Raw genomic sequence first — 57,671 nt, forward strand, 5'->3', positions numbered from 1 at the left:
CAACAGATACTGCAAAACAATTATCTTATTAAAATGCTTTCTTAATAAAACACCTAATAAAACAGGTACTAAGAGGATAAAAAAACTGTTCTTATTCTCAAATCCTTGAACACTTATAATCACAAAAAAAGTAAACAGAACTAAATTAAAAACAGGAATACAATAGCGCTTTAACTTATATAAAAAATGCTTTTTTGATAAAATTTTATAAACACCAAATATTAATACCACTGGCATTAACAGATAAAAAAGCACATAAAACAAAAACTGACTCCAAGAGTTAAGGATAGAAAAGTTTTTATCGTAATAATAAAACAAAGGATACAAACCCGAAGCAAGCGCTGCCACAACAGGAAACTCTTTTTTACTACTAATAAAATCTATAACTATTGCTCTTAACTTATTTAGCATTTTTTTCGTTTTAAGAAGAACATAACGCGCTCACTATTAGATATAGCCTTTGTTTCTAAAACCTCAAAAAACTCAGCGTAAGTATTTTCAAAATTTGAAAGATTATAATGTTCAAAATGATTTTTAAACTCTGCTTTGTTGTTTAGCAACCGTTGCACCCAAGAATCATTTCGCTTAGGAAATTCTATAATTAAATATTTAGAAAACTTAGCAAAAAACTCTGCAGACCTTGCAAAAGGCACATTGCCAGATAAAGATATATGATGTATTACTGCCAAGGCTAAGGTAACATCTGGCGCAAAGGCTTTAACTCTGTTAATGAAGGCGTCTCGCTCTTCATTATTCAAGCCAATTGATGGAGCAGGATTTAAAACATCTAACAAAAACGGAAGCATAAACCTTTCTTGACTTTGCTTCATCGTCTTATAATTAAAATCCACGGCATTATTATCTATATCACCCACCAAAGCAGTATCTATTGCTGCATCTAGTTTTCTAACAAAAGTACCATCATTACCACCAACATCAATCAACGTTTTAGGCGCAATGTCTTTTACCCAATTATTAATAATTGTAGATTTTTCATCAAAAGCATTATCCGAATAATTGGTTTTATCATAGTAATTTCCCCATTCAGATTTCTCTTTTAGTTCTAGCTTTTTTATGTAATTATAAAGACTCTCTATTATATTTAATTGCCCTTTCTTAGATAGTTTTGCTACTTTAGATTCGTTTTTATAATCTTCGTTGTGCTTATCTTCTAGTTTAGCTAACAAGTGAATATTAGAATACAATAAAGGATTTAACTTAGTCCTTGTAGGCAACATAGAACTAATCATTTTCACAGAAATACCATCTATAAAACTACTTAATAATTTTAATTGGTCTGCTCCATGAAAATGCGCCAAAACTAATGGCCCAAAAAAGTGAGTTATAAATTGTTTATAAGCACGCCAAGGTGAGTCTTCATTATAAAAATCGAATGATAGTGTATCTATAAAAATAGCTTTTCCTTTATTAAAAGTAACATTAAATGCCGAAGCGTCTTTTAATGAAAAACCATTCTCTAAGCTGTACTTTTGTAATTTTAAGGTTAATAAAGCGGCTTCTTTGTACATATTGAAGCTCCACTCGTAAGGATAAGTAACAAAAGGAATTTTTTCTGCTTTAATGATAACTTTATCTTCAGTTTTTGAAATTTCTTCATGCGGAATCAATAATTCATTTTTAAAAAGTTTATTGAAAAATCCGCTTTCTGATAAAGCATTATATTGATTAAAATATATAGGGTTAACAACACGTTTTACTTCGTTGTTTTCTATAAATACATAACCTGATGGATCTCTAAATGATGATGAATGAGCAGATTTATTGTTCACTAGTGTTTTTGTTATCTATATCAGAATCCTTAACATCTATATCATCAAAAACATCTTTATCATCTTTTTTTACCAAACCCAAAAACAGTTTAATCTTATACATTAGGTTTTTTGAAAAAAGAACAACTCCTGCTACTGCTGCAATAATTGCCTGAACAATCATAGCGCCTAAACCTGGATCAAAATAGAGAAGAATCATACTATACTTTTTTTGTAAATATATAAACTTATGTTATTTCCTCTTAGCTAAATAAAACATATTAACTCCTAAAATAGCAGCATTGGCTATAATTATAGGCAAACCTACACGTAGAGTAGGCATTAAAAAACCATATATAACAAACAAAATACAACCAGCCATATTTACCATACGTAGCTTTTTTACATCTTTCATGGTAAAAGACAGTAATACCATAAATGATGCAAGGTAGCCAACATATTCTGTTCCAGAAATTCCTAATAACTCCATAACTGTATGCAAAAAAAAGAGAAATACATGATGCATTTCTCTTTATTGTTTTAATCCGTAGATTAAATATTCTTATTTCTTTTTCGATCTACTTCTTTTAGTAAAATCTTACGAATTCTAAGGTGGTTTGGTGTTACCTCTACATATTCGTCTTTTTGAATATATTCTAAAGCTTCTTCTAACGAAAACTTAATTGCTGGTACAATCTTAGCTTTATCATCTGCTCCTGCAGATCGTACGTTACTTAACTTTTTGGTCTTAGTAACATTAACCGTCATATCATCTTGACGAGAGTTTTCTCCAATAACTTGTCCTTCGTAAATATCCTCACCTGGATCGATAAAGAATTTTCCTCTTTCTTGTAACTTGTCAATAGAATACGGAATTGCAGTACCATTTTCCATAGATACTAAAGAACCGTTTTGACGCTCTGGAATACCACCTTTTAATGGTTGATATTCTTTAAAACGGTGTGCCATAATAGCCTCACCAGCCGTTGCTGTTAGCAATTGATTACGTAAACCTATAATACCACGAGAAGGTACTATAAACTCACACACCATACGCTCACCTTTAGCTTCCATGCTTAGCATTTCACCTTTACGCATTGTTACCATTTCAATGGCTTTACCAGATACGTTTTCTGGCAAATCAATTGTCATTTCTTCAAAAGGCTCGCATTTTACTCCATCAATTTCTTTAATGATTACTTGTGGCTGACCAATTTGTAGCTCGTAACCTTCACGACGCATCGTTTCTATTAAAACAGATAAGTGTAATACACCACGGCCAAATACCATAAATTTATCTGCACTATTAGTTTCTTCTACTCTAAGCGCTAAGTTTTTCTCAAGCTCTTTGGTCAAACGATCTTTAATATGACGCGATGTTACAAACTTACCGTCTTTACCAAAGAAAGGAGAATCGTTAATGGTAAATAACATACTCATTGTTGGCTCATCGATAGCGATTGTTTTTAATCCTTCAGGGTTTTCAAAATCGGCTACAGTATCACCAATTTCAAAACCATCTAAACCAACAATTGCACAAATATCACCCGTTTGTACTTCTTCTACCTTAATACGTCCAAGACCTTCAAAAACATGTAATTCCTTAATTCTACTTTTAACCATAGAACCGTCACGTTTTACTAAAGTAATTTGTTGGTTAACCTTTAGCTCACCACGTGTTAAACGCCCAATTGCAATACGACCAGTAAAGCTTGAGAAGTCTAAAGACGTAATTAACATTTGCGTAGTACCTTCTTCAATTTTTGGCTCAGGAATATGCTCAATCACCATATCTAATAAAGGCTCAATATTTTCTGATGGCTTTTGCCAGTCTTCGCTCATCCAGTTGTTCTTAGCAGAACCATATACTGTAGGGAAATCTAACTGCCACTCTTCTGCACCAAGTTCAAACATAAGATCAAACACTTTTTCGTGTACTTCTTCTGGTGTACAGTTTTCTTTATCTACTTTGTTTACAACAACACATGGTTTTAATCCTAGATCAATAGCTTTTTGTAATACAAAGCGCGTTTGAGGCATTGGGCCTTCAAAAGCATCTACTAATAATAATACACCATCAGCCATATTTAATACACGCTCTACTTCACCTCCAAAATCGGCGTGACCAGGTGTATCAATAATATTGATTTTAGTGTCCTTGTATACCACAGAAACGTTTTTAGATGTAATTGTAATACCTCTTTCACGTTCTAAATCGTTGTTATCTAGAATTAAATCTCCAGTATTTTCGTTTTCACGAAACAACTGACAATGGTACATAATCTTATCAACCAAGGTCGTTTTTCCGTGGTCTACGTGCGCAATAATTGCAATGTTTTTAATCTTAGTCATAACTGATGCTGATTTTAAGCGCGCAAAGGTACATCATATTCTTATCAATTCGTTAATAATATGTTATATTTTAAATATGAAACAATTTGAATTTGTATCTTGTCGTTCTAAAATTGATTAATAGTAAAAGCCTCCCTTCAATCCGCTAATTCGGCTATTTACGTCTGAACCCTAAAATTTAAAAACAGATGAATGCAATTAGCAAGTACACCAAATTTATTCCTTACCTCTATTTTATTAGTATTGTTGCCTATTGGTTTACCATTATTAATAAGAGCGAAGGTATTTCTGCATATCCAATATTATTATTTGGCATTCCATTTTTATGGCAATTAATAAAACCAAACAGAGAATTAAACTTTTCGTTAGGTATTATTTTTGTTTGCCTATCCTCCTACTTAGTTGTGGCTTATATATTTAACTTATTAGATATTATGAATTGGTCTGAGTCTTCTAAGCGTTTGTTATTTTATGGTGGTGGACTTGTTGCAGGAAATTTTATAATGTCGCTTTGGATTATACGAAATAGTATAAAAAAGGTGTTTTAAAATGTTATCTTTGTGCCTTAACAATTAAGTCTTAAGCTTTGATAACAGTTCCTAAATTAAAACACACAGATTCTAACAATTTCTTTTTGCTTTGTGGCCCTTGCGCTATTGAAGGAGAAGACATGGCACTACGTATTGCAGAAAAAGTAGTTTCTATTACAGATAAGCTACAAATTCCTTACGTTTTTAAAGGTAGTTTTAAAAAAGCCAACCGAAGCAGAATTGATAGTTTTACAGGAATTGGAGATGAAAAGGCTCTAAAAATTCTTAAGAAAGTTTCTGAAACTTTTGACATACCAACAGTAACGGATATACACGAAGTATCTGATGCAGATAAAGCTGCTGAGTATGTTGATGTATTGCAAATACCTGCTTTTTTAGTAAGACAAACGGATTTAGTAGTCGCAGCTGCAAAAACTGGTAAAGTTGTTAATTTGAAAAAAGGACAGTTTATGAGTCCAGAATCCATGAAACATGCTGTACAAAAAGTGAAGGACTCTGGTAGTGACAAAGCTTGGATTACAGATAGAGGTACTATGTTTGGTTACCAAGACATGATTGTAGATTTTAGAGGCATACCAACTATGCGCCAATATGCACCTACTGTATTAGATGTTACGCATTCTTTACAGCAACCTAACCAAACTATTGGTGTCACTGGCGGACGACCAGATATGATTGAAACTATCGCCAGAGCTGGTGTAGTTAATAATGTAGATGGTTTGTTTATTGAAACGCATTTTGATCCTGCTAACGCTAAAAGTGATGGTGCTAACATGCTACATTTAGATCAGTTAGAAGGTATGCTAGAACGCCTGGTTAAGATTAGAAAAACAATACAGTCTTTTTAAAAAATTCTCAAGATATTTTCTTTAGAAAATCCTGATCAAAAAGATGCCACGTACTATTTAACTTAGAATAATACGGTTCTGGTGTTTTTTGTGATACAAGAATTTTTTCTTCTTGCACAAAATAATCAAAAACAAAACATTCGTAATATTCGCAACAATCAAAACTAGGATTTTGCATCAAGAACCTGGTCATCCTTTTCCTAAAATCATATTCTATTTCTAGTTTATGAGAAAAGTCTGAATTAGATACCTGAGCATCGGAGTGCCAAATAACTTTCATTACTCATTAAGGGATTAGTAGAGTTAATGCAATTTAGCTATTAATTTTAAATTAACAAAAAATTAACAATTAGTTTACATTGAAAAAATCAATGCTTACCCTTTTTCTTTTTACCCAAAATAAGTTTAAACGGGTTAGTATTAATCTCTAATTGCTTTTGCAACACGTAGACAACAACCTCATCATTTATATCTTCAACAGACTTAAATCTAAGAGATCTAATAGATTTTCTGTTAGCATCTACAAAATGTTGGTTATGCTTTTCTAATTTTTCGAAATGCCAAAAGGCCAGATCTACATAATCTTTAGATTTATTTAGAAAACATATAGGAATACCTTCATTATAATAAAATGGTATTCGCCATTTGTATAACAATTCTGCATTTGGTAACACTGCCTCTATTATGGACTGAAGCTGCAACAAAATAGTTTTGTAGGGTTCTTCTTGTTTTAAAATATAGGCTTCAGCTGGATTCAAAATTGGAATAATTTTTGACTAATTTAGTAATATGAGAACACTATTACTATTCTTTCTACTATTTACCTTTCAGTTTAGCTTTTCTTCAGGTTATAAAAAGGTGGATTCTATTGTAAAAAATTATCCAAAAAAATTTAAATCTATTGACAGTTTTGCTGAAAGAATTGAGTCTGACTTTTCAACTGATATAGAAAAAACACGTGCTGCTTATTTTTGGATTGCAAACAATATTAGCTACGATTATTACAGCTTAAATAATAACATAAACCACTATAAAGATTTAGATTATAAATTAGGTATAGACTATGACAAACAGTTAGAAGACTTTCAGTATAAATATGCAACAAAGTGTCTGAACGATAAAAAAGCCGTTTGTGAAGGATATTCTTTATTATTAAAATTCACATTAACCAATCTAAATGTAGAATGTAATGTTATTTCTGGCCATGGAAAAACAACTATGAAAGATATAGGAAAAGTCGTTTTTGATTCAAATCATGCTTGGAACGCTGTTAATATAGATGGAAAATGGCACTTAATTGATGCTACATGGTCTACCGGAAATAAAGAAAGTAAACCAGGTGAGTTTAAATTTTCTGATGAATATTTTTTTGCCAAACCAGAACATTTCATTTTAAATCATTACCCAAAGGAAATAAAATGGCAATTACTTGAAAAAACCGTAACAAAGAATGTTTTTTTTAGAGCACCATTATTTTATAAAAGCTATTTCAATTCAAAGTTAAAGCTTACCAAAATGAACGGAACTCTAATATCAAAAGATAAAATAAGAATCACTTTTGACAACATAGATGAAACAGGAGTATATACATATTGGTTTAAAAAATTCTCCAACTATTCAAAACCAATTAGCTTTCAGAAAATAAATGGAAAATATCATCTTGTAATGCCTTTTATTAAAGGATTTAAAGATGAACTCATAATATTTAAAAATGGGAAAGCTTGTTTAGCTTTTAAGATAATCTAAAACACCTGCATAATACCAATAACTATTAGACCTATACCAATTATAGCTTTAAAGGGCATTAATTTAGCCGATAGTTTTCTAAGACTTGCCTCTAAAGATGGCACTTTGCCAAAAGCATGTGTAAGTAATAATATACCTCCTAATATACTTGCTATATTAAATAAAAGACCATCCCAAAACTCAAGGATAGCTAATATTATTAAACCAAGTCCTATTGCGGTCTGAAACGGAGCTAAAAAACCTGCAATTTTATTAAAAAAGTTGCTCTCACCATCCCACTTATCTAGTGTTGCAAGACCTAATAATATACCACCTGAGATATTTGCAATAGCTAAAAGTAATTCGATTAAATCCATAATTATAGTTATAAGTTAATTCTTAGAACATAAATTTAGTTAATATCTTCTAGAGTTGTTTTGTAAAAAGAAATTATTTTATTTACTTTGTATTTCAAAGTACTTTAAACTATGAGCAACGAAGACTATCTAAAAGACATTAGCGAGATTAAACATTTAATGAACAAATCTTCGCGTTTTATTTCATTAAGTGGATTATCTGGCATCTTAGCAGGCATATATGCTTTAATTGGTGCAAGTGTAGCATTCTGGCTTGTAAACACCTATAGCTATGGTAAATTATTTATATTTCATGGTTGGGTATTTTGGACCTGCATGGCTGTACTAATGATGGTTGCTGTACTAAGCGCTTTAACAGGTATAATTCTTACTATAAGAAAAGCTAAAAAGAATGACGAAAAAATATGGGATAGTTCCTCTCAGCGTCTATTGCTCAATTTTCTCATTCCTTTATTTGTTGGTGGCCTATATTGCTTCATTATTTTAGACCAAGGGCGTTATGGACAAACAGGTGGTTTAATGCTTATCTTTTATGGTTTGGCCTTAGTAAGTGCTTCAAAATACAGTTTGGGAGATATTAGATATTTAGGGTATATTCAAATTTTTCTTGGGTTAATAGCAAGTTATTATCCTGGTTATGGCTTTTGGCTTTGGGTTATAGGTTTTGGTATTATGCACATTATTTATGGCACATGGATGCATTTTAAGTACGATAGTTAAGAAAGTTGCAAAGACAAAAAACTACATGTAATTCTGAATACTGAAAATTGAGTATAATTAACAACATAAATAAACTTTTTGATCATAGAATACGACTTGGTATCATGTCTGTTCTTATGGTGAACGAGTATGCAGATTTTAAAGCATTAAAAGAGCTGCTTGGAGCTACAGATGGCAATCTGGCAAGCCACACCAAGGCTCTGGAAAATGCAGAATATATTTTGGTTGAAAAACAATTTATTGGTCGCAAACCAAACACCAGATATAGTGCTACAAAACTTGGAAAAGCAGAATTTAAAAAACACATTGAAGCACTAGAAAAATTGATTAGTAAGACTTAAGCAGTAATGGAGTATTTTGTAGATAAAGATTCGATTGTTAGAGAAATTTGGGGCAAAAGCGATACCATTTTAATGGTTTTTGCTGGTGCATCTGCCGAATTTGCGCTTAACAAAACTGTAGATTGGCTCTATTATACAGGCAAACTACCAAAAGATCCATTAGGCAGATTGTTTTCTACAGTTAACTATGCCAAAGCCATAGTATTTTCTAAAAATGAAACTGCTCTAAAAGCTATTGACACCATTAATAATATTCATGGTTCAGTAGAAAATAGTCGAGGTAAAAAAATACCAGAATGGGCATACAAAGATGTACTCTTTATGCTTATAGATTACTCTATTCGTTCTTATGAGTTGTTACAAAGACCTCTAACAAACCATGAGAAACAGGAAGTTTTGAATGTGTTTAATCGAGTTGGCAGCAGAATGAAAATAAACGACCTTCCACTAACCTACTCAGACTTTCAGATGGCTAGAAAAGTACATTTAAACCAAAATTTAGATAACAGCACTTTAACCAAAGACCTTTACAAACAATACAAAAAACATCTAGGCTTTATTAGATATCATTTGCTATTAGAATCTCAAATTTTGCTACTACCAGATTCTGCGATACAAATGCTTAACCTAAGAAAAACTTCACTCTTAGCACCAATGATTTCAGTTTATAAATTCTTTAGAAGCATAAAGCTAGATTGGATGATAAAAGAAGTGCTTTTGCCTTCTGCTTACAAACAAGACATAAAACAAATGAACATCACATAATTTTTTTAATCTTTTACTTTGAAAAACAAAGTACTTTATAATCTATAAAATGAAAAAAATAATATTATTTATCGCTGCTCTTATATTCAGTACGCTTTTCTACGGCAAAAGCATTGGCTTAAACCTTTCTTTATTTAGCATTTTAACACTTGTCATTCTTATCATTAACAATAAAGAAAATTTCAAAATTAAAAGGACTTTAATCTATTCAGCCATGTATTTAGCTACAGGAATTGCTGTCTTTTTTCATGACTCAACACTTGCGATAATTGCCAATATTGTGTCCTTTTTTACGCTCATTGGACTATTATCAGAACACAAAGCCTCTATTTATGTTAATTGGCTTAATGGTTTATACACAACCATTGCAGGATTCTTTCATAGAAATTATACTGTTAATGAGGCTACGCAAACTGTAGAATCAAAAAAAGAAATTGATTACCTCCACATAGTAAAAATTGTTATTATTCCTGCTGCAATTGTCATCGTATTTATTGGGCTATATCAAAACGGAAATCCAATTTTTAATGAGCTTATTGAAAAAATTGATTTTAGTTTTATCAATATTCAATGGTTACTATTTGCAGGTCTTGGTTACTATTTATTTGCAAATATTCATAAACCAATTGAAGTAGAGCCAGCCACATCACAGGACTTAAAAACTGGTAACCTTTTATTCAAAACAAAAGATTTTTCTATTCCAGTATTAAAACAAGAAAACCAGCTAGGAATTATACTAATTGCCCTACTCAACGTGCTCATTGTTATTTTTTTAATAACCGATATCACTTTTATTATAACAAACGAAGAAGTTCGTGGTTCGGTTTTCTCTAATCAGGTGCATAGTGGTATTAACGCTTTAATTGCATCTATTGTTATAGCAATAATTATTCTCCTTTATGTCTTTAGAGGTAATCTTAATTTTTACAAAGAGAATAAAACCGTAAAATATTTAGCATTTACATGGATTATTCTTAATGCAATATTAGTGCTAAGTATTGCTGTAAAAAACAGTCAATATATCTATTATTTTGGATTAACCTACAAACGTATTGGTGTTTTAGTCTACCTTATTCTAACCTTGACAGGACTTATTACTACACTTATAAAAATCGATAAAACAAAAAACATTTGGTATTTGTTTCGATCAAACACTAAGGCTGCATTTGTTGTATTGGTTATCGCAGCAATGGTTAATTGGGATTACCATATTACCAACTATAATTTTAATTACGCCAAATCTATGGATATTAATTATCTGATTGACTTATCTGATAACAATACTTTTTTACTGAAAAAAAATTCAGAATCAAAAACACTAAACACTGATATACAAAAAAGAATTCAAATAAAATATGAAAACTATTGTATTGAACTTTATACAAATAGTTGGCAAGAATTACAGTACAATAATTTTAAACTAAAACTTAAGTAGTATGATAGTATTAGTGATTCTTGGTATATCATTTATTTTGTTGGCAACTTATACCATTATAAGAATCAGTATTGCTTGTGTGTTTTGGTCGTTCAATACATCAACTGAAACCAAATACATTTTTAAACTCTGTTTCCCTTATTACATCATTGCTCTAACAATGATTTGTATGGCGTTTATTATCACTTTTAACAATTCACTCATTGTTATTTACTACTTCTCTACTGTCTATTTTTTAGCATTATTTCTTTGGAGAAGAAAGATTAAACCTTCTAAAAACAAAAAACTTGCCGTTGAACCAAATCAAACCCATCTACCATGAACAACCTTTTTAAAACAGTAAAGCATCTTAGAAAGCAACTCATCATTTGGTTGTTTGAACATTCTCAACGCATATATACAAGAATATTTAAACATCACGAATCATGGAATATCTCAAAACTCGATTTGCTGAAAATGCCTAAACCATCTTTTGGAAGACATTTGGGTGAGTTTTTAGATAAAAATAATTTTGAATTAATCCCTAAAGTAGAACGTCACGATTGTTATCATGTATTGTGCGGCTACAGTACCAATGTCGAAGACGAAATTGCGTTGCAATGTTTATGTTATGGAAACGGGAAGCGCAGTCTTTATCTATATGGAGCTATCATACTTGGTATTGCCATTCTACCAGACTACTACGCATACTATTACAAGTCTTATAAAACAGGTAAAGAAGCAAATCCTTTTCATCATTTCGAGTATAAGAAGTTACTACATATTTCTATTGAAGATTTCAGGAAAACTATTTTTTCTAAATCCCAACGTTTTCAACTTAAAATTAATTAATCATGAAATTATTTAAAATAACACTTCTCATCATTACCATCATTAGTTTTGGTGTTTTTACTACTTATCACTGGATAAGTTTTAAAACAAGGCATCAAGTTTATGATAGTGTAAACGACGTTCCTAAGAACAAAGTTGGTTTGTTATTAGGTACAGGAAAATATGCTACAAGCGGAAATATTAATCTATTCTACAAATACCGTATTGATGCTGCTGTAAAGCTTTACAAAGCAGGAAAAATAGATTACATTTTGGTAAGTGGCGATAATAGCAGAAAGGATTACGACGAACCTACAGATTTTAAAAAAGATCTCATTTCTAAGGGTGTTCCTAGTGATCGAATTATTTTGGACTACGCAGGTTTTAGAACCTTAGATTCTGTTGTAAGAGCCAAAGAAATTTTTAGTCAAACCAATTTCACTGTTATTTCACAGAAATTCCATAATGAACGTGCTATATATATTGCTAAAGAGTTTGGTATTAATGCTGTAGGTTTTAATGCTAAAGATCCTTACAATACGCATTTTAGAGAATTTTTGGCAAGATCTAAAACCAGTCTCGATTTAGTTTTTAATGTACAACCTAAATATTTAGGAGAAAAAATTACAATTCAATAACCTATGAAACTTCAATTCAACAAATACTACCTAGCTATAGCTCATTTTCTGTTACTAATTGAGCTAGCCATAGCCTTTATTATAAAAACCGGATTTATTCGCTACACCTTTGGCGACTATCTCGTGGTTATTTTACTGTATGCAATATTTAGAGGATGCACCAATATGAGTGTGAGGGCCTCTGCTTTGGTCGTCCTCTTTATTGCTTATGGTATAGAGTTGCTTCAACTCACTCCATTCTTAGCCTACTTTAATTTAGAAAACAGTACAGCTGCAAATCTCATATTTGGAAGCACATTTCAGTTCGGAGACTTAGTAGCTTACATCTTAGGAATCTTTACCGTTTTAATCATAGAATACTACAATGGAAACTATAAAAACACTCATACAATCAAAGTTTAAAACGCTATCGCTAGTCATAGTTGCACTAACCTTTAGCATTATCGCTTTAATGGTAAGAATAAAACTGAATAAATCATTCTTTTACCTTTTCCTGGTTTGGAATGTCTTCTTAGCCATTATACCATATACCATTACCATGTACCTCAACACCAAACAAAACCTAAACAAACTGAAATTCGGGTTTTTGTTTTTAGTTTGGTTAGCGTTTTTACCAAACGCTCCGTACATCGTTACAGACTTAATTCATATTAGAATTGGCAATGACACTTGGCTTTGGTTAGATGTTTTGGTCGTACTGTCATTTGCTTTAAGTGGGTTACTTATCTTCTATTTATCGTTACTAGATATGCAAAAGTTGACAGCCTTATATTTCAAAAAGATTCCTATTGAAACCTCAACAACATTCATCATCTTTTTGTGTGGTTTTGGTGTTTACTTAGGTCGATTTCTCAGATACAATTCTTGGGAAATCATCAGCAATCCACAAGTGCTAATTTCCGATGTTTTTGAAATTATGGTTTCACCATTTCAAAATTCTGAAGCTTGGTTATTTACTTTAGGATTTAGTGGGTTTTTGATTGTTGGATATTGGATGGTAAAGCACCTTATGCTTTCCCATCCACATAATCCTGAAGATATTTAAAACGCTCTGTCAACTTACCGTCAGCAGTTGTGATTTTTGCACGTTTTAAAATGCCTCTTTCATCATTATTGAAAAAAGCCGGTATAACGTGTTCTACAAATGTTTCACCAAAGCCTTCGCTGGCATCTTTTGGTAATTCGCATGGTAAGTTATCTACAGCCATAACAGTAATGGCTTCTTTGTCATCAAAAGCAACCTCTTGCTCTGTTTGTGGATTGTAACCATAAAATGGATCTGTTATAGTTGACGGACGAATGGTTGAAGCCACAGGACCATCAATATCACAAGATACATCTGCTACTAAATTGATTCTGAAATCTGGATGCTTAGCATCTTCTCTTGTAAACAAATAAGGTGCATTATTACCATAGAAATGACCTGCTATAAAGTAATCCGTTTGCTTTGCGTAAGGCATAAAATTACTTTCGTAACCTGTTGGGTCTTTATAGAATTTGTGCTTATCACCTACTTTACCATCCTTACGTTTGGCGTATTCCATTACGTCTGCCATGACGTAAACTGGTTCTGTAAACTCAGACGTTAAGTACAAAGCATCGCTAACTTGTTTTATACCCAAGTGATCTAAAATTTCTTTGGCACCATAAGCTACTTTTCCTGTTCCGGTAAGTAAAATTTTTATATTAGGAATTGTGATTTTATCTAATTCTGCTTTTACTTCTTCCAAATCAGCAAGGGTTTCAACTTTAGGCAAATTGAACAAACCATCTCTAAGTCCTAACGCTCTAAAACCATTGTATGCGCCAACCAAACCTGCATAACGTCCAAAACCAATTAAACGAGCACCACTCTGTTTTACTATGGTTTCGTGGTCGTACATTTCTATGTTTCTCTCTAGCATTGCCTTTAGCAACTTACGGTTGTACGGCTGCTTTTTAATGGTATGCGAAAAATAGAAATACTTTTTATTCGGAATTAAATTTTCAACAGGAACTTCCTTTACACCAATCATAACATCTGCATCAGACACATCATTTGTAACTGTAAATCCTAATTTAGCATAAGCCTCATCTGAGAACACACGTATATCTGAAGACTCAACAACAAACTCTGCTTCTGGAAACTTTTCTCTGGCTTCTGCTAAGGTTTCTGGTGAGAATACAACTCGTCTGTCTGGTGGATTTTTACGTTCTTTTATTATGGCGAATTTCATTATGAAGTTTTATATTTTTGAATAAATTAATTTGAATAAACCATGAAGAAAAATCTTGTTCTCATTATTTATTTCATAATGTCATGTATCCTTTTGATAATATTTTTCATTTTACTATTTGAATTAATCCTATCCAAAAAATACAATTCAATTGACAATTGGATAAAAACGATTGGAATGTTAATAGTTTCTGCCTGGTTCATAAAAAGCACCTTGCAAATAAAAAACAACAAAAAATGACATTATTACTAGATTTCTCTATGGAATAATTTTTGCACTAAAATAAATGGATTTGTATGGTTGCACAACTTTTTTTGTAACTTCGCGCTCCTTTACCTTTAAAATTTTTGGGGTCGACTGGTTTTGACAGCGAGATTAATTAAATGGTAAGCACGTCGTGTAATGGTTTTGAAACACGTAAAAGGCTAGACCAAATTTTAAACGGCGAGAATAACTACGCTTTAGCTGCTTAATCTGAATTATAGTAAGATTTCAAGCTACATTCCTACAAGGTAGGAAGGCTAAATGTCTCCAGAAAGCCTTGGTTAGTGGCGTTCTTTTTAGAGGCATCGTAAAAATTGACCAAGATTGGGTAGTGCTTTGATGCCCTTTTGAGATTAAAAAGCTAAGTGTAAAGTAGGCTGTCTTTAGCCAGCTTTGCATCGAAAAAATAAGAAAAGACTAAACGTGTAGAAAGCCCTTTGGTTACTTGTTTGGACGAGAGTTCGATTCTCTCCGACTCCACGACACTCACAACTGCTTTGTGAGTTGAAACAGAAAAATCCATCAAATTTATTTGAATGGATTTTTTTTGTTTTAAGGCACTTGACTTATAAAGACAAGCAGTTGTATTTGCTACATTTAAGTCATTAGAGAACAACGAAGTTAATCTCTCCGATTCCACCTACGCTCTCTGAAGCTTTAAGGAAACGAAAAGTGAAGTAGGGCTTTTTATATTACTTTTATATTAATGAAAAAAGTTTTTCTAATAACATTACTGTTTACCTTTCTTGGTTGTTATAATAACGAAAGTTTAAAAATTAATGAATTAAACTTTTCGGATTTAAATCAAAATGGTATACTAAAAAATAATATTAAAAAGACTTTTCTGATATCTGGATTTGATTCAGGTCTTTATAAAAAGAATGATACAATTGGGGTAATAGATTATAACAGAATTGGTAAAAGAGAGAAAGTATGGCGAAAGTCTTTTATGTATAGCATCAACGAAGAATACAAATATGACTCATCGAATCTAGAAATTCAAAAAATATATTTTACAGATTTTAAAGCTATGTTTAGTTTTCGTTATGAATTCAATAAAGACAGTTTAGTCTTATACAAGTATTACATTAAACCAACTTTTGATATTCCTAAAGAAGATTTCACCATTCCCGCAGGTATTTTTAAGTTTAATGACAATGGGAACATTACTGAATCTTCTGAATATCAAAACAATGACTATGGAAAAGGAAAAAAATCACTCACAAAATATTACTACGATAGTTCAAACACCTTGATATCAAAAGAAATTCTTTATAAATCTAGCAATACAGATGACATCCTTTTAAATTCTAAAGAAATAACTAAATATCACTACTCTATTAAAAAACTAGATTCTGCTACCACAACAATTAGCTGGACAGATAGAGAAAAACAAAAGCAAAGTTATACAATTAGATATATCTATGACGATAATGAATTAATTTCTAAAAGCATTACAATGGATAGCTTAGTCACTTACTATAAGCATATTAAATACGATTAATATTTGATATAAAAACGGCTAAACATCTCAAGATATCTAGCCGCAATATTAGTTTTAATCAAATCTAAAAAGTAACTTACTCCCAAAAAGCCTCAATCTCTTCCAAAGACTTTCCTTTTGTTTCTGGAATAAATTTATAAGTTAAAAAGATAATAACTAAAATGAAAGCTATGAATATAAAATATGGCATTGAGCCATTCCAAGGTGCGCTATTGTTAGCTTCACTTTCCATAACCATTGGAAATGTTTGCGATACTAAATAATTTGCAGCCCATTGTGCTGCAACAGCTACTGACATTGCTACACTTCGTATTTTATTAGGGAACATTTCTGATAATATAACCCAAACCACTGGCCCCATTGATAGGGCAAATGAGCCAATAAAAATTAAAACACCGATTAAAGATATTAAACCAACGGCATCTTGTTGTAGCGAAACACCAAGTAATAAAAACCCTAATATCATACCAATAGAGCCAACATATAATAATGGTTTTCTACCATATTTATCAACGGTGTACATGGCTACAAACGTAAATATAAGATTTACAAACGCTAATAGTATTTGTTGTGCCAATACATCTTCTTTACCAAAACCTAAGGCTTTTTCAAAAATATCTGCTCCGTAATATAATACTGCGTTAATACCTGTAAATTGTTGTAACACTGATAAAGCAGTACCAATAACTATAATCGCTAAAATAGCTTTAGAGAAATAGTTTACTTTTACCTTTGGCTCATCTGATTTTAATGAAGATTTAATTTCTACTAATTCTTTTTGAGCTTCTCCTTCACCATGTACTTTACTTAATATATCTAATGCTTGGCTATCTTCACCTTTTATTGCTAGCCATCTTGGGCTTTTTGGAACAAAAAACAATAACACTAAAAACAGTAAACTAGGTACAAGTTCTGACCAAAACATTCGTCTCCACCCAAATTGTAAGTTCTGAGCTTCTGTTAAACTATTTCCTATAAAATAAGTTGCTAAAAACACCACGAAAAAACCGATGACTATGGCAAGTTGGTAATAAGTCACCATTTTACCTCTAATATTGCTTGGTGCTATTTCGGCAATATACATTGGTGCATTCATTGAAGCAATTCCGATACCTAAACCTCCAATAATTCTGAATACGACAAGCATCGTAACAGTTTCGGGAAGCATTTCTGGTAATCCTGAACCCCAAGCTGACACTGAGAACAAAATAGCCGAAATAATTAATGACCATTTTCTACCAAATTTAATACTCATTGGTCCTGCTACAATAGCACCTACAAAACACCCTAGTAAGGCACTACCAACAACCCAACCTTTAAGTGTAGCATCGAGTTCAAAATATTTACTCAAATAAAATTGAGCACCATTAATTACACCTGTATCGTAACCAAATAGCAAACCACCAAGGGCAGAAATTGCGGTAATTAGCAGTAAAAAAGTCTTTTTATTCATTGTTATATAATTAGTTAGTTAGTTTAGCTTCTATTAAAACAGGTAGGTGATCAGATGGATATTGCATATTCCAACTATCGCTTAACACTGCATATTTATAGACTTCAACGTCTTCTGAAACGAAAACATAATCGATTCTTCGCGTTACAGGTTGGTCAAAATGAAACCCATTAAATGTACCTTCAGGTCCAAAATCTAATTCTGTAACTTCCTTAGAATCTTTTAAAGTTTGCGTAATATAATCAATACTTTCGTGATTAGGCTCCATATTAAAATCACCTGTTAAAAACACTGGATGATTTTCAGTATTTAAGCCTTTTATTTTATCTAAAATTAAAACTGCACTTTTTGTTCTTGCTTCTTTTCCAACGTGGTCAAAATGTGTGTTGAATACCCAAAATTTCTTTTTGGTCTCTTTATGTTGAAACAACGCATACGTACACACACGATTACAAACTGCATCCCAACCCATACTTACTTTATCTGGTGTTTGTGACAACCAAAAGGTTGAAGATTTCACAACTTCTAAGTCATTTTTTTTATAAAATATTGCAGAATACTCACCTTCGTCTTTACCGTCATCACGTCCTACACCAACAAAGCTGTAACCTGTCAACAAACTATCTAAATCTTTCATCTGATTTGGCATAGCTTCTTGAACACCTAAAACATCAGGCTCATAAAACTTGATTTGATTCACCATGAATGGCTTACGGTTTATCCAACTGTTTTTACCTTCTTTAGGGTAATCTAATTTTATGTTGTAGCTCATTATTTTCAGGTCTTGAGATAAGACCGACAATGAGTTTAAAACAACTAAAAGTGTTATAAAATTTTTCATCTTTATTCTACATAAATAGTTTCAGTTTGTTCAGAAATTCCGTTTTCATTATATGCTTCAATAGTAAAATAATACGGTATATCTCTATCCAAACAACGCATGAAATGTGTGTTAGTATCGTAAACTTGCCAAGATTGGTAGAGTTTGTCTGGTGCAATTCCCCAACGGATGTTATACCCTTGTGCGCCTTCAACTTTATCCCAAGAGAATGAAATGTCTCTACGGTCTTTTTCACGATTAATTTTAAAATTTGACACTTTGCTTGGTGTTTCGCCTAAACCTAATCCAAAGACTCTAACTTCTGACATTGCAAAGTTGTTTCCTGGTACTTTGATGTTATTATATCTAACGTATTTTGCTTTTACAGGTTCGTCTAAAACTAGGTAAGCGTTTGGTGCGTCAATATCTGTTTTACTTCTATCTACAACCGTTTTCCAATTTTTTCCATCTTCTGAAGTTTCAATAGTAAATTGATGTTTTAATCCTTCAACACGTGTGTAAATTCCAGAGTCATGATCGTGATAATTTAACTGAATGGCGTGTATGGTTCCTTCATTTAACAATTCAATTGTAATCCATTGTTTATCGTCGTTAGCTTCGGCAACCCAAAAGGTTTTTGGGTTTTCGTCGGTTAATACTTTTGAATTTATTTGTCCTTCAGCATTCGTTTCTGTTGGGATTTCTTTGACTTCAACTTCGTCATCATTAGACGTAAATTTCATGATTTGTTGAAGTGAAGACGACACAGTTACATTGCCTTTATACGATAATAGCATCCAACCGTTATGTTGTCCGGCTTTTGTTGGATGATTAGCGCCATAACGCGGATAATCGCCGTACGATGTGTTGCTGTACATTAAACCATCCTCGTCAAAATAGGTAGGAAACATACATAAACGACGTTCCCATTGTGCGTTAGATGCCAACGCCATCGTTGCAAAATGCCAGTATTGACCGTTGGTTTGCTTTACTGTAATACCGTGACCTGCACCATTGGTAAATCCGCCAGGTTTAAAACTCATTGGATTGTTTTTCATATAGGTGAAAGGTCCAAGTGGTGAATCGCCAACATACACACCATCTGCATAGACATTAAATTGCGTACCTGGTGCAGCGTATTGTAAATAGTATTTTCCGTTGTGTTTAGTCATTGAAGCGCCTTCCATATAACCTTCTTTTAAAGTTGGATGAAAGTTGTTTTCGCCAAAACGTTCCCAACCGTGCTTTTCTTCATCTAAATTAATTAGCTCTTTTCTAACACCAATTTCTAGAAAACGGTCGTCTTTATTCAGCATTTTTACGCGAATTGGATGCACGTTAGAACTTCCCCAATATAGATACGACTTGCCATCATCGTCAATAAATAATTCTGAATCTTGTATGTTATTTGAAATAGATGCAGTTGGTGTCCATAACCCTTTTTTAGGATCGTCGGTATATAAAATACTTCCGTAACCAGCAGGATCGCCAGCAAAATAAACTAGTGAATCTTTATAATTGAAAGCTGTTGGTGCGTTGCTACCTTCAAAAAACCACTGTTGCGGTTTTATAAATGTCCAGTTGACTAAATCTTTGGAATGCCAATACCCAAAAGACCGTGTGACAAACATATAATATTCGCCTTTAAACTCAATTACAGCTGGATCTGCACCAGAACGGTAAGATTGATTTCTGGCAGAATTGTAAACCATATAAGTGTAATCAATATCAAGTGGATTGATGTAGGTTTGCGTGGTATCTATTGCTGTTGTTTCAGTTTGATTATCTTCTGAAACAATAGTATTTTCTTGTTTTTGTTTACAAGATACCATTGCTATAATTAGGAATGCGAGTTGTATGCTATGTTTAAGTTTCATTTTAATGATGATGATATTTTGATCCTGTGTTACCTCTTAATCTATCAAATTGCTTGTAAGCATTATCTACACGTTGCTTTGGTGCTTTTTCAAATTCTTTTTCGGTAACCTTATATTGTTGTTGTAATTCGGCTAAACGGGTTCTTAGTTTGGTTTCAATCTCGTTGTAATTTTCGTCATCGATAAGATTAGTTAACTCTTTTGGGTCGGTTTGTAAATCGTATAATTCCCACTCATCAATATCGTCATACACGTGAATTAACTTATAACGATTGGTTCGAACACCATACATTTTTTTAACCATATGGAATGCTGGGTAATCGTAATAATGGTAGTAAACCGCATCTCTAAAATCTTCATTGTTTTCAGTACCATCTAATAAACCTGCAAAGGATTTTCCTTGCATATCATTAGGAATGTTAACATTTGTAAAATCTAAAAAGGTTTCAGCAAAGTCGAGATTTTGGGTTAAACCTTCAACAACAGTTCCTGGTTTAATTTTTTCAGGATATTGGATTAATAATGGCATTTTTAAGGATTCTTCATACATAAATCGCTTATCAAACCATCCTTTTTCGCCTAAATAAAAACCTTGGTCAGACGTGTACACAACAATGGTATTTTCGGTTAAACCGTTAGCATCTAAATAATCTAAAATCTTCCCGATACCTTCGTCTACCGAAGCTATCGTTGATAAATATTCTTGCAGATAACGTTGTCCTTTCCATTCTGCTAATGCTTTACCTGATAAATTAGCATCGTGAAAGGCATCATTTTTTGGTTGATAGGCTTTATCCCAAGCAGCACGTTGCTCTGGTGTCATACGTTCAAAATCGGTTTTCCAAGGATTCCAAGCTAATTCTGGACTACCTTTTTCCTTGGTCATTTTAAGGTCGTGACCTTCGTACATATCACGATAAATAGTTTGCAATTGCTCTTTTGAAGCTGTAGAATTTTCGTGCTTTGTAAAATACGTATCAGGTAATGGAAATTGAACCGAATCGTACTTATTAACGTGACGTAACGCTGGCATCCAATTACGATGTGGCGCTTTGTGATGCACCATTAAAAAGAAAGGCTGTTCGCTGTTTTTCTTTTCATCTATGTAATCAATCGCATAATCTGTAATTAAGTCGGTCGCATAGCCCTTAACCACAGTTGTATCTGGTAACTTGGTTGTCCAATGCGCAGTGGTATCAATGTGTTTTTTGTTGATGTGAACCGTATCTTGAATCTTAATAAACTGCGGATTGTAATAGTTACCTTGATCGTTTAAAATATTCCAGTGGTCAAAACCTTCAGGATAACCGTGTAAATGCCATTTACCTACTATTGCAGTGTTGTAACCTGCTTCTTTTAGTAATTTTGGAAGTGTTTGTTGTGAACCATCAAAACGGTCGCCATTCATTCTAAATCCATTAACGTGGCTATGTTTTCCTGTTAACACTACAGCACGACTTGGTCCGCAAATAGAATTAGTACAAAAGTTATTTTTGAAAATTGCACCGTTTTTTGCCAATCTATCAATGTTTGGTGTTGGTGCCAGTTGACCAATAGGATGACCATACGCACTGATAGCTTGCGCTGCGTGGTCGTCTGCCATAATGTAAATGATGTTTGGTCGTTTTGAGTTTTCACTTACATCTGCATTGACAGCTTTTGACTTGTTTTCTTTGCAAGACTGAAGCATTAATAATGAGATTAATATAAAAGAGATGTATCGCATTACTTTTTCGTTTTTATAATTTTAGTTTGAATGATTTCATCGTTAATCACTGTACGCTCAAAAAAGTTGAACACAATATCTAATTCTTCATAAGGAATTCTGGAAATTTCGTGACGTGCTTCCTTTACAATATTGAAATAGAAAGACGTTTCAAATTCCTCTAATTTATCAGCAATAATTTTAGAACCATCTAGCATTATATAACCATCCTTTGTTGGTGCGCAATAATGGTGTGGTGCATTTCCGTAAGGTACTAATTGGTCTTTTGTACCGTGATACAACACCGTTGGCACAGCATTTTCTGGCGTCATATAACTTGCATCAACGATTGCACCTGCGCAAGAAAAAGCACCAGCGAATTTAACATCGCTATACGCTTCGGCATTATCTATAAAATATTCACGCATAAAAACCGCATTTAGGATGCCTTCAGCACCAGCACTACTACCACCAGCAATGATTTTTGTAGTATCAATTTGAAGCTCGTTAGCGTGTTCAACCACATATTTTGCAGCATCCATATAATCGATAGCAGCTTGCTTAAAAGTTTCCAATTTTTCGTCTTTACTACAATCGCAACCAAAACCTGTTTTTGTACCTTTTCTTAGCAAACGGTACGAAATGGAAATACCAATGTAATTCTGCTCTTTAGCTGCATATTTTACTAAATTTTCATCGTCTATATAATCTCTATGACCAACTGCAAATCCTCCACCATGCATCCAAAGCAACACAGGTAACGTATCTGTTTTTTTGATGTTTTCTGGTGTGTAAACATCTAGCTTTAATGTGTCTTTTCCTTTGATGGAATAGGTGTAAGTTGCTTTATTTTGTGCAGAAAGTATTAACACAAAAAAGAATATAAATACGTTTATTACTAATTTCATTTAGTCTAGTTTTTCAATTAAAATGCCGCTAATAACAGGCAACCCTTCAATAGCGTTGAGTTTTAAAGTTAATCCTTTTTTTGTTTGAATATTTGCCTGAAGTGTTACACCATATTTCTCTGGATAGGCTTGGGCTAAATTCAATTGTTTTTGGATTAGTATATCATTAATATACACATCAAAAATGCGCTGTGTTTTATTACTTTCTGATGTTTCTTCTGAGAGGTTATAAATATTTTCAGTTGGCTTAATTTGTGGTTCTACGAAGTATAATTTCACCTTATAGTTGCCTTCAGGAACGTCTAGTTGATATTCAGTACAACCTTCTAACAAGGTTTGAAATAACGGTTCGGCATCGGTATTTTTAATGTTATGTGGCAAACCTTGATTTTTATCTTTGGTTATCCCAAAAGCTAAACCATCTTTATATCCAAACCATCCTTTTTTATACGCTTGGTCTGGTACAAATGTTATGTTTTGTGCTTTATCATAAAAGTTGAAATGTGCACCTAAATTAATGCCAAAACGTTTGAAGTTTTTAAAATCAAAAGCTTCAATACGATCGACTTTTATTGTTTTTTCTTCGGAAAAATTTTCAGTTGAAACTCTAATAGAATTATTACCATTTTTGAAAGACATATCAATAGAAACAACACCGTTTTCAACTTTAAAATCGCCTAAACTTTTACCATTCAAACTAACATTAACATCATTTTGATTAGAATATATTTGAATAGGAAATAGTTCCTCTTCAATCAAAGTCATTCCTTCTAAATAATCTGTTGCGATATGAATAAATGGTGCCTCTTTATCTAAAACCGATTTGTACCAATAGTAAATGTCTTTTGGTGTTCGGTCGTATTGCACAAGTCCTTTTTGGTTGACGTGCGGAATGGCATCTCCACGAAATTCTGAACCAAAATCGGCAAAATTCCAAGCTGTCATTCCTGTCAAAAACGGTCTTTCTGTAATTTGTTTGTAATACGATTGATGCAGTTTTGCTTGATAATTGGTTGAAAAATCGAACTTTTTAGGTGTTTTAGTAAAAATTCTGACATCTGCACCAGGACCATATTCCGACAACAATAACGAGCGCTTTGGATAACGTTGATGTTGCTCATCTAAGAATTTACCTAAATCTTCAATCTGTGCATCGTACCAACCGAAGTACAGATTCCAACCAAACAGCATTGGTAAATCTGCGATACCAGTGTTGTTATAAACCTCGTTTAAATGACCAGCCATAACTGTAATGTGGTCTGGTGCTAATTTTCGAGTTAAATCTTCTAGCTGGTTGGCGAGTTTTAAAGTCGTTGTTTTTAGAGCTTCTTTTTCTTTATCCGATGATTTTTTATCAAATGCCAATCGCAGAAAAATTTCATTCATATACCCAAACATCACTACACTTGGGTAATTGTAATATTGTTTGATATGCTCGTTTTGCATTGCATTTGAGACCTCAAAAAAGGTTTCAGAATCGGTCACTTTATTTACTATCGGTATTTCAGTCCATACCAAAATCCCAAGTTCATCACAAAGTTTGTATAATTCTCTAGAATGCGGATAATGTGCAAACCGTATCACATTTGCACCCATATTTTTAATGAGATGAATATCTTGTTTTTGCAGTTCAATTGGCACTGCATTACCATAATCTTTATAATCTTGATGGCGATTAACACCAATTAATTTTATTGGTTTTCCGTTAAGAAAAAAGCCTTTTTCAGGATCTACAGTTACCCAACGAAAGCCTAAATTAGATTGTTTTTGGTCTAAAATGGTTCCGTTTTTATCACTTAAGGTTAGTTGTAATTTGTATAAATATGGGTTGGCTGGCGACCACAATTTTGGGTTTTTAATTTCAGGAAACTTGACCTTAACGGTTTCAGTTTTATTAGATTTTAAGGTTAATCCTTGATGTTCTTCTCTAACACGATTTCCTTCAGCATCAAAAATTTCAAGATATAAATGTGCATCAGTTTTGGTTTCAAAATTATCTATCAATATATCAACTTTTACACCAGCTTTGTCGTTGGAAACGTTGTAATAATTGACATAAAAACCATCGGACGCAAAATCCTTTAAACTAAAATGCTGTTTTGTGACTTTTATCAATTCCACATCGCGATAAATACCACCATAGAATGTAAAATCTGCATCAAGAGGTGGAATGTTGTCGTTGTGAGAATTATCGACTTCAACTTCAATTAAATTATAAGCATCAAAGTTTAAAAGCGACGTAATTTCAACATTAAACGCTGTGTAACCACCTTTGTGATTGGTTGCTTTTTTTCCGTTAATAAAAACAGTCGCTTCCTGATTTACAGCATTAAATTTCAGATAGAAAATCTGGTCTTTATCTTGAGAAGACACATAGATTTGCTTCTTGTAATAGCCTAAACCACGACGGTAACCAGAGTCATCATCAAAAGCATCTTTATCATTCCAAGTATGTGGAATGTTGACGGTCTGCCATTGGGTTTTATTTTCAGAATACTGCCAACCCGAATTAATAGTTTTGGATTGCGAATTGCATAAAAAAAGGGAAGCCACACACATTATAAAAGCTAGGGAAAACATCTTATATTCTGTGTGTAGCATAATTAGAACTATTAATCTAAAAGTTTATATTATTGTACCTTAAGTACTTTTGTACGCTCAGAAACTCCACTTTCGTTAAAAGCCTCTATCGTAAAATAATACTCGGTATTTTTGTCCATACCTCGGAAATCGTAAACATCATTTTCATAAACCATAATACTATTGTATAGTTTGTCTGGTGCAATTCCATAATAGATGTTATAACCTATTGTATTTGTTCTCTTTTTCCACGAAATCATAGCATTTCTAGAATCTGAAGAACTTCTTTCAACTTTAAAACCAGAAACTGATTTAGGTTTTTCTGATAATCCATTTCCAAAAACCCTAAAGTCTGAAACCGCAAATAATCCTGAAGCATTATGAATATTAACCATTTTGATGTAACGCGCTTTTATTGGTTTTGTTAGTTCTACATAATCATGCGGCACATCTTTATCATTCTTAGATTTATCAACCACTAAAGTCCAATTCTCAGCATCATCTGACATGAAAATCTTGTACTGATAATAAATATCCATAGCCTTATTATACTGAGTGGCCTTGTGGTCTGCGTAATTAATTTGCAATGCATTTACTTGCATTTTTTTACCCAAATCTACTTGAAGCCATTCCCCTTTTTCAGCAGTTGTTGCTGACCAATAAGTTTGAATATTTTCATCTGTTAAATTAGAAGCATCATAGCAAATTGTTTCATATACTTTTTTACCACCATGATCCATTCTGTTGGTTTCAATGTCTTGACATTTTTCAAAAGAAGAGACTGTCACTGGCTTTTTATAAGACAATAACATCCAACCAGTAGATGCTCCTTTGGAATGGTCTCTACTTTCCGTCGGAAGCTTAATAGGAAAATCGCCATAAGCAGTGATAGAATACATAATATCGTCTTTATCAAAACCCGCTGGAAACATATCAATTCTACGTTCAAAACGATCTTTTACAGAAATCTTACAGGTTCCTGTGTTCCAATAATTACCATAGTTATCAGCAAACGTATTGCCATGACCAGCACCAACCACAAAACCACCTGGCTTATACGACATAGGATTGTGCTTTTGGTACTCAAACGGACCCAATGGATGGTCACCTACATGAACACCATTTGCATAGCCTTTAAATTCGGTTCCTGGTGCACCATATTGCATATAGTATTTACCATTATGCTTAGTCATCCAAGCTCCTTCAATAAAATTTCCCCAAGGTGCAGGCTCCATATCATTATTTGGCCCAAAACGTTCCCAACCATGCTCTGAAGGGTCCAGACCTACAACATTTTTGATTTCACCATAAGGTTTTTGAATATCCTCTACTTCGGTTGCTTGATAAAGTTGTTCATAATCAGCTTGATCTCCTTTTGGTAACCATGTATCATAATCTACTTCAACACCTACGAGTGGTAATTTTCCACTAGAGCCATAGTACATATATACTTTTCCATCATCATCTTGAAAAATTGCAGGATCCCAAGTTGGTAACATTGCTGTATTGACGTGTCTCGTCCATCTTCCAGATTTTGGGTTTGAGGTTTTCCAAATAGGATGGTCTTTTTTCCAAGTTGAACCAACATAAAACAAAGTATCATTTACCACCCAAGCCGAAGGTGCACACTGATCATCATCTTCTGGATTTCTCTGAAAACTTCCGTAAACGAAATTCCAGTCAGACATATCTTTACTCCAGAAAAAACCTGCTTGATTGGTAGCAAACAAATAATATTCGCCTTTGTAGGTAATAATTACAGGGTCTGCGCTTGAACGACGCGATACAGGAATATTATTATGGTTTTCGGTAACATAATTGTATCCAATATTTATAGGATTACAATACGTTGTTGCTGGCTTATCAGGATCGAACCACTCGGTTTTACCATTTGACTGCGCCATTACATTGAATGAAACCGTTACGATTATGATAACAAATAAGAACTTTATTTTATTCATTTTGAATCATTTTGCCTTTTTAAAATTATTTTTTTATTGAATGAGTCTTCAACATCAAAAATTCTAAAAAGGCAGATTTCTTTATTTTTTAAGTTCAAACTCTTTCATTCGCTCAGTGTTTGAATTTGTTCCAACAAACACATGGAATGTTCCTGGCTCTGCAATAAAATCTAAATTAGAGTTGTAGAATTTTAAATCTTCAACAGAAATGGTAAAGCTTACTGTTTTTGTTTCACCTTTCTTTATAAATACTTTTTGGAACCCTTTAAGTTCTTTAACAGGTCTTGTAACCGTACCAACTAAATCTCTAATGTATAACTGAACAACTTCTTTGCCGTCGTAGTCACCAGAATTTGTAACATCAACTGAAACATTAATCGTATCACTATCAGTCATTGAAGTCTTGTCTAGTTTTACATCACTATAATCAAAAGTGGTGTAGCTTAATCCATAACCAAATGGATACAGTGGCTCGTTACGTACATCTAGATAGTTGGTTTTGAATTTTTCAAACTTACCTTCTCTATTTCCTAATGGACGACCAGTATTTTTATGGTTGTAGAACAATGGCACCTGACCAACATTTCTTGGGAATGTTGCTGTAAGCTTACCTGAAGGGTTAACATCTCCAAATAATACATCTGAAATGGATAAACCAGCTTCACTTCCTGGGAACCAAACATTAAGAATAGCAGGAACTGTTTCGTTTTCTTCAACTAAAGTTAATGGTCTTCCTGTGAATAATACCAGCACAACAGGTTTTCCTGTTTTCAATAAAGCTTGTAGTAAATCTTTTTGTACTTGTGGAATTCCCAAATCTGTACGGCTACTACTTTCTCCACTAAACTCCGCAGACTCACCTATAGTTGCAACAACAACATCTGCTTTTTTAGCGATTGCTAATGCTTCATCTAACATTTGCTTATCGGTTCTACCATCTCTTGGAATATCTTTTCCGAACATTGTAGCTCGTTTTTCTAATTCTAAGTCATAGTCTAGATTACTTCCTTTAGCATACAATAGATTAACATCGTTACCAACAGTTTGCTGTAACCCATCCCAAACCGAAATAGCTTTGCTATGATCTGACGATACAGACCAAGTTCCAGGCATATTGTTAGCTGCTTTTGCCAAAGGTCCTATGACTGCAACTGTTCCAGATTTTTTTAATGGTAAAACTTGGTTGTCATTTTTAAGTAATACTGTAGATTCTGCACCCACAAGACGCGCATAATCTCTATTTTCTTGAGTAAGTGTTTCCTTTTTTGCTCTTTCTTCACTGCAATACTTGTAAGGATCATCAAATAAACCTAATTGGTATTTTGCTGTAAGTATACGTGCAACAGCTTTATCGATATCGCTCATTGATATTTTTCCTTGGTCTAAAGCATCTTTTAAAGCATACGTATATGATGCTTTAATGTTTGGCGAATCGCCTGCCATATCCATATCTAAACCAGCTTTAAGCGCTAAAGACGTTACATCGTATTCGTCTCCCATTCCGTGTGCACGCATTTCATAAATACCTGTATAATCTGACACAACAAAACCATTAAACCCCCAATCATCGCGTAGTAAATCGGTTAATAGCCACTTGTTGCCTGTTGCAGGAACACCATCAATTTCATTAAATGAAGCCATAACCGAACCCACACCTTCTTCTACAGCAGCTTTATATGGCAACATATATTCATTGTACATACGAATACGACTCATATCTACAGTGTTGTAATCTCTACCTGCTTCTGCAGCACCATACAATGCAAAATGCTTAACACAAGACATTAAGGTATTGTTTGCCGATAAATCATCTTGTTGATAACCACGAACCATAGCACGTGCTATTTCGCCACCTAAATATGGATCCTCACCATTTCCCTCAGAAATTCTTCCCCAACGTGGATCGCGAGAAATATCTACCATTGGCGAAAACGTCCAGTTAATTCCATTGGCACTTGCTTCATTAGCTGCAATTTGTGCTGTTTTTTCAATCATTTCCATATCCCAAGAGGCTGATAAACCTAACGGAATTGGGAATGTGGTTTTAAAACCGTGAATAACATCCATTCCGAAAATAAGAGGAATACCTAATCGGCTTTTTTCTACTGCTATTTTCTGAACTTCATAAATATTTTTTGGGTCTTTAATATTGAAAAGTCCTCCAATTTTTCCGTCTTCAATCTTTTTTACAACATCAGTACTTTTTGAAGCACCTGTTGTAATTGGACCTGTAGCAGGAAGATTTAACTGACCTATTTTTTCATCTAAAGTCATTAACCCAATGATAGAATCTACCTTTTCCTGATAAGGATTTTCACTCTTTGAACCTGAAGCAGATTTACTATCTGTATTCGTATTGCACGAAAAAACGGTGATAACACCAAGTGCAACTGCTACGGATTTTATGTTTTTAATTAGTCTAAGTTTTTTCATTTTTATTTTTTTGATTTAGAGAAAAGCCATTTTAATAATTCTGGTTCAGCAAACGTAGAATCCCAACTGTTGTGATTATCGTCTGCGTATAAGGTAAAGTTTGGTTTGCCACCATATTTTAAAATGGCACTAACCATATCTAACGAAAGTTGAGGATCTACCACATCATCTTTAGCACCGTGAAATACCCATACATCTATTTTGTCAGCGTATTCTTTAGCAGACTCAGGGTCGCCTCCACCACAAATGGCAAAAGCTGCGGCAAACATTTCTGGTCGTCTGTAAAGGATTTCAAAAGTTCCCATTCCACCCATAGACAAACCACCTACATATATTTTTTCTTTCTTTACAAAAGGTTTTTCAGCAAATTCATCCATTAAATCCAACACCAATCCCATTGATGTTGTTGGACCATTTTCGTATTTAAAATTCAGTCCTATTGGGTTTGTTGATCTGTCTACATCTACTTTAGACCAATAATCACTTTTAGGACACTGCGGAAAAATTACAATGGCAGGAAATGCTCCTCTGTTGGTTTGTTCTGCAAACAATTTGCTACCGTGAACAAGTTGTTTTTTATTATCCTCTCCACGTTCTCCTGCTCCGTGAAGAAACAGAACAACAGGATATTCTTCGTCTTCAGAAAAATTTTCAGGATACATAATGCGATATTGCAACGTATCATTGTCTTTAACGTGAATTTTTTCTTTGTATAAATCCTCTTGAGCATTAGTCAAGGTTATAAAGACTAATAGGCAAAAGGTTAGTGTGTTTTTAAATAGTTTCATCTTAATATTTTAATACGTAAATCCTAAAGCATCCAAACCATTTTGAACGTCTTCATTTTGCATAAACAAATTCCAAAGCAGTCCTGAACGGTGATTTTCTATCATAATAATTTGTGGTCCTTGGTCTATTGCCAAATAGCGTTCTGTAACCCAACTGTATTGCGGACTAAATGCGTCGTAAAAACCTGCCGGACCCATTAAATCATTTTCGTAGAAAAAGTGCATTGCTGCCAAAGATTGCGCTGGTGTGTAAGGAATAGAACTCACAGCAGCCGTTGGTGAAATGACACCTGTATCATTTTCTGGATCGTGAGCAGAATACCCAACAGAACCATCTGCATTTCTGGTATAACTTGCTGTTAATCCCCAACAATCTTGTCCATAACTCACATAATTGCTTGGATTATCAACACAGTATTGATAGTTTATTCTGGTATGATTAACATTTAGATCCCAATAATTAGCATACTGATCTGAAAGATTGCTTGGATCTAGTCCTAAGTAAGAATAGTGGGCCCAAAACAAAGGTCCTGTACCTGTACCAGCGTGATCTAAAATTAAAGGAATGTTATACTGAGTTGCAGAAGACACAATATTGCCACTACTTGCCCAACCCTGATGATAAGCCTCTGATGGCATGGTATGATCTGGTGACGCTGCACCAAAAATAAATGCTAATAAGGTTTCGTTGTAACCTTTTAGCTCAAGGTTAATTGCAAACCCGTTATTTGGACTCCAATGCCACAGTAATTTGTTTTCATTATTAGTGTACCAATCCCATTCTACACCTTTCCAAAGTTCATCTGCTTTAGTTGCCAAAGCATCCTCTTCGGTTGTACCACCTTCAAAATATTCTTTTACACAAATTAAACCTTGCACTAAAAATGCTGTTTCTACAATATCTCCACCATCATCTTGTGAACTAAACGGAATTACATTACCAGTACCACCATCTAACCAATGTGGCCAAGCTCCGTGAAAACGATCCGCATCCTCAAAAAAGTTTAAAATTTGAGTTAACCTTGCCACACCTTCAGATTGCGAAATATATCCTCTCTCAATACCTACTAAAATTGCCATAAGACCAAATCCGCTTCCACCAACAGTTACTACATTTTGACTGTTTGACGGATCATTAGGATGGTATCTCTCTCTTGCAGCACCTGAATTACTCTCAGCATAATCCCAAAAATATTTGAATGTTTGTTGCTGAGTTAAATCCATTATTTCATCATCCGTCAATTCTACAACTGGATCATCATCATTTGGATTGTAAGGTTCCTGGTAACCTGGTCCGTCATCTTTTCCGCAGCTTAAAATGAGCAACAGTAATATGAAACTAAGTTTCTTCATTTTTAAATTTTTAATATTTAAAACCAAGCTTATCTAAACCTGTTTTTACATCTTTGTTTTGCATGAATAATTTCCAGAACAAACCTGTTCTGTAATTCTCTATCATAACAGGTATTGGGCCTTGATCGATAGCTAAATATCGTGGCAAATACCATTTATACTCTAAGCTAAACGCATCATAAGGACCATACTTACCAACCAAGCTATCGTGATTTTTGTATATGTTTTCTAACACATTCATACTTGCTTTTGGTGTATATGGAAATGATGATAATGCGGCTGTTGGAGAAACAACACCTAGATCATCTCCTGGTCTATGACCTGCATAACCTTTTATAGAATAACTTGAAGTAAAACCCCAAAGACTGTCTCCATATCCTTTGTAATTTTTAGGATTGTCGATTGCATATTTATGGTGAATCCTAGCGTGATTTTGAGTTAGTTTCCAATAATCCGCGTATTGATCTGACAGTCCTTTGGGATTAAGACCTAAGTATGAATAATGGGCCCAAAACAATGGACCAATTGGTGCATCGCTATGCTCAAAATAGTCTAACACCAACGCTTCATCATAATATGATTTGTCTGAAACGATTTCGCCATTTCTTGCCCAACCTTTTTCGTAAACTTCTTTTGAAATTGAATGTGTAGGTGATGCTGCTGCAAGCACGTACATAATTAAACACTCATTATAACCACCAACAGGAAAGTTCATTTCCCAACCATATTCTGGCGACCAGTGCCAATACAACACATCCTCGCCATCTTTAGTGTACCAATCCCACTCTACCTCTCTCCACAATTGATCTATTTTAGCTACGAGTTCTTTTTCTTGTGCGTTGCCTTCTTTAAAATATTCTGCAACGGTTAGCAGACCTTGAACCAAAAAGGCTGTTTCTACTAAATCACCTCCGTTATCTTTTTTTCCAAAAGGATACATTTTGCCTGTTTCGCCGTCAATCCAATGCGACCAAGCTCCGTGAAAACGGTCTGCGTTTTCGAGGAAATTTACAATTCTCTTATATCTATCAAAGGCTTCTTGTCTTGTAATCCAGCCACGTTCTACACCAACTAAAATGGCCATAAGACCAAAACCACTTCCGCCTGTTGTAACTGTGTTTTTTGGCGATGTTGGATATTTATTATCCATATGCAATCGCTCTCTTGCTAAACCTGAATTTGGTTCTGCTCCTTCCCAAAAATAATTGAAGGTTTGGTATTGAATGGTATCTAATAATGCATCTCCAGAAAGATCTGCATATTTATGCTTTACATTAGTATTAACAGCTAATGTACTTTTATCTTTTTTTTCATCGTTAGACTTACAGCTTATTGTAAAACAACAAACTATAGATACGACACATATTTTAAGAAAGTATTTCATTTGAATTTTGAGTAAGAATTTAGCGGCATCTTATATGGATAAAATGCCGCTAAAATTAAAATAAGGATAGTTCAAAAAAATTAGACTTAAACCAATTAATTGAATATGAAATTTTAAAGCATATCCTGTATTTCTGCTTCTGTTAAAGCAACATTGAATAATCTTAATTCATCAAATGCGCTTAAATCAGACAAATGGTTCCAATAACTAAAAGTCTCTCCTCCGGCACCTATAGTTATTTCTGTACAGTTCGTCCAGTCTATACTAGTTGCAAATGTTGATGACAATTGTTCTACTCCATTGAAATAGATCTTACTTTCAGTAGCTGAAACTGTAAGGGCTATATGTACCCACTCTCCAGCAGTTACATCAATAACACCTCCATCATTCCAACTTTCACCTCCACCAATACCAACATTGGCCTTTATTCTTTGCTCAGTAGCACTACCTTCTCTAAATAACCTAAAGCCTTGATTTCTATTTTCAGGATTATCACCTACATAACCTACTGTTAATATACCTGATCTATCTGGTGTAGCATTTACTTTATACCAAAACGTAGCACTGAATTCATCTTCACCAAAAAGTCCGTCTATAGGATATGTTAGATAAGAGTCTGTAGCGCCCATATAAGCATCAGAACCTAAGTAACTTTCACCTGCATAACCAGGTGCACCAACTTCTGTTGCCATGCCTAAGCTTATTAACTCTGTATAAGTACCATCAAAAGGCATGTAGAATGTTTCTCCATTATACATTGGCTCATAAGGATTAGTAACATTAATGATATTTAAAACTTCAGACTGAGAAAGCGTTGTATTGAATAAACGTAACTCATCCATAGCACTATCATCAGATAAATGATTCCAATAGCTAAATGTTTCTCCACCAGCACCTATTGTTATTTCATTGCAACCTGTCCAATCTATTGGAGATGCAGGCGAACTTGTATTAACAGGAATACCATCTAGATAAATTACAGTTTCTGTAGGCGAAATTGTAAAAGCAACATGAACCCATTCTCCAGCAGTAACATCGATTAATCCACCATCATTCCAGCTTTCTCCACTTCCTGTACCTACATTAAGTTTTATTCTTTGAGAATCTGCAGATCCTTCTCTGAATAATCTAAATCCTTGAAATCTATCATCAGCATCATCACCTACAGTTAAAATACCTGATCTGTCTGGTGCTCCATTAACTTTGTACCAAAATGCACCACTCATATTAGAGCCAAACATAATATCGTCTATAGGAAAAGTTAAGTAAGAATCTTGTGTTGCTCTAAAAGCATTTGATCCATCAAACGCTTCACCTGCAAATTCTGGAGTACCTACTTCTTCTGGATCTGTTAGAGATATTAACTCTGTAAAGATTCCATTAAAAGGCATGTAAAATACTTCGCCTGGAAAAACCGCTTCGTATGGAGGTGCTTTTTCAAACGTTACAGAACTAGTTGTAGAGTTACCTGCTATATCTGTACCAGTTACAGATACTGTATGCATACCTGTAGTTACGTTATCATAGGTAAGTGCTCTTTCTACAATTCTGTAATCTAAAAAAGTATCATTACTACTATCAAAAGACGCTATTTGAGTTCCATCATAACTTACTGTTATAGATGCAACTTCTATATCATCCTCTACTTTAAAGGCGATATCAATTGGCACAACAAGCTCTATAGTATTAATCTCATCTCCTTCAGAAGGGTAAAGAATATCTACTACAGGTGCTCCTGCATCTTGTCCTGGATCTACTTGAGTTATAGGGTCGATACCATCATAACATGATGAAACAATGACAAGAACAACTATAAGTGCTATATATTTTTTAATTGTTTTCATATTCATAATTTTTTTAATTTTCTTCTAGAGGTAAAAGATCTAATTGATCCTGAGGATATCTTAAGTACTCTTTGTCTGCTGTGAATGTGCGTCCGTCATAGCTTAACTCATCATACTTGTTTAATCTTATCATATCGTAATAACGAATTCCCCATTCCATACCTAATTCTGCAAATTTCTCGTCAATTACCATATCTGTAGTTACACCAGAAAGATTACCCATTCCAACTCTACCTCTTACTAGGTTTACTGCCTGGTCTGCTGTCATTCCACTTCCACTAGCTCCATGGGTTAAAGCTTCAGCATACATTAATAAGATTTCTGCGTATCTTATAACAATAAAGTTCTTACCTGAGCCATAGCTATTTCTACCAGGTGTAAGGTCTGTTGAAGGCCAATAGTGCTTACCACTTGCAAACATAAATCTTGGTGTGTCGTTAAATGTATCACCATCTGGAGTTGTTGTAGAGATATAACCTGGTAAAGTTGCGTAGTCAGGATCTAGAGTTAACTCTTCTAATCCACGAGGTGTAAAACAAACGCTAGTTACTAAACGTGTTTGGTCTCCTCGGTCTATCATAAATTTAATATACTTTAAGCTAGGCTCGTAAAAACCCCAACCACCTGAAGCTCCATCTACAGCAGGTGTCCAGCTTGGTGGACCAAAAGGTGCAAATAAGTGATTGTTTACATCTCCTGAATCTGAATTGTAGTCTGAAAATTGAAATTCGAATAAACTCTCATTACTTAATTGACCTTCTTTTTTGAATAACTCATAAAAATCTCCATACAACATAAACTTGTCTGAGTTAATAATTTCACCACATACATCAGCAACTGCTTGATAATTCTCTAATTCTAATTGAGCCATCGCCTTTACTGCTAAAGCTGTATACTTAGTAACACCACCTCTAATATCGGTTCTTTCGTTTGGTCTTGAGTCTGGTAAAAAAGGAATAGACTCATCCATAAGATCTGACACATATTGCATAACCTCTGCTTTGGTATCTATACCATTATCTATGTCTTCTGATACACTAGAAGAGGTGATAATGAATATATCACTCCACATACGAGACATTTGCAAATGTTGGTATCCGCTTAATACATTAGCCTCAGCGATGTATTGATCTGCTAACGCTACATCACTACCTGTAGCAAATTCTTTATAACGTTCTATGGTTTCTTTAGAGTTAACTACATCTACAATATCTCCGTAGAAATTACTCCAAACCTGATTAAACATCCAATAATTATTATCGTAACTGTAAAGATCCGCTTCTGTAAGTCCGTTCTGAGCATCACCAACTCCACCTGCATTTACATCATCACCTCTTACACCTACTAATATTGGATCTTCCCAACCTCTTTTATAAACTTCTGCATAAGCACCAATTAATGGTAATACCATGTCTTCGGTCTTTGTGAAGTCTAAATCATCAGCAGATAATTGTCCGTCATTTTCTTCTAACTTGTCTGTACATCCATAAAAAGACACCATACAGACAGTTAACATTAATGTTAACCTCTTTATTTGTTTTAAATTTTTCATATCAAGCATTTCTTATATTTTAATATTAACACCAAAAGTATAAACTGCTGGTATTGGGTATGTTTCTCTATCAATACCATTTGACACCTCTGGATTGAAACCATTGTAGTTAAATACCGTTAGCGGACGATCTGCTGTAAAAATCAACTTTACTTCTGGCATGTTATCTCCTAGTTTGCTTGAAGGTATTGTATACGCTAACTGAATATTTTGAACTCTGAAATACGAACCGTCTTCTACAAAAAATGTACTCATTCTTTGGTTCCACGCTTTTCTTCTACCTGCAGAAGAAGGGTAAGAATTTGAAGTACCTTCTCCGTGCCATCTGTTAATCGCAAAATCAGCATCCATATTAGTATCATTGGTAAATAATACTTCACCTCTTTTTCTATTTAAGATATCATTACCTGTTTGTCCAGAAAATGAAACTGATAAATCAAATTGTTTATACGACACTTGTAAGTTACCACCATAAACAAACGATGGTAAGTAAGACCCTAATACAGCTCTATCACTTGCATCTATATCTCCATCTTCATCGATATCTCTAAATTTAAAATCTCCAGGCTCTAAACCGTTAGCTACAGCAATTGGATCGTTTTGAATTTCTTCTTGGTTTTGATATACACCAATAACTTCCCATCCATAAAATGCTTCAATTGGCTCACCAACCATAGATCTCTGACGGAACTCAGCTTGACCTGTATCAAAATAACCTGCTTCACTATTAATCTTTGTCATTTCATTATTTAAGGTCGCAATATTTGCTCCTACAGAAAAGCTCCAGTTTTCATTTAAAGTTTGAGACCAATTAGCAGCAACTTCAATACCTTGAGTTCTCATCTCACCTACGTTTTCTAAAATAGTATTACTAACTATAGGCTGATCTACAGGTATTACAAGTTTTTTAGTATCTCTTACATAGTAATCTGCTTCTAAGGATAATCTGCTATCAAAAAGTCTAGCTGTGATACCAACATTAGTTTCTTCTAATATCTCTCTTTCTAGATCTGTATAATTACTAGAACTAATAATACCAGCTGTAGCCACATCATTAATCGCAGTTGTAATTGTAGAAACTGTTCTAGTACCAGAACTATCACCTAAAGATCCATTAGCCAGCTGTCCCCAACTTGCTCTTAATTTAAGGAAATCGAAAATACCATTATCTTGCATAAAACTCTCTTCAGTTAATACCCAACCTAAACCAACAGCTGGTGTAGTAACCCAAATCTCTTTAGGAAATTTTGAATCTCCTTCTGTTCTTATTGTAGCATTAAGAAGATATTTGTTTTTGTAATTATATTCTGCTCTTCCAAAATATGCCATAGCGTAGAAGCGGTCTCCAATTTCATTAACCTGATTAGAAAATGATGTTGGATCAGCAAAATTTAAATACCAAGAGCTTTCTAGACCAATACCTTGAATATTATTTCCTGTAGCCGAAAAATCATTTACTTGCTCATCTCTATAAGAAGAACCAGCGACTACGGTTAGATTATGATCCCCAAAACTATCTGTATACGTTAAAGTGTTATCCCAAATTTGATTAGAATAAGCTACGTTTGCTCTTCTTATAGAAGACACTTCTCTTTGAGAATTCTCTGTTATATAATAAGGTAGTCTTACATTTCTTTCTGATATTGCTGAATAGTCATGACTGTAAGCAGATCTAAACTTTAACTTATCAGGTATAATTTGATACTCCATATTAATGCTTGCAAGTATCTTCTTAATCTTTAAACGATTATTATTGAATGTCATAACCGGAAACGGGTTTTGAGAACCACGATACCCTAACACTCTAGCATCTGAAAATGGAATAGGATCGGCATCAACATTTAGCTCATCGTATACTGGTAATATCGGAACTGCAAAATATGTTTGAAACCAAGCACTGTTTTCTGGATTATACTTTGTTGCGTTACTAAAAATAGCGTTAGTTCCTATTTTTAATCTATCAGACACTTTTACATCAACACTAGATTGAATATTGAAACGCTCATACTCATTCTTCATATCTAAGATACCTTCTTGAGAAAAGTAACTTGCATTAAGACTATAGTTAACATTCTCAGAACCACCAGTAACACCTATATTATGACTAGTAATTGGAGCAACTCTTAATACTTCTTTATACCAATCTGTATTAACGTTAGGTATATTAGGATTTACTCTACTTCTGCCATAACGTTGTATTGCGTTTTCTACAAACTCTATATCAGCATCAGAACCAGACTCGTAAGCCATAGTTACAAACTGCTCGGCATTAGCCATTTTAACTACATTTTGAGCATTTTGAAAACCTGTATAACCGTTATAAGTAAACACAGGCTTTTGTTCTCTACTTCCTCTTTTTGTTTCAATGATAATTACACCATTAGTACCTTTTTGTCCAAAAATAGAAATAGAAGACGCATCTTTTAAAACTGAAAAACTTTCAATTTGGCTACTATCTAAAAAGTCTATATTGTCATAGAACATACCATCTACAACATATAAAGGATTGTTTCCTGCAGCATAAGAGCCAACACCACGAATTCTAACCGTTGGCGAATCTCCAGGAGAACCATTACTTGTTATTTGCACACCTGCAACCTTTCCTTGCAACGATTGTGCTACGTTACTATTTGGTGTTCTTTCAATTTCTTCAGATTTTACTGTAGCAATTGCACCTGTTAAATCGGCTTTTTTCTGAGTACCGTAACCAATAACTACAACTTCATTTAATGACTCTACATCATCTTCTAAAGTGATATTTATTGTGGTTTGGTCAGTTACTGTTACAGTTTGAGTTTTAAACCCAATGTAACTGAAACTTAATTTTTCGCCGCTTTGTACACTTATAGAGTATTTACCATCAAAATCGGTAACGCCTCCTCTAGAGGTACCTTCTACAATTACACTTACACCAGGCAATGGTACACCATCACTTGCTGAAGTTACAACACCATTTACTTCTATTTGTTGACTCCATGAAATGAGGGAGAAAAATAAAAGTAATATTAAACTGAATTTAGTTTTCATACATTAACATTTAGATTGAAATAGTTAGTTTTTTCTGAATCTAAAATTAAAACCTTAACCTTAATTTAAAGTGAGCGTTATTTACATTTTAATTACGCCAACAAATGCAGAATGCGTTAAAAAGCCCTTAAAATCAGAATTTGACGTAGTTTAAATATACACGAAAACGTTGTAAAATCTTAAAATTTTAACGTAGTGACGTAGTAATGACGTAGTGATAAATATTAATTTAACAACTTTTAATAGCTATTATTTAATATTCAATAAATAATCTGTCAAAGAAATATCATTTTCTAAACTCAATTTCTTTTTTAGCCTGTATCTGTGTGTTTCTACACCTCTTACAGAGATATTCATCAATGGTGCAATTTCTTTGTTGGCTAAATTCATTTTGATGTAGGCACAAACTTTCAAATCTTTAGGAGTTAAGACTGGATGTCGAGATTTTAACTTTGTAAAAAACTCATCGTGTACCTGATTGAAGTTTTCTTCAAAAACTTCCCACTCATCTTTATGTTCTAGAGAGCTGTTTAGCTTTTTTACAAGCTTTTTATATGAATAGTAATCTTTAAAACCTTCTTTGTTAACAGCCAACTCTCTTTTAATGTCTTGCAATACTTCATTCTTCTTTACTAATGCCATTGCATTATTTGCCAACTGCTTACTTTTTATCTTTAATTCATTTTGTAATGATTCGTTTTTTAACTGAACGATATTCTTTTCATTTTCAAGGGTCTTTTCACGTAACAGCTTATGCTGCTCTCTCTGATACTTTACTCTAAGCAAACGCTGTTCTTTCTGCACCTTTCTGTGATGTAGATAATAAAACAAGCCTATAAACCCAAACAAAAGCACAACATAAAGCACCATACCAAAGGTTCCTTTGTACCAAGGTGGACTTACATCTAAGATAAGCTCTTTTGGTGATGACGTATTACCAGAATCGTCTCGCGTTCTCAATAATATATCATAGACACCATGGTTAATATTATTTAAATCAAGATTTCTATTATCTACCTTAAACCAATCTTTACTCAATGAAGGTATGCTATACTCAAAATAATGATTACTAGATTTTGAAGAAGAAAGCTCTAGATTAACATTCTCGTTATGTTTTAATTTAATGGTCTTATCTCCTGAAATAGCTGATAATCGTATAGACTCTCCATTAATCCTTATAGCTTCGATTTGAGGTTTGTAGATCGCTATAGAATCTCTAAACGTTTCATCTATAAGCATAAAACCATTATCTAAATTCAACGCAAAAAGCGAATGATCTATTTTAGAAACATGCTCATAGTCTACGATATATCTATTCTTTATTAATTTGTTATTTATCTTTTGTTCTACACTATCGTTATTGATATACTTAAAACTTATAACACCACTTTTGTCTTTTAGCACTATAGGACTCATGGATTGTTCTGAAATTATATAAGCGTCTTTACCGAATTTTTCATTTAGTAACTTAAAAGGCACAATAGAATCTAGTAAAGGCTCATATTTTTGCCAGCCATGATTGGTCTTAAAAACTATATCGTTTTTAAGGTTGTAAACTCTAGGATTATATTCAGAATCTAACCCTTTAACACCATAGTTGGTAATCTTTGTAATGGTATCGTAAGAACTATTAAAGTTTACTTTATAAATACCTTTATAAGCATGGGCCACCCAAGCTGTTGTAGGGTTTTCGAACACCAAAAACCTTGAAGGAATGGTTGTTTGTCCCATGTGTTTGGTTTCCCATTTGCCATTTTTTTGCTGAAACTTAACCAAACCTGCATAAGTCCCTTGCATATACAAATCATCATGCTCTGGTACTTTTTGAATGGTCCATCCACCAGTAAAATCTGAAATTTTTTGAATCTGATTTTTGTTGACTAAGAAAGTACCTTCATTATGACCACAAAACAAGTTATTATCAATAATCTTTAAATCCCAAACCTGACCTTGAGAACCATCAATAAAGTTTAAATTATTATTCTTATCGAGATAAAAAAGACCAGTATTTGTACCTACATAAAGTAAATCTTGATACTTAACAATGTCGTACACTGCGCCAAGCTTACCAGACACATCATTAAAAAAATAGTTCGTATTCTTTAAATCTATAGTAGATATACCGTTATCCAAGCCAAGCCATAGCTTATCGTTTTCATCTAAAAACTGACTTAACACAGTGTTATTTACCAAACCATTTTCTTTACTTATATGAAATTTAATTTCACCATTATGATCTGCAACATAGACGCCATCTTTTATGGTTCCAAAAACCATATCTCCATTTTGAAGCATGGAGAACTTATTTAATTGATGCTGCTTTATCTCGTTATTAAAAGCAAATTGTGTTGGTCTTAGTCTATTAGAAACAAGGTGATAACTTCCTTTTAAAGAAGTCATAATCAAATATTTATCCTTATTTTTTACAATTGAAATTATTTTAGTATCAATTAAGGCTTCATCAGAAAAGAATGGAACTAACCTTTTTTGCTCTAGTTTATAAATTCCATCGTTTAATGTAGACACAAACAAATCATCATCTACCAAACTCAAAGAAATTACAGCTGAGCTAGGGTGAATCCTTTCAACAGTATTAAAATCATAAATGTAGATGCTAGAAAAAGAACGAAATATAACTTTACCCTTGTAGCTCAAAATTTGCCAAATCTCTTCATTTGGTGAAATCTCAGATTTCATTAATTCACTCAAAGACTCATATTCTAAACCACCAAAATCGTTTTCTTTCCAATAACCAAACTCTTCAAAAGAGCCCGTAAAAATTAAATCGTTGAATACCAAAACCGATCTTACAGTAGTCTGATTGGGTAGTTGAAATAATTTCCAATCTATACCATCATATTCTAATAAACCAATATTATTAGCTACGTAAACTTTTCCGTTATCTGCTCTGTACAAATCCCAGTTTTGGTTACTGGCTTTATACTCTGCAATAGAATAATTGTAGATATTTGGTGAAAATTGACCAAAGACCGATAAAGAAAATGTGAAAATGAGAAGTAAAAAAAATAAAGATTTCTTCATTAAATAAAGTTACACTTTTTAATAAGGATTTAAAAATAATGATTTCTGTAATCTTACTTATAAAAGTTAAGATCTATATAGGTTTTACAACATTATTTAAGCACCATTTATAAGTTATAGTAAGCAAAACTAAGTTACTTCGACTATCTTTACCAATAAAAGAATCTTTAATTAAAAAGAAAAGAATTTTAGGCTATGCTTACTTGGAAAGATGTTATAAATTTTGCTGTAAACGGAAATCCCAAACCAGACTCAAGAGTTGAAAAAACGGAAGCCGAATGGAGTGCCCAACTTACACCAGAACAATACAGAATAACACGACAGAAAGGAACCGAACGTGCGCATAGTGGTGCACTCTGCACTACTTACGATGCTGGCAAATACAATTGTGTATGTTGCAATACACCTTTATTTGACTCTACAATAAAATTTAGTTCTGGTACAGGTTGGCCAAGCTTTACCCAACCTATTAAGGAAAACGCTATTAAGTATGAAAAGGACACCTCTTACGGAATGGTACGCGTAGAGGTAATGTGCAATACTTGCGACGCACATTTAGGGCATATTTTTCCTGATGGTCCTGAGCCAAGTGGTTTAAGATATTGTATTAACTCAGAATCTATGGTTTTAGAAAAAGAAAACACAAATGAGTAAGAACCTACAAATAGCTACTGTTGGCGGAGGTTGTTTTTGGTGTACCGAAGCTGTTTTTGAAGAGGTAAATGGTGTTGAAAAAGTGATTTCTGGATATTCTGGCGGAACTGTGCCAGGAAGGCCAACTTACAGAGAAATTTGTTCTGGTTTAACAGGACATGCAGAAGTTGTTCAGGTTACATTTGATGCTAATGTAATTTCGTATCAAGATATACTTATCATTTTTATGACAACTCATGATCCAACAACTTTAAATCAACAAGGTGCTGACAGAGGCACACAGTATCGTTCGGTAATTTTTTATCATAACGAAACACAAAAGAACACAGCAACACTTGTTCTTAATGAACTTGCAGCATATTATAAAAACCCTATTGTAACTGAAATTACTAAAGCTGAAACATTTTTTGAAGCCGAAAAAGAGCATCAGGATTTTTATAAAAACAATCCAGATTACGGCTACTGTACGTTTGTAATAGACCCTAAGCTTCGTAAGCTAAGACAGCTACATTCAGATAAATTAAAGTGATTTCTCTTATTTACTGCTGTAAACCGTTTTTACGTTCACAAACTCCATAATCCCTTCTTTAGAAAGCTCCCTTCCGTAACCAGATGTTTTGGTTCCGCCAAATGGCAATCTAGGATCGGATTTTACAAGTTCGTTTATGAAGAATGCACCATCAGCGATGTCTCCTATTCGCTTTTTGGCTTTGTCTACCTTTTTAGTAAATACCATACTGCCCAAACCAAATCTTGAATTTGATGCCATGTCATAGGCCTTATCTTCATTTTTAACTTTTATAATTGCAGCCACAGGACCAAAAACCTCTTCTTTAAAAACTGGCATTTCTGTAGTTACATTTTCTAAAATTGTAGGATGGTAGAGTGCTCCTTCACGTTTGTTTCCTAAAACAACTTTAGCACCAAGATCTAGAGATTTTTTAACCTGTGCTTCTACTTCTTCTGCTAAATCAACAGAAGCCATGCTTGCAATTTCTGTTTTGTCATCCATAGGATTTCCAACGACATACGATTCTACCTTAGCTTTAAATTTAGATAAGAATTCGTCATAAATATCCTCAACAACTATAAAACGCTTGGCAGCAATACAACTCTGACCTGCATTTTGCATTCGAGCCCAAGCCATTGTGGCTATATGCTTATCTAAATCTGCATCCTTAAGCACAATACAAGCATTATTTCCACCTAATTCTAATACTGTTTTCTTTAGATTTTTTCCTGCTATTTCGGCTATTTTTCGACCTGCTCCTTCGCTTCCTGTAAGACTTACAGCTTTTACAATATCATTACTAATTACAGACTCTATTTGCTCGTGCGAAACCAATAAGGTTTGAAAACAACCTTCAGGAAAACCTGCATCTTCAAACAATTTTTGAATTTCTAAAGCACACTCTGTAGTACTTGATGCATGTTTTAACAAAGCTGTGTTACCTGCCATAAGGGTTGGTGCTGCAAAACGCATTACTTGCCAAAACGGGTAATTCCAAGGCATAATTGCTAAAATAACTCCCAATGGATCATAACTGATAAAGCTTTCTTCTGCATCTGTCTCTATTAATTGATCTGCTAAAAAATCATCAGCATTTTTGGCATAGAAATCGCAAACCCAAGCACACTTTTCGATTTCAGAAATACCTTGAGCTAAAGGCTTTCCCATTTCCTCTGTCATTAATTTAGCATAACTTTCTTTACGCTCTATTAAAAGCTTTGCAACTTTAGAAAGACGCTTTCGTCTATCTTTAATCTCAAAGGATTTCCAGTTTTTAAACTGCGCTTCTGCTAGTTCTAATTTTTGTTGTAAAACTGTATTATCAATTAGCTCATATGTCTTTAACTCTTCTTGAGTATATGGGTTTATGGTTGTTATAGTGCTCATGTTTTTCTTTTTAAAATAACGGTTTTTTAAGTTCTTTCTACACAAAAACGAACTTTTAGTATAACTTTAATATTTTAAAAAGTTAAATGTTAATTCTTATGGAAAAAACAGTTTCTGAAGCTATTGCCTACAGACGTTCAACTAGAGTATATAAAGATGAAATAATTGATACTAAAAAGGTAAAACAATGCCTTGTTAATGCATCTTTAGCACCTACAAGTAGTAATCTTCAACTTTGGGAATTTTACCATGTAACAGATAAAAACATTTTAAAAGAAATTGCTAAAGCTTGTTTTGACCAAAGTGCAGCAAAAACAGCGCAACAGTTAGTAATAGTAGTTACCAGAAAGGATCTTTGGAAACAACGCGCAAAAGCCAATATTGCTTTTTTAAATAAGGTATATGATAAAGAAAATCTTACTGAGCGAGAAGCAAAACGCAAAAAAATGGCGACCAACTATTACAAAAAATTAATCCCAACAGTATATGCTGACTTCTTTGGTGTTTTAGGAATTCTAAAATATGTAGTCTTTCAGATTGTTGGACTTTTTAAACCTATTTACAGACAAGTTAGACAGAGCGATATGCGTATTGTTGCACATAAAAGTGCTGGTTTAGCTGCTCAAAACTTTATGACCAGCATGGCTGCTATAGGCTATGATACTTGTCCTATGGAAGGTAGCGATACACTAAGGGTAAAACGTATCTTAAAACTTCCCAGAGGTGCGGAAATCAACATGATTATTGGTTGTGGTATTAGAGACGATAAAGGCATCTACGGTCCTCGTTTTAGAGTACCGTTTGAAGATGTTTATTTTGAAGTATAGCTACTTCTTAAAATTCTCTAAACCGGTTTTTAACCATTCGTAATAAGCATCTGCATCTGGCTCATATGCTTTTGTAGAATTTAACAATTCAAAATTATGATCTAGCAATGCATAATATGGCTGAGAGTTGTTCTTAAAATTAATGGTTTGTAGTGTTTGCCACTTGTCACCAACAGTTTCAATATCTTTAACCGTTCCATTACTTCTTAAATATTGAAACTGCTCATCTTCTGGCAATTTCTTTTTATCATCTACATAAAGCGAAATGATAACATAGTCTTCCATTAAAATATCGTACACTTCAGATGTACTCCAAACTTGCTCTTCCATTTTACGACAGTTTACACAAGCCCAACCAGTAAAGTCTAAAAGAATAGGTTTATTTTCTGCTTTAGCTAATGCCAAACCACTTTCTAAATCTTTATCGCAGTTAAGGTCTAAAGGACACTCTGATGTTTTTTCGTAAACACTATAAAACATTGGTGGTGGAAAACCACTAAGTAATTTTAAATTTGCCCACTTTGTATTGGTTAATCCTGGAATTAAGTAAACCACAAAGGCTACAACCAATAACGCTGTTGACAATCTTCCTTTGCTCAATTTTTGTAATGGCCCATCGTGTGGAAACTTTATTTTTCCGAATAAATACGAGGCTAAACCAATACCTATTACTATCCAAATACCTATAAATATTTCACGTTTTAAGATTCCAAAATGTTGTACCAAATCTGCATTAGATAAAAACTTAAGTGCTAATGCTAATTCTATAAATCCTAATACAACTTTTACCGTATTTAACCATCCGCCAGATTTTGGCAAAGAATTTAGCCACTTAGGAAACATTGCAAAAAGTGTAAAAGGTAATGCTAAAGCTAAACCAAAACCACTCATTCCCATGGTAAGTTGAGTGGCTCCACCATCTGCAGTTAACGAACTACCTAATAATGTACCTAAGATAGGACCTGTACATGAAAATGATACTATAGCAAGTGTTAGCGCCATAAAAAAGATGCCTATAAAACCACCTATTTTATTTGCTCTGCTATCCATTGCTGCACTCCACGATTGTGGTAAGGTTAATTCGTAATACCCAAAAAAGGAAAACGCAAAGCCGATAAAGATGGCAAAGAAAATAAGGTTAAGCGTAACATTTGTTGAAATGTTATTTAAAATTCCAGGATCTAGAGTATCTAGTAAATGAAATGGAATACTTAATAATGCGTAGATTAAAAAGATGAAGAATCCGTATAACAATGAATTAAATAAGCCTTTTTTAGGATCACCTGCACTCTTTGTAAAGAATGAAACCGTTAACGGAATCATAGGAAATACACAAGGTGTTAACAACGCTATTAAACCACCAATAAAACCTAAAAAGAAAATTGAAAGATTACTCTTTTCGTCAATAACTTCTTCTTCATAATTATCCCAACCTGTTACATTAAGATTAAGACCTTCTGATAGTTGTTTGCTTTTTTCGTCAATAACAACTTCTTCTTTAACGATTTCTGAACCGTCTAAGGAAAAATTAAACAGAAAATCACTGGGTATACATTTTGAATCGTCACAGGTTTGATAATCTACTTTGACATCTATTTGTTTTAAGCCTTTATTGATAAGAGTAACTCTTTGCTTAAAAACTGCCTCGTCTTTAAACTTTTTTACTTCTTCTTGAAAAATCTTATCATATATAGTTGGTACATCTGGCTCTGATGTTTTTCCTTCTAATTGATAGTTGCCTTCAGCATTTTGAAATTCGAAATAGGTTGTTGGCGCAAAGCTTTCTTCAGATGGTGCTTCTTGAGAGTAGATATACCAGCCTTTATCTACATTGGCTTTGAAAATTAAAATAAACTCTGTGTCTGAAACTTTCTCAACCTTATAATCCCATTTTACAGGCTCTAATTCCTGAGAAAATATATTGAATGAAAAAAATAGAGAAAGTAGGCTAAATAGAAGGACTTTTTTTGCTGTCATAAATAAAGCATTAATACGCAAATGTAATCTATGCGGTTTTATTATTTCTTAAGAGTCGACTAATTTATAAAAACCTTAAGAATTAAACTAAGGAATAAAAAAAACCGAACAAATGTTCGGTTTTAATTTTTATGACTTTACTTCGATTTTTAATTTTTCGGAATGTTTCCATTTTGAAATTCCGCCTTCTAAATCGTAAATTTTTTGAAAACCAGCGTCTTTAAGTTTCTTTGCACATTTAGCACTTCGACCTCCGCCTTTGCAGTATAAAATTACAGGTTTTGCTTTATCTAATTTAGCTATATCTTCATCAAAAGTAGGAGAATTATAATCTATATTTTGAGAATTAGCTATGCGCTCTTCATTGTACTCCTCTGGTGTACGCACATCTACTAATTGTACATCTTCTAACTCAAGGATAGATTGCATCTCTTCTGCAGTAACAAGTTTTACTTCTGTGTTTTCTAGTTTACTATCTACACAACTTGTTCCTAAACTCATAGCTATTAATAAACAACTAACTAAGAATAACCTTTTCATATCTATATAGCATTTTAGGTTAATTTATTTTATTCTTTAAAGGCTACTTCGCCTTGCCATTCGCTAAATCCACCAACTAAATTGTAGGTGTTTTTAAAACCTAACTGATTCATAACTGCACATGCTTGAGCACTTCTACTTCCTGCTCTGCAGTACACATAGTAATTTTTTGTTTTATCTAATTGATCTACTTCATAGATAAAACCTTGACCTTTATATATATCTATATGAATCGCATTTGGAATAATACCTTCATTAACTTCTTCTAGCGTTCTAACATCTAAAACAACAGAATTATTGTCTTCTTCTAATTGGCTTACCCAATCTTTTTGTAATAAATCCACTTACTATTAGTAATTTTTGATAAAGCAAATTTAACATTTCCTTATGATATAGACGTAAAAAAATCCGAAGTGTTACAACTTCGGATTTAATTTTAACATTTTTCTTTTATAAAAGTGTTCTCAATCACTACACTTTTATAGTACAACCTATGGCACGAGTTTCTTTTACTTCTATTTCTTTTCCTTTAAGTAAGGCATCTACAGCATTTTCTACATACTTAGTTTTTACTGCACTTGCATCTTTGTAATTGTCATCTATAGCACCAATATATTTTACAACATTTCCTTTTTTAGTTTTCTCTAATAAGTATACGTGTGGTGTTTTTGTAGCTCCGTATTGAGGATATATTTTTTGACCTTTATCCATTAAGTAAGGGAACGTAAAGCCTTTTGCTTTTGCTCTTGCTTTCATCTCATCGATGCTATCTCCTGGTTTTACATCTGTATTGTTTGGCATTATTGCAACCACAGGATATCCTTTGTCTGCATACTTTTTGTTTAATGCCTCTACTCTATCTTCGTAAGCCACTGCGTAAGGACATGTGTTGCATGTAAAAACAACAATAAAACCTTTGGCGTCTTTAAAGTCTGAAAGAGATACCATCTTACCATCAATATTTTCTAAACTAAAATCGGTAGCAACGTCACCAATTTTATAACCATCATCTTCTGTGTTTGCTGTAAAAACAGATAGTGCTAGTGTTAACACCATTACTGCAAATAATTTTAATGTATTCATAAGTTTATTATTTTAAAAATTGTTTCAATTCGGTTTCTAGCTCTTCTTTTGTAAAAGACTGCTCATAAAATTTACGCTTGTCCTTATTATAAATGATTGTAGCTGGTATTGCACCTGACCAATCTTTATCTATAGCTGGAATCCATCGGTTTTGGTCTACATCATCAAAAGCGACTACTTGTGACTGTATATTTCTTTTAGCTATAAATGGTTTCAATTTAGAATCATAATTTCTAGGAAAATCTAAGCTGACTAAAAGAACCTCTACATTATTGTCTTTATACTCTTCATTAATTTCTTCAAAATAAGGCAGCTCTTTTACACAAGGAGCGCACCATGTTGCCCAAAAATTGACTACATGCACTTTATCATCGTTTTTGTTAATCAATGGTTCTAAACCATCGTAGTCATAGATTTTTAAATCGTAATCTGCAGAATTCTCGGCTTCTTTATTTTCATTCAGAGAAATCTCAGACGCTTTTATCTCTTTAGTATCTTCACTCTTATTCTTACAAGAGCATATCACTAACAGGCTTAAAATTATTAATCGCTTCATGACATAAATTTATTAATACGTAACCACTTCAATAAATAATTAACAAAAAATTAATTGTAATGTTCTAATAAAAACATACATTTGTATATACAATTGTTGTATATGAAAGATATAACTGAAATCCTAAAAACAAAATCGAGTTTACCACTTGCTAAGAAAACTGTTTTAAATGTTTCTTATACAAGTATAAATTTTAAAGACGGTATATTATCCGCTTTAAAACCTTATGAAATTTCTATAGAGCAGTTTAATGTTTTAAGAATCTTAAGAGGAAAAAACGGAGAACCATCTAACCTAAAAGACATTCAGGATAGAATGATTAGTAAAATGAGTAACACTACTCGTCTGGTGGATAAACTGATTTTAAAAAATTTAGTAGAACGTTTTATTTGCGAAAAAAACAGAAGAAAAGTAGATATCTATATTACCAAAGATGGACTAAAATTACTTGATATCCTTGACCCTATCATTGAAAAAAAGGAAAATGAATTAACAAGTAATTTAAGCACAGAAGAATTAGAAACTTTAAATCTGCTACTTACTAAAATTAGAGGATAAAATATTTTAAAACAATTGTTGTATATACAATATAAGTACAAACAACAAAATAAATTATAACGATGAGCAATACTATAGAAAACCTAAAATGGCGTTATGCCACAAAAAAGTTTGACAGTTCTAAAACTATACCAGACGAAGATTTTGAAACCTTAAAAAAAGCAATGCAACTAACAGCTTCTTCTTATGGGTTACAACCTTATAAAATCTTAAACATTGTAGATAAAGAAACGCGTACAAAACTGCGTGCAGCTTCCTGGAACCAGTCGCAAATAGAAGATGCATCGCACATGATTGTTCTTGCAAACTTCACAGACTTTGGCGACGAATTGGTTGATGACTATTTTGAAAATGTTATCGATACCAGAGATCTAAAGAAAGAAGATATTGCAGATTATGCCAATAGCATAAAATCTACAATTGGTCAATTGAGCCAAGAACAAAAAGCCGTTTGGACTGCAAAACAAGCATACATTGTATTAGGTAACCTATTGTCTGCTGCCGCACAACTTAAAATTGATGCGTGCCCAATGGAAGGCTTTGCTAGCGATCAATATAATGAGATTTTAAATCTAAACTCAAAAAACCTTAATGCAGCTGTAGTAATTACATTAGGCTACAGATCTGAAGAGGATGCTACTCAGCACTACAAAAAAGTAAGAAAATCAGAAAAACAATTATTTACAAATATTTAAAACTCAAACACAAATAATTATCATGAAAAACAGAAATTCAAAAATTGCAATGCTATTAGTTTTAGCAGTTTCATTTATGTCATTTACAGTCTTAAAAGACAAAAAAGTAGATGTATCAACAAGCAAAGTAACTTGGAAAGGTTATAAAGTTGGTGGTGAGCACGAAGGTACCATTGCCCTAAAAGAAGGATCTCTAAAATTTAATGGAGAAACTTTAGAAGGTGGTTCTTTTACTATAGACATGACTTCTATAAACACTACAGATTTATCTGGTGACTACAAAGACAAGTTAGATGGTCATTTAAAGTCTGATGACTTTTTTGGTGTAGAAGAATTTCCTACTGCTAGTTTAAAAATTACTTCTGTAAGTGGTAAAAATGGTAAGTACAATGTAAAAGGAGATATTACTATAAAAGGAATTACAGAATCTATTTCTTTTCCTATGACAGTATCAGAAAACTCTGCAACTGCTAGTTTAAAAATAGACAGAACAAAACACAAAATCACATACAAATCCCCTTCTTTATTAGAAACTATCAAGGATAAGGCTATCTACGATGAATTTGATATTAATGTAGAATTAAAATTCTAATTCCCTAAGGATTAATAGCAATCCATTATTTTAAAGATTCTTGTGAAAGTATCCTCGTATACCGAAGCAAGAATCTTTTTTTGTTATAAAGTTTGAAATAAAATTTTTCATCTTTATATTTGTAGCTCATTATGAAAACAATAACTAATCATACTTGGTGGTGGAATTTTACAAACTCATGTTCGTGAAAGAAACCTTGTATGTATAATTTATAACAATATAAAAAAAGGCTTGTCGTTCACGACAAGCCTTTTTTAGTTTAAAAAAAACTTAGATAATTCAGCATTACAATAATGAAAACATTTAGTCTATATACACACTATAAAAAGATACTCGCAGACACCATTACACCTGTTAGTATTTACTTAAAAATTAGAGACAAATTCCCTAACAGTATCCTCTTAGAGAGTAGCGATTACCATGCTAACGACAATAGTTTTTCGTACATCTGTTGTAATCCTATTGCTTCAATACAAGTTAAAGACAATATAATTTCTCAAACATATCCAGACGGAAGTTCTAAAAACAACTTTACAGAATCTGTGTGTGTTGTAGGAGAAATTCACAAATTCACCAAACGTTTCAAGGTAGATTCTAACCAAGATTTCAAGTTTATCAACAACGGTATTTTTGGTTACACAGCTTACGATGCAGTTAAATACTTTGAGGATGTAGAAATTTCAAAAAAGGAAAATTCTGTAAACATTCCAGATATCTACTATGCTGTTTATCAAAACATCATTGCAATTAATCACTTTAAAAATGAAGCTTACATTTTTGCGCACTGTTTTGATACCGAAAACAATATTGAAGACATACACCAACTCATTCAAACCAGGCAATACGCTTCTTATAGTTTTGAAACCAAAGGAGATTTAGACTCTAATCTTACAGACGAAGAATACAAAGCACACGTAGAACTCGCCAAAGAACATTGTGCGAGAGGAGATGTTTTTCAGCTTGTTTTATCAAAACAATTTTCTCAAAAATTCAAAGGAGATGAATTTAATGTTTACCGAGCTTTAAGAAGTATCAACCCTTCCCCTTACCTATTCTATTTTGACTATGGTAATTTTAAAATATTCGGAAGCTCACCAGAAGCGCAATTAATTGTTAAAGACAAAAAGGCCGAAATTCATCCTATCGCAGGAACTTTTAAACGTTCTGGAAATGATCTTAAAGATGCTGAATTAGCAGAAAAACTCATCGCAGACGATAAAGAAAATAGCGAACACGTTATGCTGGTAGATCTTGCCAGAAACGACTTAAGCAGACATGGAAGCAACGTTGTTGTAGAAACCTACAGAGAAGTACAATTCTTTTCGCACGTTATCCATTTGGTAAGTAAAGTAAGTGGTAACGTAGATAAAAATGCAGATACCATGCAAGTAGTGGCAGATACATTTCCTGCAGGAACATTAAGTGGAGCACCAAAACACATGGCCATGCAACTTATAGAAAAGTATGAAAAAACAAGCAGAGGCTATTATGGTGGTGCTATAGGTTTTATGGATTTTGAAGGCAACTTCAACCATGCTATAATGATTAGAACATTCTTAAGCCAAAACCACAAATTATATTGGCAAGCTGGTGCTGGTCTTGTTTCAAGATCTAATCCTGAAAATGAATTACAAGAAGTTTACAACAAATTAGGAGCTTTAACAAAAGCCATAGAACAAGCTAAAGACATATGAAAAAGGTATTAGTAATAGACAATTACGACAGCTTTACTTACAATCTTGTACACTATCTAGAAGATTTAAACTGTGAAGTTACCGTAAAACGAAACGATAAATTAGCACTAGAAGACGTAGATGCTTTTGAAAAAATTGTACTGTCACCAGGTCCTGGAATTCCGGATGAAGCTGGTCTTCTTAAAGACATCATAAAAACCTATGCTTCTACTAAAAGTATTTTTGGAGTATGCTTAGGACTTCAGGCTATTGGAGAAGTATTTGGTGGTGAACTAGAAAACTTAAGAAATGTCTATCATGGTGTAGCTACTCAAGTAACTTTAGCTGTAAATGACGAAATTCTGTTTAAAGGTCTAAATCCGACTTTCGAGGTTGGTCGTTACCACTCTTGGGTAGTAAAAAACAATCTTCCAGAGAGTTTAGAAGCTACTTCTTTTGATGAAAACGGTCAAATAATGTCACTAAGACATAAAACGTACGATGTTAGAGGTGTACAGTATCACCCAGAATCTGTATTAACACCTAACGGAAAAAAGATTTTAGAAAATTGGTTGAATAGTTAAAGCCCTTACTAAATCCTTGCCATAGAGAAGGACTTTAATAGAGCTCATGAAAAATTTGATTTACAGAACACTTAATTAAACAAAAGAAATTCCCTTTCCTATGGAAAGGGTTAGGGATATGCCCATGAAAGAAATATTAAATAGATTAATTAACCAAGAGCACATATCCTCTGAAGAGGCAAAAAACGTTCTGGTTAATATTTCAGAAGGAAAATACAATCAAAGTCAAATCGCATCCTTCCTCACTGTGTATATGATGAGGAGTATTACCATAGAAGAGTTAAGAGGTTTTAGAGATGCACTTTTAGAACTTTGTATTCCAGTAAACCTGGAGGATTACAACACTATAGATTTATGCGGTACAGGAGGTGACAGCAAGGACACTTTCAATATTTCAACACTATCGTCTTTTATCACAGCAGGTGCTGGTGTTAAAGTTGCTAAGCATGGCAATTATGGTGTATCATCAGCAAGTGGTTCCTCAAATGTTATGGAATATTTAGGTATAAAATTCACCAATGATGTTAACTTTTTAAAACGCAGTTTAGAAGCCGCAAACATTTGCGTCTTACATGCACCATTATTTCATCCTGCCATGAAAAATGTAGCTCCAATACGCAAAGAACTTGGTGTAAAAACTTTTTTCAATATGTTAGGACCTATGGTAAATCCTGCTTTCCCAAAAAATCAAATGGTTGGTGTTTTTAGCTTAGAGCTTCTTAGACTTTACAGTTATTTATACCAAGAAAGCGATAAAAAATATGCAATAGTACATGCTTTAGATGGTTATGATGAAATCTCTCTAACCGGAAAAACAAAAGTAGTATCTAATAATTCTGAAATCTTATTTACACCAGAAACAATAGGATTTTCAACCATTGAACAAAATGAGATCTACGGTGGAAATAGCGTAAAAATGGCTGCAGAAATATTCAAAAGCATTATTAATGGAGAAGGAACAGCGGCACAAAACAACGTGGTTCTGGCCAATGCAGGTTTAGCCATTGCCACTGCAAAAGACATAAGCCACACAGAAGGTATTGAAGTGGCAAAGGAATCCTTATTCAGTGGAAATGCAAGAGATAGCCTAAAAACTTTAATTGCTATTAGCAAATAAACAAGTAAACAATGAATATTTTAGACCAAATAGTAGCAGATAAACGCAAAGAGGTAGCGCTTCGCAAAAGCTTGATTCCTTACAAACAGTTAGAAGCTTCTATTCTTTTTGAAAGAGCAACAATTTCACTTTCACAAAGTTTAAAAAACAGTACTTCTGGCATTATTGCAGAACACAAGAGACGTTCACCATCAAAAGCTGTGATAAACCAGAGTTTAAATGTGCAAGATGTTGCTAAAGGTTATGAAGATGCAGATGTATGTGGTATGTCTGTGCTTACAGATGGTAAATATTTTGGTGGCTCATTAGACGACCTACTTATAGCTAGAGCAAGTTGCGATTTACCTCTATTACGAAAAGAATTCATCATTGACACTTATCAAATCTTAGAAGCTAAAGCTTATGGAGCTGATGTCATTTTATTGATTGCTGCAATACTAAGTCAAGAAGAAATAAAGCAATTTTCCGAATTGGCAAAAAGCTTAGATTTAGATATTTTACTTGAGGTTCATAATTTAGAAGAACTTCAAAAATCGATTATGCCAACGATTGATATGCTTGGTGTTAATAACAGAAATTTAAAAACTTTTGAAGTAAGCTTAGAAACTTCAAAAGCATTGAGCAATCACATTCCTGATGATTTTGTAAAAGTTTCAGAAAGCGGTATCAGTTCTATTGAAGCTATAAAGGAATTACAACCTTATGACTATAAAGGCTTTTTAATTGGTGAGAATTTTATGAAGACAAACAATCCTGGAGAGAGTGCGAGGAGTTTTATAAAAAAATTTAAAAAATGATTTGTCATTCCGCACTTGATGCGGAATCCATAATAAGTAATAAATAAAATTGATTCCTGCCTTCGCAGGAATGACAGAAATATGAAAATCAAAATCTGCGGAATGAAATATAACACAGCCGAAGTTGCAACACTGCAACCAGATTATCTTGGCTTTATATTTTATGATAAATCACCTCGTAATTTTGAAGGTGTCATTCCTGAGTTACCAAAGTCAATTAAAAAAGTTGGTGTTTTTGTAGATGAGACAGTTGACGTTATTATTCAGAAAATTAAAAAATTTGAACTTGATGCGATTCAATTGCATGGTAATGAATCACCTGATTACTGCAAAGAACTAAGAAAACATTGTCATGCTGAACTTGATTCAGCATCTCAATATGAAATCATCAAAGTATTCAGCATCAAAGATGAGTTCAATTTTAGTCAACTTAAACCTTATGAACATGTGGTAGATTATTTTTTATTCGACACTAAAGGAAAATTACCTGGTGGAAACGGTTACACCTTTAATTGGGATGTACTAAAAGACTATCCTTCAACAAAACCTTACTTTTTAAGTGGAGGTATTGGATTAGAAGAAATGGACAATGTTTTGTCACTCCTTCAGAGAGAGGAATCTAAATATTGCCATGCCATTGATATCAACAGTAAATTTGAAATAAAACCTGGACTAAAGGCTATTGAAAAGCTAGAAGAATTTATAACCAATTTGTCATTCCGCACGTGATGCGGAATCCACAATTAAAATTTTAAGATTCCTGCCTTCACAGGAATAAGACTATGAAAAACACATATAACATCAACAACAAAGGTTACTACGGCGAATTTGGTGGTGCCTTTATACCAGAAATGCTCTACCCAAATGTGGAAGAACTACGCCAAAACTATCTTAAAGTAATGGCAGAATCGTCTTTTCAAGAAGAGTTTAATCAACTACTTAAGGATTATGTTGGCCGTCCTTCTCCGCTCTATTTTGCCAAACGCCTTTCAGAAAAGTACAATACCAAAGTATATTTAAAACGTGAAGACCTCAATCATACTGGTGCACATAAGGTCAATAATACAATTGGGCAAATC

Annotated in this window: 54 protein-coding genes and 1 other RNA gene (2 of these 55 running past the window's edge); 26 read left to right on the forward strand and 29 right to left on the reverse strand. The window is 33.3% G+C overall.

Features of this window, described 5'->3' with window-relative positions:
- From P7122_RS01260 to typA, 5 genes are all read right to left on the reverse strand, one after another.
- Positions 1-411, reverse strand: the beginning of a protein-coding gene (locus P7122_RS01260; RefSeq protein ID WP_278003964.1) for a hypothetical protein. 1,080 nt of this gene lie to the left of the window's left edge; the window shows 411 of its 1,491 coding nt (coding positions 1-411); the start codon lies at positions 409-411; its stop codon lies beyond the left edge, outside the window.
- Entirely contained in the window at positions 405-1,790 is a 1,386-nt protein-coding gene (locus P7122_RS01265) for a class I SAM-dependent methyltransferase (protein WP_278003965.1), read from the reverse strand. Before P7122_RS01265 ends, P7122_RS01260 begins: the two co-directional genes overlap by 7 nt.
- Complete coding sequence (locus tag P7122_RS01270) at positions 1,780-1,989, reverse strand: hypothetical protein (RefSeq protein WP_278003966.1); 210 nt, start codon at positions 1,987-1,989, stop codon at positions 1,780-1,782. Before P7122_RS01270 ends, P7122_RS01265 begins: the two co-directional genes overlap by 11 nt.
- Before the next feature lie 33 nt (positions 1,990-2,022).
- The gene (locus tag P7122_RS01275; RefSeq protein WP_278003967.1) at positions 2,023-2,259 is read right to left on the reverse strand and encodes a uroporphyrinogen decarboxylase; all 237 of its coding nucleotides are present in this window, start codon (positions 2,257-2,259) and stop codon (positions 2,023-2,025) included.
- A gap of 62 nt (positions 2,260-2,321) precedes the next feature.
- A complete protein-coding gene (typA, locus tag P7122_RS01280; protein WP_278003968.1) occupies positions 2,322-4,121 on the reverse strand; it encodes a translational GTPase TypA in 1,800 nt (599 codons plus the stop codon).
- A 188-nt stretch (positions 4,122-4,309) separates the two neighbouring features.
- On the opposite strand from typA, the gene P7122_RS01285 reads away from it, so the two are divergent.
- Positions 4,310-4,669 (forward strand): hypothetical protein, encoded by a 360-nt coding sequence (locus tag P7122_RS01285; RefSeq protein WP_278003969.1) that lies wholly within the window; start codon positions 4,310-4,312, stop codon positions 4,667-4,669.
- A 38-nt stretch (positions 4,670-4,707) separates the two neighbouring features.
- On the forward strand, positions 4,708-5,520 hold the full coding sequence (gene kdsA / locus P7122_RS01290; RefSeq protein ID WP_278003970.1) for a 3-deoxy-8-phosphooctulonate synthase: 813 nt from the start codon (positions 4,708-4,710) through the stop codon (positions 5,518-5,520).
- A 368-nt stretch (positions 5,521-5,888) separates the two neighbouring features.
- Here kdsA and P7122_RS01295 read toward each other — a convergent pair whose 3' ends face one another.
- On the reverse strand, positions 5,889-6,278 hold the full coding sequence (locus P7122_RS01295) for a DUF1801 domain-containing protein (protein ID WP_278003971.1): 390 nt from the start codon (positions 6,276-6,278) through the stop codon (positions 5,889-5,891).
- A gap of 31 nt (positions 6,279-6,309) precedes the next feature.
- Between P7122_RS01295 and P7122_RS01300 the strand changes: the two genes are divergently transcribed.
- Complete coding sequence (locus P7122_RS01300; protein ID WP_278003972.1) at positions 6,310-7,266, forward strand: transglutaminase domain-containing protein; 957 nt, start codon at positions 6,310-6,312, stop codon at positions 7,264-7,266.
- Here P7122_RS01300 and P7122_RS01305 read toward each other — a convergent pair.
- Entirely contained in the window at positions 7,263-7,622 is a 360-nt protein-coding gene (locus P7122_RS01305; RefSeq protein ID WP_278003973.1) for a hypothetical protein, read from the reverse strand. The genes P7122_RS01300 and P7122_RS01305 overlap by 4 nt on opposite strands.
- A 111-nt stretch (positions 7,623-7,733) precedes the next feature.
- On the opposite strand from P7122_RS01305, the gene P7122_RS01310 reads away from it, so the two are divergent.
- Genes P7122_RS01310 through P7122_RS01350 form a run of 9 tightly spaced genes read left to right on the forward strand, consistent with a single transcriptional unit; the run spans position 7,734 to position 13,376 of the window.
- Positions 7,734-8,342: a hypothetical protein gene (locus P7122_RS01310; RefSeq protein ID WP_278003974.1), complete on the forward strand. Its 609-nt coding sequence runs from the start codon at positions 7,734-7,736 to the stop codon at positions 8,340-8,342.
- Between the two features lie 47 nt (positions 8,343-8,389).
- The gene (locus P7122_RS01315; RefSeq protein ID WP_278003975.1) at positions 8,390-8,683 is read left to right on the forward strand and encodes a winged helix-turn-helix domain-containing protein; all 294 of its coding nucleotides are present in this window, start codon (positions 8,390-8,392) and stop codon (positions 8,681-8,683) included.
- A gap of 6 nt (positions 8,684-8,689) precedes the next feature.
- Positions 8,690-9,448, forward strand: a complete 759-nt coding sequence (locus P7122_RS01320) for an oxygenase MpaB family protein (protein ID WP_278003976.1) — start codon at positions 8,690-8,692, stop codon at positions 9,446-9,448.
- Between the two features lie 49 nt (positions 9,449-9,497).
- Positions 9,498-10,883: a DUF4153 domain-containing protein gene (locus P7122_RS01325; protein ID WP_278003977.1), complete on the forward strand. Its 1,386-nt coding sequence runs from the start codon at positions 9,498-9,500 to the stop codon at positions 10,881-10,883.
- Between the two features lies 1 nt (position 10,884).
- Entirely contained in the window at positions 10,885-11,205 is a 321-nt protein-coding gene (locus P7122_RS01330) for a hypothetical protein (protein ID WP_278003978.1), read from the forward strand.
- Positions 11,202-11,714 carry a Coq4 family protein gene (locus tag P7122_RS01335; RefSeq protein WP_278003979.1) on the forward strand — a complete coding sequence of 171 codons (513 nt, stop codon included), beginning with the start codon at positions 11,202-11,204 and terminating at the stop codon, positions 11,712-11,714. Before P7122_RS01330 ends, P7122_RS01335 begins: the two co-directional genes overlap by 4 nt.
- 2 nt (positions 11,715-11,716) lie before the next feature.
- Positions 11,717-12,331 carry a SanA/YdcF family protein gene (locus P7122_RS01340; protein WP_278003980.1) on the forward strand — a complete coding sequence of 205 codons (615 nt, stop codon included), beginning with the start codon at positions 11,717-11,719 and terminating at the stop codon, positions 12,329-12,331.
- A gap of 3 nt (positions 12,332-12,334) precedes the next feature.
- Entirely contained in the window at positions 12,335-12,733 is a 399-nt protein-coding gene (locus P7122_RS01345; RefSeq protein ID WP_278003981.1) for a ribosomal maturation YjgA family protein, read from the forward strand.
- Positions 12,696-13,376, forward strand: coding sequence for a DUF1361 domain-containing protein (locus P7122_RS01350; protein ID WP_278003982.1), 681 nt, complete (start codon positions 12,696-12,698; stop codon positions 13,374-13,376). Before P7122_RS01345 ends, P7122_RS01350 begins: the two co-directional genes overlap by 38 nt.
- On the opposite strand, the gene P7122_RS01355 is transcribed toward P7122_RS01350, so the two are convergent.
- Complete coding sequence (locus P7122_RS01355; protein ID WP_278003983.1) at positions 13,339-14,547, reverse strand: NAD(P)-dependent oxidoreductase; 1,209 nt, start codon at positions 14,545-14,547, stop codon at positions 13,339-13,341. The genes P7122_RS01350 and P7122_RS01355 overlap by 38 nt on opposite strands.
- 349 nt (positions 14,548-14,896) lie before the next feature.
- Between P7122_RS01355 and ssrA the strand changes: the two genes are divergently transcribed.
- Together ssrA and P7122_RS01365 are read left to right on the forward strand one after the other, a co-directional pair.
- Positions 14,897-15,294, forward strand: a transfer-messenger RNA (tmRNA) gene (gene ssrA / locus P7122_RS01360).
- 223 nt (positions 15,295-15,517) lie between these two features.
- On the forward strand, positions 15,518-16,315 hold the full coding sequence (locus tag P7122_RS01365; protein ID WP_278003984.1) for a hypothetical protein: 798 nt from the start codon (positions 15,518-15,520) through the stop codon (positions 16,313-16,315).
- A gap of 76 nt (positions 16,316-16,391) precedes the next feature.
- On the opposite strand, the gene P7122_RS01370 is transcribed toward P7122_RS01365, so the two are convergent.
- The 15 genes from P7122_RS01370 to P7122_RS01440 all read right to left on the reverse strand — a co-directional run bounded on the left by P7122_RS01370 (position 16,392) and on the right by P7122_RS01440 (position 43,042).
- On the reverse strand, positions 16,392-17,768 hold the full coding sequence (locus tag P7122_RS01370) for a sugar porter family MFS transporter (protein WP_278003985.1): 1,377 nt from the start codon (positions 17,766-17,768) through the stop codon (positions 16,392-16,394).
- 10 nt (positions 17,769-17,778) lie between these two features.
- Positions 17,779-18,609, reverse strand: coding sequence for an endonuclease/exonuclease/phosphatase family protein (locus P7122_RS01375; RefSeq protein WP_278003986.1), 831 nt, complete (start codon positions 18,607-18,609; stop codon positions 17,779-17,781).
- Between the two features lie 2 nt (positions 18,610-18,611).
- A complete protein-coding gene (locus P7122_RS01380; protein WP_278003987.1) occupies positions 18,612-20,465 on the reverse strand; it encodes a family 43 glycosylhydrolase in 1,854 nt (617 codons plus the stop codon).
- A gap of 1 nt (position 20,466) precedes the next feature.
- A complete protein-coding gene (locus P7122_RS01385) occupies positions 20,467-22,191 on the reverse strand; it encodes a sulfatase family protein (RefSeq protein ID WP_278003988.1) in 1,725 nt (574 codons plus the stop codon).
- Positions 22,191-23,078 carry an alpha/beta hydrolase gene (locus tag P7122_RS01390; protein WP_278003989.1) on the reverse strand — a complete coding sequence of 296 codons (888 nt, stop codon included), beginning with the start codon at positions 23,076-23,078 and terminating at the stop codon, positions 22,191-22,193. Before P7122_RS01390 ends, P7122_RS01385 begins: the two co-directional genes overlap by 1 nt.
- Positions 23,079-25,679 carry a glycoside hydrolase family 2 TIM barrel-domain containing protein gene (locus P7122_RS01395; protein ID WP_278003990.1) on the reverse strand — a complete coding sequence of 867 codons (2,601 nt, stop codon included), beginning with the start codon at positions 25,677-25,679 and terminating at the stop codon, positions 23,079-23,081. It abuts the gene before it with no gap.
- Between the two features lie 29 nt (positions 25,680-25,708).
- Positions 25,709-27,619: a family 43 glycosylhydrolase gene (locus P7122_RS01400; RefSeq protein ID WP_278003991.1), complete on the reverse strand. Its 1,911-nt coding sequence runs from the start codon at positions 27,617-27,619 to the stop codon at positions 25,709-25,711.
- A gap of 81 nt (positions 27,620-27,700) precedes the next feature.
- Positions 27,701-30,052, reverse strand: coding sequence for a beta-glucosidase BglX (bglX, locus tag P7122_RS01405; RefSeq protein WP_278003992.1), 2,352 nt, complete (start codon positions 30,050-30,052; stop codon positions 27,701-27,703).
- A gap of 2 nt (positions 30,053-30,054) precedes the next feature.
- On the reverse strand, positions 30,055-30,840 hold the full coding sequence (locus tag P7122_RS01410; protein WP_278003993.1) for a carboxylesterase family protein: 786 nt from the start codon (positions 30,838-30,840) through the stop codon (positions 30,055-30,057).
- Between the two features lie 9 nt (positions 30,841-30,849).
- Complete coding sequence (locus P7122_RS01415; protein ID WP_278003994.1) at positions 30,850-32,193, reverse strand: glucoamylase family protein; 1,344 nt, start codon at positions 32,191-32,193, stop codon at positions 30,850-30,852.
- 10 nt (positions 32,194-32,203) lie between these two features.
- Positions 32,204-33,577 (reverse strand): glucoamylase family protein, encoded by a 1,374-nt coding sequence (locus tag P7122_RS01420; protein WP_278003995.1) that lies wholly within the window; start codon positions 33,575-33,577, stop codon positions 32,204-32,206.
- A gap of 113 nt (positions 33,578-33,690) precedes the next feature.
- A complete protein-coding gene (locus P7122_RS01425; RefSeq protein ID WP_278003996.1) occupies positions 33,691-35,421 on the reverse strand; it encodes a LamG-like jellyroll fold domain-containing protein in 1,731 nt (576 codons plus the stop codon).
- A 13-nt stretch (positions 35,422-35,434) separates the two neighbouring features.
- A complete protein-coding gene (locus P7122_RS01430; RefSeq protein ID WP_278003997.1) occupies positions 35,435-36,973 on the reverse strand; it encodes a RagB/SusD family nutrient uptake outer membrane protein in 1,539 nt (512 codons plus the stop codon).
- A 12-nt stretch (positions 36,974-36,985) separates the two neighbouring features.
- Positions 36,986-40,000: a SusC/RagA family TonB-linked outer membrane protein gene (locus P7122_RS01435; RefSeq protein ID WP_278003998.1), complete on the reverse strand. Its 3,015-nt coding sequence runs from the start codon at positions 39,998-40,000 to the stop codon at positions 36,986-36,988.
- 249 nt (positions 40,001-40,249) lie between these two features.
- A complete protein-coding gene (locus P7122_RS01440; RefSeq protein ID WP_278003999.1) occupies positions 40,250-43,042 on the reverse strand; it encodes a helix-turn-helix and ligand-binding sensor domain-containing protein in 2,793 nt (930 codons plus the stop codon).
- Positions 43,043-43,237: 195 nt separating this feature from the next.
- On the opposite strand from P7122_RS01440, the gene msrB reads away from it, so the two are divergent.
- Positions 43,238-43,696, forward strand: a complete 459-nt coding sequence (gene msrB / locus P7122_RS01445) for a peptide-methionine (R)-S-oxide reductase MsrB (RefSeq protein WP_278004000.1) — start codon at positions 43,238-43,240, stop codon at positions 43,694-43,696.
- Positions 43,689-44,225: a peptide-methionine (S)-S-oxide reductase MsrA gene (gene msrA / locus P7122_RS01450; RefSeq protein ID WP_278004001.1), complete on the forward strand. Its 537-nt coding sequence runs from the start codon at positions 43,689-43,691 to the stop codon at positions 44,223-44,225. The genes msrB and msrA overlap by 8 nt, the downstream gene beginning before the upstream one ends.
- 6 nt (positions 44,226-44,231) lie before the next feature.
- On the opposite strand, the gene P7122_RS01455 is transcribed toward msrA, so the two are convergent.
- A complete protein-coding gene (locus P7122_RS01455; RefSeq protein WP_278004002.1) occupies positions 44,232-45,593 on the reverse strand; it encodes an NAD-dependent succinate-semialdehyde dehydrogenase in 1,362 nt (453 codons plus the stop codon).
- A gap of 98 nt (positions 45,594-45,691) precedes the next feature.
- Here P7122_RS01455 and P7122_RS01460 point away from each other — a divergent pair, with 98 nt between their 5' ends.
- The gene (locus tag P7122_RS01460) at positions 45,692-46,420 is read left to right on the forward strand and encodes a nitroreductase family protein (RefSeq protein ID WP_278004003.1); all 729 of its coding nucleotides are present in this window, start codon (positions 45,692-45,694) and stop codon (positions 46,418-46,420) included.
- Here P7122_RS01460 and P7122_RS01465 read toward each other — a convergent pair whose 3' ends face one another.
- The 5 genes from P7122_RS01465 to P7122_RS01485 form a co-directional block, all read right to left on the reverse strand.
- Positions 46,421-48,397 carry a protein-disulfide reductase DsbD family protein gene (locus P7122_RS01465; protein ID WP_278004004.1) on the reverse strand — a complete coding sequence of 659 codons (1,977 nt, stop codon included), beginning with the start codon at positions 48,395-48,397 and terminating at the stop codon, positions 46,421-46,423.
- Between the two features lie 129 nt (positions 48,398-48,526).
- Positions 48,527-48,937, reverse strand: a complete 411-nt coding sequence (locus tag P7122_RS01470) for a rhodanese-like domain-containing protein (protein WP_278004005.1) — start codon at positions 48,935-48,937, stop codon at positions 48,527-48,529.
- 29 nt (positions 48,938-48,966) lie between these two features.
- On the reverse strand, positions 48,967-49,281 hold the full coding sequence (locus P7122_RS01475; protein WP_278004006.1) for a rhodanese-like domain-containing protein: 315 nt from the start codon (positions 49,279-49,281) through the stop codon (positions 48,967-48,969).
- A 127-nt stretch (positions 49,282-49,408) separates the two neighbouring features.
- Positions 49,409-50,020 carry a thioredoxin family protein gene (locus tag P7122_RS01480; RefSeq protein WP_278004007.1) on the reverse strand — a complete coding sequence of 204 codons (612 nt, stop codon included), beginning with the start codon at positions 50,018-50,020 and terminating at the stop codon, positions 49,409-49,411.
- Between the two features lie 7 nt (positions 50,021-50,027).
- On the reverse strand, positions 50,028-50,576 hold the full coding sequence (locus tag P7122_RS01485) for a TlpA family protein disulfide reductase (protein WP_278004008.1): 549 nt from the start codon (positions 50,574-50,576) through the stop codon (positions 50,028-50,030).
- 102 nt (positions 50,577-50,678) lie between these two features.
- Between P7122_RS01485 and P7122_RS01490 the strand changes: the two genes are divergently transcribed.
- From P7122_RS01490 to trpB, 9 genes are all read left to right on the forward strand, one after another.
- Positions 50,679-51,134, forward strand: coding sequence for a MarR family winged helix-turn-helix transcriptional regulator (locus tag P7122_RS01490; protein WP_278004009.1), 456 nt, complete (start codon positions 50,679-50,681; stop codon positions 51,132-51,134).
- Positions 51,135-51,196: 62 nt separating this feature from the next.
- Positions 51,197-51,829 (forward strand): NAD(P)H-dependent oxidoreductase, encoded by a 633-nt coding sequence (locus P7122_RS01495; protein ID WP_278004010.1) that lies wholly within the window; start codon positions 51,197-51,199, stop codon positions 51,827-51,829.
- Between the two features lie 22 nt (positions 51,830-51,851).
- Positions 51,852-52,421: a YceI family protein gene (locus tag P7122_RS01500; protein ID WP_278004011.1), complete on the forward strand. Its 570-nt coding sequence runs from the start codon at positions 51,852-51,854 to the stop codon at positions 52,419-52,421.
- A 293-nt stretch (positions 52,422-52,714) separates the two neighbouring features.
- Positions 52,715-54,115: an anthranilate synthase component I family protein gene (locus P7122_RS01505; RefSeq protein WP_278004012.1), complete on the forward strand. Its 1,401-nt coding sequence runs from the start codon at positions 52,715-52,717 to the stop codon at positions 54,113-54,115.
- The gene (locus tag P7122_RS01510; RefSeq protein ID WP_278004013.1) at positions 54,112-54,678 is read left to right on the forward strand and encodes an anthranilate synthase component II; all 567 of its coding nucleotides are present in this window, start codon (positions 54,112-54,114) and stop codon (positions 54,676-54,678) included. The genes P7122_RS01505 and P7122_RS01510 overlap by 4 nt, the downstream gene beginning before the upstream one ends.
- Positions 54,679-54,802: 124 nt before the next feature.
- Positions 54,803-55,795, forward strand: coding sequence for an anthranilate phosphoribosyltransferase (gene trpD, locus P7122_RS01515; protein ID WP_278004014.1), 993 nt, complete (start codon positions 54,803-54,805; stop codon positions 55,793-55,795).
- Between the two features lie 11 nt (positions 55,796-55,806).
- Positions 55,807-56,592, forward strand: a complete 786-nt coding sequence (gene trpC / locus P7122_RS01520; protein WP_278004015.1) for an indole-3-glycerol phosphate synthase TrpC — start codon at positions 55,807-55,809, stop codon at positions 56,590-56,592.
- Between the two features lie 81 nt (positions 56,593-56,673).
- A complete protein-coding gene (locus P7122_RS01525) occupies positions 56,674-57,321 on the forward strand; it encodes a phosphoribosylanthranilate isomerase (RefSeq protein WP_278004016.1) in 648 nt (215 codons plus the stop codon).
- A 53-nt stretch (positions 57,322-57,374) separates the two neighbouring features.
- Positions 57,375-57,671 carry the 5' end (the start) of a tryptophan synthase subunit beta gene (gene trpB, locus P7122_RS01530; protein WP_278004017.1) on the forward strand. The gene runs 891 nt beyond the window's last position, so only the first 297 of its 1,188 coding nucleotides appear in the window; its start codon is at positions 57,375-57,377; its stop codon lies off the right edge, out of view.

Origin of the sequence: Winogradskyella marincola (assembly GCF_029624125.1) — a bacterium.
In the GTDB taxonomy this organism is placed as follows: domain Bacteria; phylum Bacteroidota; class Bacteroidia; order Flavobacteriales; family Flavobacteriaceae; genus Winogradskyella; species Winogradskyella marincola.

Excerpts from the sequence above, each read along its gene's own strand:
- P7122_RS01355 (WP_278003983.1), bottom strand. The coding sequence starts at position 14,547 with ATGAAATTCGCCATAATAAAAGAACGTAAAAATCCACCAGACAGACGA.
- P7122_RS01485 (WP_278004008.1), bottom strand. The coding sequence starts at position 50,576 with ATGAAGCGATTAATAATTTTAAGCCTGTTAGTGATATGCTCTTGTAAG.
- P7122_RS01340 (WP_278003980.1), top strand. The coding sequence starts at position 11,717 with ATGAAATTATTTAAAATAACACTTCTCATCATTACCATCATTAGTTTT.
- P7122_RS01490 (WP_278004009.1), top strand. The coding sequence starts at position 50,679 with ATGAAAGATATAACTGAAATCCTAAAAACAAAATCGAGTTTACCACTT.
- trpC (WP_278004015.1), top strand. The coding sequence starts at position 55,807 with ATGAATATTTTAGACCAAATAGTAGCAGATAAACGCAAAGAGGTAGCG.
- P7122_RS01510 (WP_278004013.1), top strand. The coding sequence starts at position 54,112 with ATGAAAAAGGTATTAGTAATAGACAATTACGACAGCTTTACTTACAAT.
- P7122_RS01500 (WP_278004011.1), top strand. The coding sequence starts at position 51,852 with ATGAAAAACAGAAATTCAAAAATTGCAATGCTATTAGTTTTAGCAGTT.
- P7122_RS01400 (WP_278003991.1), bottom strand. The coding sequence starts at position 27,619 with ATGAATAAAATAAAGTTCTTATTTGTTATCATAATCGTAACGGTTTCA.
- P7122_RS01305 (WP_278003973.1), bottom strand. The coding sequence starts at position 7,622 with ATGGATTTAATCGAATTACTTTTAGCTATTGCAAATATCTCAGGTGGT.
- P7122_RS01505 (WP_278004012.1), top strand. The coding sequence starts at position 52,715 with ATGAAAACATTTAGTCTATATACACACTATAAAAAGATACTCGCAGAC.
- P7122_RS01525 (WP_278004016.1), top strand. The coding sequence starts at position 56,674 with ATGAAAATCAAAATCTGCGGAATGAAATATAACACAGCCGAAGTTGCA.
- P7122_RS01335 (WP_278003979.1), top strand. The coding sequence starts at position 11,202 with ATGAACAACCTTTTTAAAACAGTAAAGCATCTTAGAAAGCAACTCATC.
- P7122_RS01350 (WP_278003982.1), top strand. The coding sequence starts at position 12,696 with ATGGAAACTATAAAAACACTCATACAATCAAAGTTTAAAACGCTATCG.
- P7122_RS01440 (WP_278003999.1), bottom strand. The coding sequence starts at position 43,042 with ATGAAGAAATCTTTATTTTTTTTACTTCTCATTTTCACATTTTCTTTA.
- P7122_RS01430 (WP_278003997.1), bottom strand. The coding sequence starts at position 36,973 with ATGAAAAATTTAAAACAAATAAAGAGGTTAACATTAATGTTAACTGTC.
- trpD (WP_278004014.1), top strand. The coding sequence starts at position 54,803 with ATGAAAGAAATATTAAATAGATTAATTAACCAAGAGCACATATCCTCT.
- P7122_RS01380 (WP_278003987.1), bottom strand. The coding sequence starts at position 20,465 with ATGAAACTTAAACATAGCATACAACTCGCATTCCTAATTATAGCAATG.
- P7122_RS01345 (WP_278003981.1), top strand. The coding sequence starts at position 12,335 with ATGAAACTTCAATTCAACAAATACTACCTAGCTATAGCTCATTTTCTG.
- P7122_RS01275 (WP_278003967.1), bottom strand. The coding sequence starts at position 2,259 with ATGGAGTTATTAGGAATTTCTGGAACAGAATATGTTGGCTACCTTGCA.
- P7122_RS01385 (WP_278003988.1), bottom strand. The coding sequence starts at position 22,191 with ATGCGATACATCTCTTTTATATTAATCTCATTATTAATGCTTCAGTCT.
- P7122_RS01410 (WP_278003993.1), bottom strand. The coding sequence starts at position 30,840 with ATGAAACTATTTAAAAACACACTAACCTTTTGCCTATTAGTCTTTATA.
- P7122_RS01395 (WP_278003990.1), bottom strand. The coding sequence starts at position 25,679 with ATGCTACACACAGAATATAAGATGTTTTCCCTAGCTTTTATAATGTGT.
- P7122_RS01435 (WP_278003998.1), bottom strand. The coding sequence starts at position 40,000 with ATGAAAACTAAATTCAGTTTAATATTACTTTTATTTTTCTCCCTCATT.
- P7122_RS01480 (WP_278004007.1), bottom strand. The coding sequence starts at position 50,020 with ATGAATACATTAAAATTATTTGCAGTAATGGTGTTAACACTAGCACTA.
- bglX (WP_278003992.1), bottom strand. The coding sequence starts at position 30,052 with ATGAAAAAACTTAGACTAATTAAAAACATAAAATCCGTAGCAGTTGCA.
- P7122_RS01420 (WP_278003995.1), bottom strand. The coding sequence starts at position 33,577 with ATGAAATACTTTCTTAAAATATGTGTCGTATCTATAGTTTGTTGTTTT.
- P7122_RS01320 (WP_278003976.1), top strand. The coding sequence starts at position 8,690 with ATGGAGTATTTTGTAGATAAAGATTCGATTGTTAGAGAAATTTGGGGC.
- P7122_RS01270 (WP_278003966.1), bottom strand. The coding sequence starts at position 1,989 with ATGATTCTTCTCTATTTTGATCCAGGTTTAGGCGCTATGATTGTTCAG.
- P7122_RS01425 (WP_278003996.1), bottom strand. The coding sequence starts at position 35,421 with ATGAAAACAATTAAAAAATATATAGCACTTATAGTTGTTCTTGTCATT.
- P7122_RS01470 (WP_278004005.1), bottom strand. The coding sequence starts at position 48,937 with ATGAAAAGGTTATTCTTAGTTAGTTGTTTATTAATAGCTATGAGTTTA.
- msrB (WP_278004000.1), top strand. The coding sequence starts at position 43,238 with ATGCTTACTTGGAAAGATGTTATAAATTTTGCTGTAAACGGAAATCCC.
- P7122_RS01495 (WP_278004010.1), top strand. The coding sequence starts at position 51,197 with ATGAGCAATACTATAGAAAACCTAAAATGGCGTTATGCCACAAAAAAG.
- P7122_RS01460 (WP_278004003.1), top strand. The coding sequence starts at position 45,692 with ATGGAAAAAACAGTTTCTGAAGCTATTGCCTACAGACGTTCAACTAGA.
- P7122_RS01310 (WP_278003974.1), top strand. The coding sequence starts at position 7,734 with ATGAGCAACGAAGACTATCTAAAAGACATTAGCGAGATTAAACATTTA.
- P7122_RS01325 (WP_278003977.1), top strand. The coding sequence starts at position 9,498 with ATGAAAAAAATAATATTATTTATCGCTGCTCTTATATTCAGTACGCTT.
- P7122_RS01300 (WP_278003972.1), top strand. The coding sequence starts at position 6,310 with ATGAGAACACTATTACTATTCTTTCTACTATTTACCTTTCAGTTTAGC.
- P7122_RS01365 (WP_278003984.1), top strand. The coding sequence starts at position 15,518 with ATGAAAAAAGTTTTTCTAATAACATTACTGTTTACCTTTCTTGGTTGT.
- P7122_RS01375 (WP_278003986.1), bottom strand. The coding sequence starts at position 18,609 with ATGAAAAATTTTATAACACTTTTAGTTGTTTTAAACTCATTGTCGGTC.
- P7122_RS01285 (WP_278003969.1), top strand. The coding sequence starts at position 4,310 with ATGAATGCAATTAGCAAGTACACCAAATTTATTCCTTACCTCTATTTT.
- P7122_RS01415 (WP_278003994.1), bottom strand. The coding sequence starts at position 32,193 with ATGAAGAAACTTAGTTTCATATTACTGTTGCTCATTTTAAGCTGCGGA.
- P7122_RS01465 (WP_278004004.1), bottom strand. The coding sequence starts at position 48,397 with ATGACAGCAAAAAAAGTCCTTCTATTTAGCCTACTTTCTCTATTTTTT.
- typA (WP_278003968.1), bottom strand. The coding sequence starts at position 4,121 with ATGACTAAGATTAAAAACATTGCAATTATTGCGCACGTAGACCACGGA.
- P7122_RS01330 (WP_278003978.1), top strand. The coding sequence starts at position 10,885 with ATGATAGTATTAGTGATTCTTGGTATATCATTTATTTTGTTGGCAACT.
- P7122_RS01370 (WP_278003985.1), bottom strand. The coding sequence starts at position 17,768 with ATGAATAAAAAGACTTTTTTACTGCTAATTACCGCAATTTCTGCCCTT.
- P7122_RS01390 (WP_278003989.1), bottom strand. The coding sequence starts at position 23,078 with ATGAAATTAGTAATAAACGTATTTATATTCTTTTTTGTGTTAATACTT.
- P7122_RS01455 (WP_278004002.1), bottom strand. The coding sequence starts at position 45,593 with ATGAGCACTATAACAACCATAAACCCATATACTCAAGAAGAGTTAAAG.
- msrA (WP_278004001.1), top strand. The coding sequence starts at position 43,689 with ATGAGTAAGAACCTACAAATAGCTACTGTTGGCGGAGGTTGTTTTTGG.